A 57,671-nucleotide genomic window follows, 5' to 3' on the forward strand; every position below is an offset into this window, starting at 1 on the left:
ACAAGATATCCAAATAAACAGTGTAGAGAGTAAAGTGGACATTAGCGCAGCGCAAGAAATAACCTTTATTTGTGGAGGCTCGTACATCAAAATCAGCGAGGCGGGGATCGAGCTTGGCTCGCCAGAGAATGTTTATCTTAAATGTAATGCAATGCAAAAAATGTCGCCTGCGACCCTAAACAAAAAAATTCAACTAAAATCAAGCGAGTTAGATGTTAAACTCTGTACCGAAATGGATTAAATATGCTTAGAGAACTAAATAAAAGAGCCAGTTTCAACAAATATCGCTATCTTTTAGTTGATAATAAAATCGTACTTAATTCAGTCAGTCCATTATCACGTAGAGGATTACAGAGTTTATATGGTGAAGATAAATCATTTGGTGAAAAAAAACTTACAACGGTTTTACGCACTGATCTAGATTATGATCCAAGCGTATGCCCGACATTAGTTACGCTTGCTGAACCTTATCAATTTTTAGAGCAAGCAATCATTGATAAAATCACAATGCAAGCCTCGGTTGAATGTTTTTGGTCAACACGATATATCTGTGCATTTATTGTCACTGACCTTAAACCGTCAATATTGGCAAAACAGATTATTAATATTGGAAATCACATCGCTAAAACATTGCGACGACATTATTATCCCTTTTTTGAACCTTTCCGGATGCAATTTTTACAGGAACTTGGTTCAAACCAAGACAACGCATGGCTTAAAGCGCAATTTCCACAAATTGAAAACTATTATTATCCGTCAATACACAATGGCGAATTTATTCCTTATATAAGCGATCACGAATCAACAATAGAACAAGGTTGGAGTACGGAATACGGTGAACGTTTAAAAAAATTAAGGGTCATTCGCACGCTTGTTAATGCATGGGCAAATAACCGCACACAATTTGAAGAACAAAAAAATGTGCCACTTGAAAAGCAGGTAATTATACAGGCAACACAACTAATTGAACAAGCTGACAAATTAGGCTTAACCGATGCCGCCGATATCCTGTTTTGGGGATTAAATGGATTACGGTATCAACATCTATTTACTACACATCCACAAGTACTGAAACAAATACCTAAAGCCCAACTGGCGCCCGGTACATTTTCTAAACATGTCATTGACGCCAAGATTAACCTTGAAAGCCAAATCCATTTACTGACAGAATAAAGAAAAAATAAAGAATTAAAGAGTATAAGATGAATAAAACAGAAAACATCGCCATTGAAAATAAAAACGAGGCCAGTGGTAATTGCCTGGCGTGTGGTCGAACAGGAATACCGGTATTTTTATTGCGTCAGGCGGTGATAAAAATGAAAGGTCACAAAACGGTTGAGGCGAATCCCGATTATCAAGAATTGGCAAATTATCCAAAAAATTTAAATTTTAAATCACGAATGCCCGATGAAAAACTGATCGAATACGGTTATATTTTACGGACTTTGCGAAACGGTTACATCTATGTGATGCAACAACAAGGCGAAGATATAAATAGTCGAATGATGCAAACCTATGAATGTGTTGAAGGGGCGTTAAGATTAAGAAACCATCACCAACTTACTTATACCGAACCAAGACCGATATCAAAAGCCTGTAAAAACTACTGTCACACTATTCCGGCAGCATTTATTCATCTACAAGAGGACTATACTCAAGCGTGGGTGGCATACAGTTCGCAACCTTGGAGTACAACAGCCGTTGAAGATTATCTAAAAGAGCAAGACAATCAAGTTTTATCCCGTTTTACCAAAATAGATATTACTAATTTAGCTCAGTCACCGGCAGAAGCAACCGGTAACCGGGCTGTCCCGTTTACCGATATCTTTGGTCAGGTAAATAATACCGAAACCCCCAGCAAAGTATTAGAGTTTCGTTTTGATGATAATGAATTACCTTTCTTTGAATCGGCGCATCCCTTTAACAGTTTTAAACAGCAAAAACAACAATTTGCAACGCATGTGAGCAACTTATACTCAAAGGGAAAAGCAATATCGTGTGGGGTGGTATTAGAAGATACCTTTGGCATTGCCGAAGAACTTAACACACAGCGCGTTGTGCATCTGCATATATTTAATGAAACGCCCTTAACACAAAACGAAATATCGTTAGCAGAACAGCAAATTGATAGTTTTGAAAGCTTAGAACACGCAACCGAAATTTACGAGCAACGCGCAAAAAACATGTTCAAAACCATTAATCCTGATTTACAGCGACAATTTAACTATTATAAACCGGTTATGTTTAAAAAACGCACGATATTACAGTTGATTGAACTATATCGGTTTTCAATAGAATCACAGTTTGATCGTGAAATAGCAATTTTACAAGAGAAGGAAACATATCTAAGAAACAATAATCCAGAAGGACTTTCGATAACAGCACGATCATATGATATTACTAAAACAGGCTTAGAGCTTAGTAGGGTAAAATCAATGAAAGAAGAAAAACTGGATGAGTTTGATAGTTGTGTTGATAAAGGCAAAGTCTCGAATTTCAATCGAGAATTGGAATCTGCTTTAAAAGAAGTAATTGATTATCATAAAGAATGGTCGCTAGACTACTTTACATATGCACGTTGGTTATTTGGCAAAGACAGCTTTACCTCAACATTTACTGAAACAAAACCGCTTAGCGTCAATACCAACCATTTTTGGCAACGTGAATTTGATTTTAGCAGTCAAGAAACACAACTAGTCTATCAATCGCAAGTGACAAATATGTTACTCGATACCACCCATTCCGAAATAAAATTGAATGAAGATAGCGCATTATGGGACGAACTGCTTAGTAATTCTGAAAGCATTTACTATATCAGTGAATATAACAACGTTAAAGGTATCGATCGTGATGAGACTGTTTACGTCGATTTAGAAAACAACCAATTGTTAACACCTAAAGATGTGGTATCGAATGCAACCAACTTTTTGGGGACGGTTTATAATGCCTCGGTAAAACATAAAATTGAAACAGACACCAATCAAAAAATCAAAATATTACAAAAAAACAAAGCTGAGCTTGAAATTAGAATCGAACGAAACAAACAGAAAATAGACGAACTTGCTCAACAAAAAAAACAAATTCCAGTTAGTGATCCTGTAGCGCAAAATGAACTTAGGCGCCAAAAACAGGTTTATGAAAAAAAACTTATTGATTTAAAGAGGAATCTCGAAGCGATCAATAAAGAGTTAGCCAATATAGCCGATCCAAACTCATCGCCAACTTTCATGGCTGAGTCAGGCGAAAGTTTACTCAATCGTACCGCATTGAAAAAACAAGCAATACTAGCAAAAGATATCAAACGCAAACCGATCGAATCTCAGTGGATGCGATTAAACGCTTTTGACGAACTAGCTAAACTCGGAGCGCTACCGGTTGAGATTAACGTACAGATTAGACCTGAAAATATTGTTAAAATCCAAAATCTTTTTACGCAAATGCATCGTGGATTTTACAACAGGGGCATCTATCACCCGCATGAGTTGGAACTTTTACACAGTATTGAAATTGATGAACAGGTCACCAAAACAGGAACAACCAAAACTAAAAAAGTGAAGTTCACATTATGTTTTCCCGATCAAGCCAGTAAAACCGTGTTTGTGGACTTTATTAACAGCACTAATGGTACATTAAGTCCGCATAACTTAAAACAATTTATAGAACAGAACTACAAACAGTATTTCCAATTAATTTATAAACAAAAAAACCTGTTAGAAAATATAGACATTAATGAAAAAGGAAGAGCGACAACCGCTGATATATTAGAAAAAACCAGTGATGAAGCCATTGCCAAAGCTAAAGCGGATATTGAAAAACAAAGTTCAGCTGCAACAACAGCAATAAACCAAATGGAACAGAAACAAGACACAATTGACAGTAAAATTAGAGTAAAAACAGCGAGTAAAGACGTACGAATTGGTCAAAAAACGTTTAAAGTGAATTTGGCGGTAAGCGGTATATTAGGCACCATTACCCTAATGAATATGAGCGATATGCTTAAAGAGTGGGATGAGTTTAAAGAAGGTAATGGCGAACTTAATTTAAGAGCACAAATGGTTAATTCACTAATTTCTCTGATATTGACTGGCATAGATTTAACCAGTCAATATAAAAATATTCATCTCAATATGCAATTAATTCAAGGCATCAATGCAGGAAAAGATATAGCAAGCTTAGATGCTAAAATCAGATTGAATTCCATGATATCTAAAACGGTTGGTGTCGCTACAGCAGCGATTACCGTATTTGAAGCTTTTGGTGAGTTAAGAAGTGCATGGGATATGAGGAATATGGAGCATTCATCTTACTTTTATATGAGATCTATAGGTGCAGGTTTCATAATCTTTGGGGCCATAGTTGCATTAATTGGCTCACTGTTAAGTGCAATAGTGGGAATTATCCTTTTAGTTAGTGGTAGTTTGGCTGTTTTATTTAGTAAAAAATACGATAATTTTACAGCTATTCAACACTGGTTAAATCGCTGTTGCTTTGGTGTACATCAAGAATTCGACTATTTAGACTATCAAGCTTACCACGAAGACGAGTTATACACTCACAGTGGTTTTGGTTTGGCGCTCAATGACTATGCGGTTATGATCTATAATATCCAAACCTTTGTTCGTTTAAAACCGCTGTATCATCCACCAGGAACGTCATCCCAGCCTGGTGACCCCAATCTGTTTCAACGCCATATCTATTTTTATTTGGATATTCCTGACTTTGCGAAATACTATCAAAACGAAAGCGCCACTGCGCTAATTCGGATATTTATTAATGATTACCCAAATCTAAAAACCGAACCAGACCCAATACCAGAAAAATATATGGACTTTAAGTACCGTATCACGTCACATAAAATAGAATTAATAGCAATTAGCAAAAACTATGGGGATCTTAATCTTATCTGGACAGACAAAGCCGCCTATTTTGAAAGGTATGATCGTAATCGCGATATACTAGGGCGCCCGATGCCCGACTACTATAAACTTGACGAACCAGACGAATTTATATTAAACCAATCAACGCCTGGCTTAACAGCTGAAAAACACAATGATGACACGCCATTAGCCAATGAATTAATCATAAATAAATGGATGGCAGGAACAATAGGTGCAATTAATATTCCAAAATATCAGATAATTATTCAATATAATAACCGTGAAGATGTACCTTTAGTCATAACCAAAAAAAATAAGATAAAATAAGGAGTAAAACCATGCCATCAAAATATCAACCCCAAATCCTTGGCTGGATAGGTGATTTAGATAAAGGCGGTAATTATTTAACCGGAGCCGATCAACGTTTATTGTATGCTAATGATAATTATTGCGTTTTTATACGTAAAACTTTATTCGATCAACTTTTTTATCTTTCATTATGTTTCATATTGCTATGTATAAGTAGTCTAATTCTTTTTTTTGGCGCTAAATTATGTCATCTTCTATTAGGGTTCACAATGAAAGAAGATCTAACTGTATTCATTATTATAACAATCGGTTTAATCACTTGTATTTTTGCTTTATACGCAATAGTTATTCCTTGTTTATTCCAAAACCTTTTTACTCGTAAAGGATCCCCCATTATTTTTAATCGTAAAACACGTAAAGTGTACGTCAATGAAAGCTATTTTTTCAATTTTAAGGTATTACGTAACCCTTTAACTTTTTTGCATCCTAATAAAAAACGTATTAAAGAATACGATTGGGCGGATTTACACGGGGTGGTGGTGCATAACTATTCCCGATATTCCCTCAATTCCACCATTTTAATGGTGTGCAAACCCAATACCAATAAAACCATTGACCATATAATGTTAGATCCGCTACGCAATGGCATTGGTAGTTATCTGGTCTGGGGTTGGGTCAATAATTTTATGTGTGCGAATGATTTAATCAGCTTGAACGATGGCAAATACAAATGGGAACAAGAAACTCAATTCAAAAAAGAGATTATAAAAGGTCAAGGTTGGCCAGACTGGATGGTCGAAGCATTTAATGCCACCACGCATGACGAGCTGGCAGACATTAAACAAAAGTATAATGTTAAAGCGTCATAATAAACTTGAATATAACGCTATATAATAAGGAATCAGGAGTAAAACCATGCCATCAAAATATCAACCCCAAATCCTTGGATGGATAGGTGATTTAGAAAAAGGCGGTAACTATTTGACGGGTGCCGATCAGCGTTTACTGTATACAAATGATAATTATTGTGCTTTTATCCGTAAAACGAAATCAAATCAAATTTTTTATTCATTTATTTTATTTTTAGGTTTATTTTCTGGTGTTGCTGCGTTATTTTTTGGTATTAAGTTAACTGTACTACTTTTAAGTACAAAACATAAAGATGATTTACATATACTTGTTCTCTTGATAATTGGTTTGACCACATGTGGTTTTGCTATTTACATTCTTATTCCTGAATTATTTCAAAATATTTTTACTCGTCGAGGTAGTCCAATTATTTTCAATCGTAAGACCGGTAAAGTGTATGTTAATGAAAGCTATTTTTTCAATTTTAAGGTATTACGTAACCCTTTAACCTTTTTGCTTCCCAATAAAAAACGTATTAAAGAGTATGACTGGGCGTATTTACAAGGGGTGGTAGTGCATAACTTTTCCCGATATTCCCTCAATAGCACCATATTAATGGTATGCAAACCCAATACCAATAAAACCATCGACCATATTATGTTAGATCCGCTACGCAATGGCATTGGTAGTTATCAGGTCTGGGGTTGGGTTAATAACTTTATGTGTGCGAACGATTTAATCAGCTTGAACGATGGCAAATACAAATGGGAACAAGAAACCCAATTTAAAAAAGAGATTATAAAAGGTCAAGGTTGGCCCGACTGGATGGTTGAAGCATTTAATGCCACCACGCATGACGAACTAGCCGATATCAAACAGAAGTATAATGTTAAAACGTCATAATAAACTTGGATATAACGCTATACAATAAGGAATCAGGAGTAAAACCATGCCATCAAAATATCAACCCCAAATCCTTGGTTGGATCGGTGATTTAGATAAAGGCGGTAACTATTTGACGGGTGCCGACCAACGTTTATTATATGCCAACGATAATTATTGTGCATTTGTTCGTAAGACATTATCTAACCAGTTTTTATATTTATGTATTTTTTTAATGGTGTTTGTTTGTTTGATACCTGTTATTTATGTCTGTATTTTACTAATGATAGATTTCTATCCTAAAAAGGAGTATTCAATACTGGTTTTAATTATTTTTATACAAATTATTTCGTTATTTGCAATCTATGTATCTATTCCTGAAATTTATCAAAATTTATTTGTACGTCGGGGAAGCCCCATCATTTTCAATCGTAAAACCGGTAAAGTGTATGTCAATGAAAGTTATTTTTTCAATTTTAAGGTATTACGCAATCCATTAACTTTTTTACACCCAAGTAAAAAACGCATTAAAGAATACGATTGGGCGTATCTACAAGGGGTGGTGGTGCATAACTATTCCCGATATTCCCTCAATAGCACCATATTAATGGTGTGCAAACCCAATACCCATAAAACCATTGACCATATAATGTTAGATCCGCTACGCAATGGCATTGGTAGTTATCTGGTCTGGGGTTGGGTCAATAATTTTATGTGTGCGAATGATTTAATCAGCTTGAACGATGGCAAATACAAATGGGAACAAGAAACTCAATTCAAAAAAGAGATTATAGAAGGTCAAGGTTGGCAAGACTGGATGGTCGAAGCGTTTAATGCTACCACGCATGAGGAGCTAGCCAACATCAAACAAAAGTATAATGTTGAGTCATAATAAGCTTGGATATAACGCTATACAATAAGGAATCAGGAGTAAAAGCATGCCATCAAAATATCAACCCCAAATCCTTGGATGGATAGGTGATTTAGATAAAGGCGGTAACTATTTAACAGGTGCCGATCAACGTTTATTGTATGCTAATGATAATTATTGTGCTTTTATTCGTAAAAAATTATCAGATCAAATATTCTATACATCTATTTTCTTAGTTGTTTTTTTTCTTTCGTTAATTGTAATTTATATGTTTTTTTTGTTAATTTTCGGTTTGGATCCCAAAAAACAAAATTTGATTTTTATTATAGTTATTATTGGATTACTAACTTCTTTGTTTACATTGTATATTTCTATCCCCGAAATATATCAAAATTTATTTACACGTCGGGGAAGCCCCATCATTTTCAATCGCAAAACCGGTAAAGTGTATGTCAATGAAAGCTATTTTTTCAATTTTAAGGTATTACGTAATCCATTAACTTTTTTTCACCCAAGTAAAAAACGCATTAAAGAGTATGACTGGGCGTATCTACAAGGGGTGGTGGTGCATAATTATTCCCGATATTCCCTCAATAGCACCATATTAATGGTATGCAAACCCAATACCAATAAAACCATCGACCATATTATGTTAGATCCACTACGCAATGGCATTGGTAGTTATCAGGTTTGGGGTTGGGTTAACAATTTTATGTGTGCGAACGATTTAATCAGCTTGAACGACGGTAAATACAAATGGGAACAAGAAACCCAATTTAAAAAAGAGATTATAAAAGGTCAAGGTTGGCCAGACTGGATGGTCGAAGCATTTAATGCCACCACGCATGAGGAGCTGACAAACATTAAACAAAAGTATAATGTTAAAGCGTCATAATAAACTTGGATATAACGCTATACAATAAGGAATCAGGAGTAAAAGCATGCCATCAAAATATCAACCCCAAATACTTGGTTGGATCGGCGATTTAGATAAAGGTCCCACTTAGTTTTATCAAAACAGACAACTAGTCAATCAACATTGGATTGGTAGAGGAGACAATCTTCTGAGAAGAATAAACGCATATTGCTGAATTATTGTAATCAAATTTGGAAAAAGTCCTCAACTAACTGATTGATAAAACAAATTAATGTAAAAATAATGATAAGATTCCGTTTTATTCTCGATGTACCGACTTTGATCTTATAATTTTAAAAAAATGCATTTAATGAATACGGATTACAAATTGCTTAGAACTAGCAATACCATCCTTTCGGTTGGATTCAGGATAAAAGCACCCAGAATTGTGCATATTCAGGATCTAGCAAATTTGATGGCTAACAAAAAGAGTTTAAGCTAAAAAGGAGCATGATGACGTTAATGGACATTAACTAACACTTCTCAAAGATTTATTGTTAAGCCTTAGCTCTGTTTATATCTTCCCTTATTGCTAATGACTAAAAAGCAACGTTTAGAATAACATTGTCACCTCTTCTTCTTCACTGATTAATGAGTGCAAACAAGAAGCGAGTAAAAAATTATAGTTTTGTTGGAATATATGCGTTTCTATTAATATTAATCTGGCTCACAATAGGAACCCAAACATACTGAAATCTCTTTAAATAAAGGTTAGTTTGTCCTATCAGGTTACGGACGAGCTAAGATATTGGGGCTATTGCACATAAAAATATAATTTAATTTATGTCAATCCGCCATGGCAATAGTTGAATCAATCGATATAAGCCGCAGTAAAAAATCACTTCCCTACCCTCAACAATTAATCACTAAAAAACCTACCAATAAATAAAATAGCAGACAATAACTTAATAAAAGTCATAGTATTATTACTGAATTAATGATACCATCAAATTAATGAGAAAACTAAGATTTAGAAACAATTGTGAATACGTTTTTACTCACTCAACTTTACTCACTCAACTGATAGACGTGTTTACGATAGTGATCGGAGAGACTTTAAACAAGCATATGAGCCATCTTGAATTGATCATTTTCATTTCCATGACTTGCGTCATACTTGGGCAAGTTGGCATGTTCAAGCTGGAACACCGTTATTCACTTTAAAAGAAATGGGTGGATGGGAAACACTTGAGATGGTGAAAAAATATGCTCATTTAAATGCTGACCATTTAAGCAAATTTTCAAACATGGTCTCATTTTGGTCCCACTCTGAAAAAATTAATAATCAAGCACCAAGATTGCGAGTCGTAAATGATTGATTATAAATGCTTTAAATGGTGGCCCCTACTGGACTTGAACCAGTGACCAATCGATTATGAGTCGACTGCTCTGACCAACTGAGCTAAGGGGCCATTTAGATGTGCTACTGACTTAGTAGGGTTGCGATTATAATAGAGTTAAATGAAATTTGCTATAGTTAAATTAATAAAATAGGTTGATTCGCTTATTTATTAAGCTTTATTTTATTGAATTTTGTTCAGTTGTAAGATCTGATATTTTTTGTTTAATTATCCTGCTACAATAGTTGGGTCTATTTTTGTTGCTTTATTGGTTGAGGGAATATTATGTCATTAAAAAAATTATTACTTATTAGTACAACCATTTCAACAGCATTTTTTTTAAATGCTTGTAGTGGTTCTAACTATCAACCTACGGCTGGAGGTAGTCAAGTTCAGTTTATTGATACTAAACCTTCTGCAAACTGTCAATTTTTAGGTAAAGCAGAGGGGCATCGTAGTACTTTCTTTTCTGGTTTAAAAACCCACAGTGAGCTTATTCGTGATGCCGCATCTGAACTCAGAAATAATGCAGCGGCAATGGGCGGTAATATAATTTATAATGCGCAAGATGCCTCACAACAATATATTTCTGATATTGCGCCAATGGATGCTGTCATGGTCGGTGATGTTTATAGCTGCAAATAAGAGTCAGTTTAATAAAAAAGGGAGATCTTATTCTCCCTTTTTTTGATCAAATTCAAACTTTACTTAGCCATGTTGTTTTTCAAATTGCTTCATAAAATCAATTAAGTAATTGACACCCTCAATATCCATTGCATTATAGATCGATGCTCGCATCCCACCAGCAATTCGGTGTCCTTTAATGCCAATAATGTTCACCTGTGTTGCTTCGCTTACAAATTTTTTATCGAGTTCTTCATTTGGTGATAAGAAGGTGACATTCATTATTGATCGATTAGCTGGTGCAATTGTATTACGATAAAAATCAGATTGATCGATAAATTGATAAAGCAATTGCGCTTTAGCTTGATTGAGCTTTTGCATTGCGTTCAATCCACCAAGATTTTTAATCCATTTAAAGACTAATCCTGATATATACCAAGCAAACGTTGGAGGTGTATTAAACATCGAATCATGATCTTGCAAAATTTTGTAGTCTAACACCGATGGTAAGATTTTTTGCGCATAACCAATAAGATCCTCACGAACAATAACAATTGTAATACCTGATGGTCCAATATTTTTTTGCGCACCCGCGTAAATAATGCCATATTTACTGACATCAATTGGTTGCGATAATATGCAAGATGAAAAGTCAGCCACAACTGTTTTTTTGCTAAAATTTGGCTCTTCAAAAATTTCAATACCATCGATAGTTTCATTTGGACAGTAGTGTACATAAGCAGAATCATCGCTTAACTTCCATTCAGACATAGGTTTAACAGAGGTTATACCTTGTTCTTTTACAACCACATTTTGTTCTTTTATTCGACAATACTTACTGGCTTCTTTGGCGGCACATTGGCTCCAATATCCGCTATTTATATAATCAGCGATGGTTTTATCACCTAAAATATTTAATGGTACTGCCGCAAATTGTGCTCGAGCACCTCCTTGGCAAAACAAAATTTTGTAATTTTGGGGTACGTTTAATATTTCACGCAGATCTTCAGTCGCTTCAATAGCACACGCATCAAAATCTTTGCCTCTATGGCTTAATTCCATCACAGAAGCATCGGTATTATGCCAATTTAATAGTTCATTTTGTACTTGTTTTAATACATCAGCCGGTAATTTGGCTGGACCAGCACTAAAGTTATAACTTTTACTCATTACAATTCACTTCAATCCATTTAAAAAGGAATCCTATTTTTACATTCTCTTAAAATATATACAATCAGATTATTTGTAAAACTATTTGTTTAATAGTCAGATTTGTATAAAAATGCCGACTGGTTGTCGGCAAAGTATCAGATAATTAGGAAAATTAATTTAGGTATCAGGATAACTGCTCTTTAGCATTTTCGATAGCAGTTTGAATTTGTTTTGGTGATACACCGCCTTTAGCTGAGCGTTTTGCCAGACAAGATTCTAACGATAGTGCTTCATAAACATCTTTATCTATAACTGGGCTAAATAATTTTAATTCTTCTAATGAAAGTTCTTCCAAGGCTTTTTGTTTTGCGATAGCTGCAACAACAACTTCACCAACAATGTGGTGAGCTTCACGGAAAGGTATACCTTTAGCGACTAAATAATCAGCAAGTTCAGTTGCATTTGAATAACCTTGTTTTGCTGCTTCTTGGCAATTTTCATAATTAAGTTTAATGTCTTCTAATACTAAAGCTGACATATCTAAACATTCTTGCCATGTATCGAGAGCATCAAATAAATGTTCTTTATCTTCTTGGAGATCTTTATTGTAAGCCAAAGGCAGACCTTTAAACGTCATCATAGCGCCAGTCAATGCTCCAACCACTCGCCCTACTTTACCGCGAATAAGTTCTAATGCGTCAGGATTTTTCTTTTGTGGCATAAGTGAAGATCCAGAAGTTACCCGATCGGATAATTCAACAAAATTTGCTTCACCACTATTGAAAATAATAAGGTCTTCAGCAAAACGTGATAAATGCACCATACCAATTGAAGCATTGTTAAGTAATTCTAGTATATGATCACGATCAGATACCGAATCTAAACTATTATTGGTTGCACGAGCAAAACCAAGCCAATGTGCTAGCTCTTCGCGATCCATTGGATATGCCGTACCGGCTAATGCCCCAGATCCTAAAGGACTGACATCCAACCGTTTTAACGTATCTTGTAATCGACTTATATCTCGTGTCAACATTTCAAAATAAGCTAAGCACCAATGTGCAAAAGTAATCGGTTGGGCGCGTTGTAAATGAGTGTAACCAGGCATAACGGCATCTTGATATTGTTCTGCTGTTGTAACCAGTGCCTGACGTAGATGATTAATCGTATTAATTAATTGCGATATTTCAGCCTTGCACCATAACTTAAGATCGGTGGTGGATTGATCATTTCGGCTTCGACCGGTATGTAACTTTTTACCCAAATCACCAATTTTTTCTATTAAGTTTTGTTCTACCCAACTGTGAATATCTTCCGCATCACTATGTAAAATCTGCTGCGGATTTTGTTGGACTGAGTTAAGTAATTCATTTAACGCTTTTTCAAGTTTTTTTTGTTCATCATAAGACAAGACATTAACGGTAACCAATGCTTTTGACCAAGCAATTGATCCAATGATATCTTGCTCTGCAAGACGATAGTCAAAGCGCAATGAATCATTAAATTGCTTAAATCGCTGATCTGCTGCTTGGCTAAAACGCCCACCCCATAATGCCATATTTACCTCAATACTCTCTTTGATTATTTGTATTACGATTTTTAATTATCGTTGTGAATGCGTTATATTTTTATAATAAATCTAAATTTAATCAAGTATAAAAGCAATATATACAGGACATTGCCTGTATATATTCGTTACTTTATTCATTTTAACGACGATTCAGAAATTACTTTTTCTCTTTCGCTTTAGATTTTTTTGACTTTAGTTGTCGTTTTTTCCTTTATTATCGATTTTAGTTGCAGTTTTTTTGCTCTTTTTACTAGGCTGTTTTTGTTTTTCTCTATTTATAGCACGAATGCGTGATGATAATGAGAATAAACGAATAAATCCACCTGCATGGCTATGATCGTAAACTTCATCTTCACCAAATGTAGCAAATTCTTCACTGTACAAGCTATTAGGTGATTTCTTTTGTACAGCAGTTGCATTACCTTTATAAAGTTTAACCACAACTTCACCAGTCATATCTTCGGCTAAAACATCAGCAGCAGCTTGGATTGAACGACGATAAGGAGCAAACCAACGACCATCATAAACAACATATGCCATTTCTAAGCCCAATTGTTCACGCCATTTGAAGCTATCACGATCTAAAATTAATTGCTCTAAACCTCGTAAAGCGGTCATCATGATGGTTCCACCTGGAGTTTCATAACAACCTCGAGACTTAATGCCAACCAAACGATTTTCAATGATATCGACACGACCGACACCATGTTTGGCACCAATTTTATTTAATGTTGCTACGCAGTTATATGGAGATAATTGTTTTCCATTTACTGAAACGACTTCACCTTTTTCAATACCGATAGTAACCAATTCTGGTTTGTTTGGTGCATCTTCTGGTGATACAGTCCAAGCCCAGCAATCCGCATTAGATTGATTCCAAGTGCTTTCAAGAACACCGCCTTCTGTAGAGATATGCCATGCATTTTCATCACGACTGTAAATTTTTTCAACTGTTGCTGTAGTTGGAATTTTACGAACTTTTAAATAATCAATTAAAGCTTCACGCGAACGTAAATCCCATTCACGCCACGGGGCAATTACTTTAAGTTGTGGTGCAAGAGCTGTATAAGTTGTTTCAAAACGAACTTGGTCATTACCCTTACCCGTTGCTCCATGACAAAGTGTATCTGCACCAACTTCTAAAGCATATTCAACTTGAGCTTTAGCAATAATTGGTCGAGCCATTGAGGTACCTAGATAATAAGTACCTTCATATAAGGCACCCGTTTTTAATACCGGATAAACATAATTTTTGACAAATTCTTCTCGTAAATCGACAACTTTACAAGCTATCGCACCTGATGCCTTAGCCTTTTTTTCAACATCTTTTAATTCTTTTGGATCTTGACCAACATTAGCCACAAACGCATAAACTTCACATCCCCCATAGTTCTCTTTTAACCAAGGAATAATCGCTGATGTATCCAAACCACCTGAATAAGCCAATACCACTTTGTTTGTTTTACTCTTTTTCATGCTATACCCTTTTTATAATAACTAACAATAATTAAATGAGCTAAAGTTTATATACTTTCAATATGTTAAAAATTATTAACCAGTCTAATATGCTTTTTGTATTTTATTTAAGCAATAATTCTTGTGCCAGTTATACCTGAATTTCCATTAAATAATTCAATTAATTTATCGGATTGCATCCAACTTGCAATATCAATTGGTCGCCCTAATGCTTTTGCCGCCTCAAAAGCTGAATTGACTTTAACAATCATACCATCTGTAATTACGCCGTTTGCAATGAGTTGATCGGCTTGCGATTGGGTTAAAGATTCAATCAGCTGTTTGTTTTCATCAAAAACACCAACCACATCAGAAAGCAAAATTAAATCCGCATTCAAAGTTTTGGCTAAAGCTACCGCAGCATGATCAGCATTGACATTCATCATTTGTCCATTTTCAGTAATGCCAATTGAGCTAATAATAGGTAAGTAGCCTGCATTTACTAATAAATTGATCAAAGTCGGATCACCGGCTCTAGCTTCACCTACGTAACCTAAGTCTTCAGAGATTTGTTTAACTTCAACACTGTTACCATCAGCTAAGCACAGTCCAACAACTGCTATCTGTTGCTTTTTTGCTTCTGATAATAATCGGGTATTTGCACTACCAGCAAGACTACCAACAATTACATCAATTTGGTCAGCAGGTGTAACACGTAAACCATTACGGCGAACAACTGGCATGGATAAGCGGTCCATTAATGAATCAACAACGCTACCCCCACCATGAACAATGATTAATGATCGACGATAATTTTTTTTATAGTTAGAAATAATAACGAATAAATTATTTAAAGCATCTTTGTTATCAAGTATTACACCGCCAAGTTTTATAATTAATGGTTTCATTTCTATTTCCTATTAGTTTTAATTTTGGATGTTTATCCAAAATTTGATTTGCTTACCTAAACATCAAAATAACGATGTGGTTTGCTCATAATCAAAACGAATATTCATACATTGAACAGCTTGAGCTGCAGCACCTTTTAATAAATTATCTTCAACCGAAATTAGAATCAAATGACGATCGTTTAGAGCAAAACCAATATCACAATAAGGTAGGTCGATCACTGCTTTCAAAGCAGGCCAATCTTTTTCATAAACTCTAACTAATGGTTTATCTTTATAGTATTTATTTAATGCATTAAGGATATCTTGCGAGGTAACACCCTCGTTAACTCGACATGTAATAGTGGCATGAATGCCTTGTTTGAAACAACCTAAATGAGGTATAAAAATAACCTGTTGACCTAAATGGGTGGCAATTTCGGGTTGATGGCGATGAGTAAACAGTCCATAAGCATGTAGGCTTACCTCACAAAAACTGTTATTATTTGTCGATTTTCGACCAGCACCACTCACGCCACTAACCGCATTAATTACTGGCCATTGAGTATTATCTAATAAATTTTCTTCAATAAGAGGTTTAAGCGGTAATTGTGCGGCGGTAGGGTAACAACCAGGTACAGCTATTAATTGTGCGCGTTTTATCTTTTCATGATTCCATTCAGCCAAACCATAAACAGCTTTATTTAGCCATTTCTGATGTTGATGAGTGAAACCGTAATAATCAGTATAAAACTTAGGAGAATTAACGCGATAAGCACCAGATAAATCAAAAACAGTACAACCCTGTTCTAAAAAATAAGGAGCAATGGTATGACTAACAGAATGTTCTGTTGCTAAAAAGACGATATCAACATCATTGATATAGCTCGAATAATCAGATGTGGCTATAAGCGGTAGGTCTATTATCCCCTTTAATTGTGGATATAACTCATTATCAGAAATAAGTTTACCGCCGTCTTGACTGTTTTGCGATACTGTTAATGCGATTAACTCAATATGTGGATGCTTATTTAAATAATAAGCTAATTTTGCACCTGCATAACCACTCGCTCCAACAATAATTGACTTCAACATGTCTATCCTAATTTATTTCAATGCAACAATGTTATATATAGTAGGTTATTTATCAAAACTGCACAAGCAAAAAATGAATTTTTATTCACTTTTTATGAATTTATTTTCAACTGACGCTATTGATATTAAGGAAAATGAATAGTAAAAAAATTAGACAAAAAAACAAGTTAGCTATGCCTACCATTAACCATCAGCAGGCATAAAAATGAATAGGTTACTTCAATTGATTTGCTGATTTTAATATCGCTATAAGCAGTTCCCAATATCGAATAACACTCTGGATATTTACTTTTTCATCTGGAGAATGGGGTGAAACAATTGTTGGACCGATTGATATCATATCCATATTTGGATAAGTTTGTTTAAATAATCCACATTCTAGTCCAGCATGTATCACCATAATTTTCGCTTTTTGTGAGAATATCTCGTAATATTTATCTTTAGCCAATTGTAAAAGACTCGAATTCAAGTTCGGCTCCCAACCCGAATATCCTCCACTGATTTCATAATTGGCATTGGTTAATTGACTGAGCGATATTAACGTTGAGACTACTGCATCTTTTGCGCTATCAATTTGTGAACGAATTAAATAATGCGTATTGAATTGGTTTTCAACAATATTGACAATACCTAAGTTCAGTGAAGTTTCGACAATACCATGTAACTGATCGCTCATACGTACCACCCCATTAGGTGCAGTATGCAAAAAATGAATAATTTTATTTTGATGTTCTAGGGTTAAAACACGTTTAACTTCATCGGAAGTTACTTCTGAAAAATTTATCTGTATCGAAGGTTCTACGTGCCCTAATTCATTATTTAAGGTTGTTTGATATTGTTTTACAATAGATTCAAGTTGAGGTAAATCTTGTTTACTCAAAGTGATTTGAGCAAAAGCTTCTCTAGGGATGGCATTACGCAACGAACCGCCCTTTATATCCGCTAATCTAAATGAAATATCTTGCGCATATTCAGCTAAAAAACGAGCCATTAATTTAATTGCATTACCACGCCCTAAATGAATATCGCAACCGGAATGCCCACCTTTTAAACCTTTAAGCGAGATATTTACATAACAATCATGTTTTTCTGGAATAACTGCGTAAGCAACGGCAAAAGTTGAAGTAAAGTCAACACCACCTGCACATCCTGTAAATATCTCTCCTTCATCTTCTGAATCGGTATTAATTAGATAATGACTTTTTAACCAATTAGATTGCAGACCAAATGCTCCATGCATACCCGTCTCTTCCGACGTTGTGACTAAAACTTCAATAGGACCATGTTCAATAGTGGGATCGATTAACACAGCTAAAGCAGAAGCTAATCCTACACCATTGTCTGCACCTAAAGTTGTACCTTTCGCTTTCACCCATTCACCATCAACATAAGGTTGAATTGGATCAGTAGTAAAATCATGAACGGTTCCTTCATTTTTTTGCGGTACCATATCCATATGAGCTTGTAGTGCAATAGATGGACAGTTTTCCATGCCTTTAGTTGCCGGTTTAGTTAATAAAATATTACCAACTTTATCAAGTTCACAGTGAATGTGATGAGTATTTGCAAAATCGACAATATATTTAGTGATCATTTGTTCATGATGAGATGGATGTGGAATTTTACAAATATCATTAAAAATCTGCCAAATAGAATTTGGCTTTAAAGTAGAAAGCATAATTTAACCTCAATATTGTCTCAGTAATAAATTAATAAGTAGTTTTTTTTGTGTAATCACATTATAATAAGGTGCAATTTTACATCTATTTTTAGTCCATTAATATTAATTTATTAAATTCGTATATTCGATTAAAATTGCAGGTTACTCATGTCAATAGAACAAACTTTAACAGAAGAAGAAATCAAAGCTCAAAAACAGCATAAAGCCGAACTTATCGCTGAAAAAGAAAAATTTAATGTCACTTGGGAAATGTTACAATCTTACGGGCGCCAACTATCCAAACGATTGTTACCTGCAAACCAATGGAAAGGTATCATTGCTGTCAGCCGCGGAGGATTAGTACCTGCTGCTATCTTGGCTCGTGAATTGAGTATTCGTTACGTTGATACGGTGTGCATTTCAAGTTATGATCATGATCATCAACGTGAAAAACTAATTTTAAAACAAGCAAATGGCGATGGTGAAGGCTTCATTGTTGTTGATGATTTAGTCGACACTGGCAACACCGCACATACTATCCGTGAAATGTATCCCAAAGCTCGTTTTGTTACCATTTTTGCTAAACCCGCTGGTAAACCGCTTGTTGATGATTATATTGTTGACATTGAGCAAGATACTTGGATTGAGCAACCTTGGGATACAGGTGTAATGTTTGTTAAACCGATTAGCGATCATCAATAAGGATATTTAAAACGATCATGACTACTACCGAAAATTTATCTGCTCAGATATTTAAACCACAGTTTGATTATCCTGAGACATCAACGCTGATTAAACGTATAGATAGTAGTGACGGTAGTAGTATTAGTCCTTTAGATGGTGAAATTGATTCAAGATGGTATCGGATCATTAATCCTTTTTTATGGTTTTGGCGAGGATTACCCAAATTAGAAGTTGAAGCGCTTTTGTCCAAAATTGCCGCTTCAACAAAACGTCACACCAATGAAAAGTGGTTAGATACAGTTATCGGTTATCAATCGGGAAATTGGGTTTATGAATTTTTAAATCAAGCTGCATTGTGGCAGTCTAAAGCTGATTTAATAGATAAAGAAAACTTTAGGGACGAAGATAGAGTTAATTTACATAATTATTTTCTTATCGCTAGTGAATATTCCAGCATTGCCAGTTACCCACATTTTAAAAATGATGAACTAGCTATGTATGCACAAACTTGTGCTTATCAAGCTTATTTAAAAGCGCTTACCTATTCTCCTTTTACAGTCAAAGAGCTGGAATTTAAAATTGAGAATCGTCGTGTTAAAACATTGTTGCACTTACCAAAAACAGACAGCACTTGTCCTGTTGTATTCATATGTAATGCTTTGGGCAGTTTACAAATTGATTATTATCGTTATTTTAGAGAATATTTAGCTCCTCGTGGATTTGCTATGTTAACGGTTGATCTACCGTCTGTCGGACATAGTCGTCATTTTGCTTTAAATCAAAATAGCAGTAAAATTCATCAAGCAATATTAGAACAACTTTCATCGGTTCCATGGGTTGACAATAGTCGCGTTATTTTAGCCGGATTTCGATTTGGATCCCATCTTGCAACACGGTTAGCTTATGTGATGCCAAATAAGATTAAAGGGTTATTTAACTTTACACCTTTTGTTCATCAAATTTTTGTAGATAAAGATTTGCAAAAGAATCTACCAGTTATTTACAAAGATATGTTGGCCAGTCGCCTTGGTTTACCTTCCATATCTAATGCACAATTAGCGGCCGAATTAAATTACTTTTCACTCAAAAATCAAGGATTATTAACTCATGCTTGTCCTGTTCCTGTCATGAATATTATTGTTGAAGATGATTTTTTAAGTAATGTGAATGAAGCAAAATTGATTCGTTCAGTTAAACAAAATAAATTAGTAACCATACATAAAACACCATTACAAAAGAGCTTGCATGATGGGTTGACTCAGTCTGTAAAATGGATGGAGTCAATTGTGTAAGACCTGATTTAAAATAAGAGTATGTTATGACCATTAAAAAACAACAAACTGTCGTTGTTAAATTAGGTACCAGTGTTTTGACGGGTGGTACCAAACAGTTGGATCGTGCACAAATTGTTGAACTCATCAGGCAATGTGCTATTTTACATCAAGATGGACATAAAATTATTATTGTTACATCAGGGGCTATTGCCGCAGGTCGTGAATATCTTAATTATCCTACTCTTCCTAATACCGTTGCCTCAAAACAGCTACTTGCATCAGTTGGTCAAAGTAAATTAATACAACTTTGGGAACAACTCTTTTCCATCTATAAAATTTATATTGGTCAAATGTTATTAACACGTGCCGATCTTGAGGATCGTGAAAGATTTTTAAATGCACAAGATGTTTTAAAAGCCATGTTGGACAATCACATTATACCCATTATCAACGAAAATGATGCAGTGGCAACGGCTGAAATTAAAGTGGGTGATAATGATAATTTATCTGCTTTAGCAGCTATTTTAGCGGAAGCCGACAAATTGATCTTATTAACGGATATTGCAGGTTTATTTACCGCAGATCCAAGATCAGATAAAAATGCTAAATTAATTCATGAAATCAATCATATTGATGATAAGTTACGTAGTATAGCTGGAGATAGTGTTTCTGGGCTTGGTACTGGTGGAATGGGCACCAAAGTACAAGCTGCCGAAGTAGCAGGAAGTGCTGGGATTGAGGTTATTATTGCAGCAGGTAATAAACCTAATGTCATTATTGATACGGTAAACAACCAATCGGTTGGTACACGTTTTATCCCGCCAAAAACCCCTTTAGAGCATCGTAAACATTGGTTATTTGGTGCACCAAAAGCTGGTAAAGTTTTGTTAGATGATGGTGCAGTAAATGCTATTTTAAATAATGGCAGTTCACTTTTGCCCAAAGGAATTTTACAAGTTGAACAAAATTTTTCTCGTGGTGAGGTTATTGATATTTGTGATAAATCAGGCAAAAGCATAGCTCGTGGAGTAAGTCGTTATAATAGCGATGCATTAAAACAGATTGCCGGACATCATTCACAAGAAATCAGCCAAATTATCGGTTATGAATATGGTTCTGTCGCCGTACATCGTAATGATATGATTATAAAATAATAAATTATTAATATAAAAATAAAGAATGGAATCACAACAGCAAATAATAAAAAAACATTATGCGCTGAGTTTTTGATAACCATCAACAGTGATAGAGTCATTTAAATCATTATCATATTAACATGACCAGAAATAAAATAGTCATGAATCACAATGATTACAACCCCTTTATTAGATCTTATTTTTAGTATAGGATGGTTTATATGGTCATTGGTTAAGATTTTATATTCTCCATAATCAGCTCTTCTAAAAGATGATAAAACATGATTTTTGAAGATATAAAATCCAATCGAAATAACAAATATGTGTATATAAATTTATTACATTGCAATAAATAAGACAGAAAACAGATTGAAAATCTACAGATTTTGTTTCAATAATATTATTAAATTTAAACTGTTAGATACTTTACATGCTTCTCTGAAAGAGAATGAAACATTGACCAATGAGTGGCTGAAAGAAAAAATACAAATTCAAATACATATCTTGTATTTTTTCACCTGATAATGAATAGGTATTTGGGTTTATATCATTTATTTTTTATGTAAAGTTAATCTCTTTAACTAAAAAAAACAACTATCCGTTGTATTTGAGTAACCGGTTTTTTCTATTATACATAATACCGTATTCAATGAAGGAATTTTTTAGGTAACTTCAATTTATTTAAAGAAATTTGTGAATCAAATTAATAAAGGTTAAAAATGATAGTTCAAATAGGAAAAGAGGCGAAACTTGCTTCTTATCAATTAGCACAATGCTCTACTACGATTAAAAATAAAGTGTTAGCTGTTATCGCCGATTTATTAGAAAAACACAGTACAACAATTCTTGCCGCTAATGAAAAAGATATCCTAATAGCTAAAGAACAAGGATTAAATGAAGCGATCTTAGATCGATTATTGTTAACATCACAACGATTATCCTCAATTGCCAATGATGTGCGAAAAGTCATTTCATTAACCGATCCTGTTGGTCAAATTATTGATGGAGCCACTTTAGAAAATGATTTAAAGTTACAACGTTATAGAGTCCCATTAGGTGTTATAGGGGTAATATATGAAGCTCGTCCTAATGTGACTATTGATATTGCCACACTCTGTCTTAAAACGGGTAATGCAGCTATTTTAAGAGGGGGTAAGGAAACCATTCATACCAATCGTGCAACCGTAGCAATTATCCAACAAGCATTAGAGCATGTAGGTTTGCCTAAAACAGCAATACAATTCATTGATAATCCCGATCGCAAATACATCAATGAACTTCTTAAACTTGATAAATATGTTGATATGATTATTCCTCGTGGAGGCGCAGCTTTACACAAACTGTGTCGTGAACATTCAACCATACCTGTTATCACCGGCGGAATTGGCGTTTGTCATATTTTTGTCGATGAAAGTGCTGATTTTGATAAAGTATATCCAATCATTTTAAATGCTAAAACGCAACGCCCTAGTACTTGTAATACCTTGGAAACATTGTTAGTACATACCAAAATTGCCAATACATTTTTACCAAAACTTAGTCAAATTATGGCTGACAACCATGTTATATTACATGCCGATACTGATGCATTCAAAATTTTAGAAACGGGCGTCGCAAATGTGTTCCCTGTTGAAGAGGAAGAATTACGTCAAGAATGGCTATCAAAAGATTTGAATATAGTCATTGTCGATTCACTTGAATTTGCGGTTGGGCACATTCGTGAATATGGCAGTGGTCATTCAGAAGCCATCTTAACACGTGATTTAGCGAACGCTGAAAAGTTTGTCCATTTAGTCGATGCTGCGGCTGTTTATGTCAATGCATCTACTCGTTTTACCGATGGTGGACAATTTGGTTTAGGTGCTGAAGTTGCGGTTAGTACACAAAAATTACATGCTCGTGGACCTATGGGGCTTGAAGCATTAACTACGTATAAATGGATTGGTTATGGTGATGATTTGATTCGTCAATAACGACAATCAAGGTAACTGTTCGGCATATCCGAACAGTTTTACTTAGTTTAGGTTAATCAAAATTCCGCATCAATAATGCATAATTTAAATCAATATCTTCAGCAATAGGAATATAAACAATATGTCCATCCCCTAATCCAGCAGGTACAGGTTGCCCTTTCTTATTTTCCATACGTTCAATAATAAAAGTCTTATTACCTTTCGGTGTCATCATTTCCACACTGTCACCCACTGAAAATTTATTTTTAACAATGATTTCAGCCAAACCATTTAAACGCTCTCCACTAAACTCACCAACAAACTGTTGTCTGTCTGATACTGAATGGCTATGCACATAATTTTGCATGTCTTCATGTTTGTGACGACGTAAAAATCCTTCCGTATAACCACGGTGAGCTAAAGACTCAAGCTCGGTTAATAGGCGTGGATCAAAAGGTTTTCCTTCACTTGCTGCATCGATTGCTTGACGATACACTTGAGCGGTCCTAGCACAGTAATAAAAAGATTTAGTACGACCTTCTATTTTTAATGAATGTACTCCAATTTTAGTTAAATCACCAACTAATTCAACTGCTCTTAAATCTTTGGAGTTCATGATATAAGTGCCATGCTCATCTTCATAAGCCTGCATATATTCGCCAGGACGTCCAGATTCTTCCAGCATAAACACTTTATTCGTAGTGGAACCTATACCTAAAGTTGGTTCTCTTTGTTGAACTGGGATCGGTTCACATTTATGCACGATTTGCCCTACTTCATCTTCTTTGCCTTCCGCAATTTTATATTCCCAGCGGCAAGCATTAGTACAAGTACCTTGGTTTGAATCACGTTTATTGATATAACCAGAAAGCAAACAACGTCCAGAATATGCCATACAAAGCGCACCGTGAATAAATACTTCCAGTTCCATTTCCGGTACTTTTTCGCGAATTTCAGCAATTTCATCCAGTGACAATTCACGTGATAACACCACTCGTGTTAATCCAATTTTGTGCCAAAATTTTACAGTAGCCCAGTTTACCGCATTCGATTGTACGGATAAATGAATTTCCATTTCAGGGAAATGTTCACGAACCAACATAATTAAACCCGGATCGGACATGATAAATGCGTCTGGCTTCATGTTGACAATGGGTTCTAAATCGCGAATAAAGGTTTTTAATTTAGAATTATGTGGGGCGATATTAACAACAACATAAAACTTTTTACCTTGCGCATGTGCTTCGTTAATGCCTATGGCTAAATTTTCATGATTAAATTCGTTATTTCGAACACGTAAGCTATATCGAGGTTGTCCGGCATAAACCGCATCTGCGCCATAAGCAAACGCATAACGCATATTTTTAAGGGAACCAGCAGGAGAAAGTAACTCTGGTTTTGCATATAAAAGTGTCATTCAAAAATGCCTCTGATTTCAAGTCAGTATTACTGTATGTAATAGGTTAAGCAAAAATAGGTTGGCATTTTACGCTTAAGCCTTGCGATTGGCAAATTTATTGTATCAACAATGTAAGCCACACAAAGCTTATTTGCATCAATTGGATGTTAAGGTTGCTTAATATGATCAAATTGTTAATAGTTTAATGTAACAGATACGTATTAAATTTTTTAATTTTTTATTTATATAAAAATTCTTCTGATTTTATTCTTCAATAAAAATCTTATAGAAATGAATTTAGTTATAATCAAATAAGTGATAAAAGCAATGCTATTAGCTGTATTAGTTTTAACTAACATTGCATGATTTCAAACTTACCACTTTTCTTCATCACTATTGAGTAATGGTAAATATTCTTGCCAGCGATATTCTCGAATCGGCATTGGATTTGCCTCATCAAAATAGAGTACTAATGCTGGCTTTATGCCATTCCAATTTTCAACAAACTCATACCCAACTAAATGGCCATCCTTAATTAACTTTTTTGCTTTCGCATGATAATTAAAATAACTCATAATAGACCTTAATAAAAAATCTAAGAATTAAATGAAATCTGCATATAATTTGCTTAATAGTTATTCTTTTTCACTTTCATTGGTAAAAAATCACGCAATTGTTATCCCCAAAAAAACTGAATAAATTTGTGGATAAAGAAGGTAAATCATTTAAAAAAATGATTTTATTATGCAGATCAATCTTTAGCCAGAATTCACTCATCGTGAAGTTTCCATCATTGCTTTTTTGTTTGAAGAATTTGCTGATAATTTGACCATATTTACCACATTTGTCATTGAATAAAACTACAATTTTAACTATTCTTTGTAAAAAATATTCAGGAGTCTATACCGTTTCATTTTCTTTTTTCACTTTCATTGAATTTATAACTATAAATCATATTAATAAACGGCTACTGAGTTTAAATGCATTCTGTTAGTAGATCTCCTTTTACATCATGCAAATACATTTCCATTCATTTTTATTGTCTTGGGTTTTATGGATGCTTTTGCTTGTTCTTTGTTATTTCGACAACCTAAAAAACAGTTTTATAAAAATAACCGATAATTAAATGAATTGTATTGATACAATTTTCCATTATTTTGTTCTCTTGCCAAAGAGGTTTGGCATATTAGACTTTAAAAGTTTTCAATAGCAATACCTTTGTTTTAGTAAAACTGACGTTTTTTACTCATTTCAAAAGAGTTAACGCATCTAAATCATTTGTTGTTGAACGTTATTATTACGAGTAAAGGTAACAGTCATAACTTTTGGGGTAAAATAATATAAGATGCCGGTCTCTGTTGTTCAGACTTTTTATGGTTAGGCAATTATTTTGCAACTTTGATTACTAAAATGATTATTTTTCATGTTTTGTTATTTGTATTGTTCTTTTAATACTCAGTTACACACATGATAAAAAATTCTGACGACTTGTAAATGATTTTATTTACAATAAAAAATTTAAGAAAACGAATAAAAAGGTAAAGACAATTAAGAAATGACGTTTTTCGAGTGATAATAAAACCAATAAAAAGCCTCATTTAGACAGGCTAAATGAGGCTTTTTGAATCCATTGAAAGACTTACTGCACACCTGGAATGGTATATTCCATAATGAGTAGTAAAGTAGGTAAAATAAAGATTGATAAAACTGTTGAAGCAAAGAAAATGCTTGATGCATGTTCTTGTTCAACATTCCAGTTATAAGCCAAAATAACCGCTGTTGATGCCGTTGGCATTGCAAGTAAGAAGACTAACTCTTCTGCTTCCATTCCTGTAATACCAAATAAATGTACAGCAATTAAAGCAACAATTGGTGTAAAGAAGCTTTTTAAAACCACATTGATCATAAGTGGTTTTGTCATTTTTAATTTCACACCATAAATACCTACACCCACCGCAATTAACGAGATAAAGTTACAAGCATTAGACATGATATCAAAGGTATTAAATATAAAGTGTGGCATCCAAGTGGTACCATCTGTTACACTCACAATTAAACCAAGGATAACGCCTAAGAACATTGGTTTCATAAGTGAACTTTTTACTGCACTAAAAACCATTCCACCCGTTACTTTACCACCTGATATTTTGGTGTCACATAATTCTAATAGAAAAATAGTCATAGGAATTAATGACAATGCCACAACAAAGTTAGCAACTGCAACAGAAATTGTGGATGAGGCACCTAACATTAAAGTTAAGAATGGAACACCCATTCCCCCCATATTTGGGAAACAGCATAACATTGAACTCATGGCAGTTGATTTTAGATCTTTATGTAAAATGTATTTATTAACTAAAAAACAAACAATCCATAAAAATGACATTGTGCAGAAAAAAGCAATCATCCAAATACCATTGAATATTTGCGATGGTTTAGCATGCGATGTATGCACAAATAGTAATGCTGGGAATACAAAGTTAGATACAAGTCCTGATAACAACTTTTTAGAATCTTTTGTAAATATTCCTTGCTGTACACACAACCAACCAAGAAAAATAAGTAAAAACACCGGAAGACAAGAACTTACTACTTGCCCAACTGCAGACCAGATCAGATTCATTTTTTTAAAACTCCTAAAATAATATTACTTGAAATACAAAATCGGTAATTGTTCGGTAACTTTTGATTAGATATTATTTTTTAGACCGAGCTAAAGCGGATAACAAAGCTGAATATATTTATTACATGTAAAAGTGCATGTTTGTTTTTTGAAATTTTATATTGCTAAATGCTGTTTTACATGATGTAAGCTTAACTGAATACATTGTTAATATGTCAACCTTTGTTATTTCAAATGGAAAATACTGTAAATTGCGCGGTATTATACTTATTCTTTTTTAACTTGTGTGAAGCAAGATCCACTAGCTCTCTTAAAAAGATCAAAAAACCATTCAATTTTGATTGAATGCCCCTAAATAACAAAGTTTTATTTGATAAAAATCAATGAATAAGATCATTCAGAAAACGTGTGTTAAATTATGGTAAAAGTTAATTTAGCCATTAAACCTTTTATTTTAATATTTTTTAATGCGATTTGTAAACAACTAAACACTGCTAATTTTATAGTTAACAATATGATTTAAATCGTTTATATAAAGGTATAACAATGTCACTTGACTGCTGCTCTTTATATTATTCAAATAAATAATTAACATAATAGATAGTGAATTATGTTTTCAAAATATCAATGAATGATTAATTCAATGTAAGTAATTTATGTAACCTGACAAAATCGATACGATTATTTGGACTATTTTTAAGTTAAACCCTATTTATATTTGCCCTGCTATTTTTAATCCTATAAAAATCGAAAAGACCGATAATTTTTGTTGAGACTTAACAATTATTGCTTTTTTGTTCAATTTCAATTTTTTTACAGTCGAAATTTTTTGAATCAATCACTTTATACTGTATATTTATACATGTATTCGTTTTTTACTATCTCTATAACACACAAAATAGATTTATAGGATAATTTTAAGGAGAACATACTTGCGTAATAATTGTATTGTACTTGGCATGGTTAATGCTGCCGATAAAAATTACTTAACTTTAATTGATACACCAGTAAGAGCTGGATTTCCTTCCCCTGCTGATGATTATTTGGAAACTAAACTTGATTTGACTGAACATTTAGTAAAGCATCCTAGCGCAACATATTATATTAAAGCCGTAGGCGATTCTATGATCGATTATGGTATTTTTAGTGGTGATTTATTAGTTGTTGATCGTTCCTTAGAGCCTAAGATGGGTGACATTGTAATTGCTGCAGTTGATGGTGAATTAACATGCAAATGTCTCGGAATATTTGACGATCAACATCATTTATTATCAGGTAATTCTCTTTATCCACCCATTCCCTTAATAGGCAAAGATGTGCATATTTGGGGCATTGTTATACATACTATTCACTCATTACGAAAAAGAGCGCATGTATGATAGGTTTAATTGATTGTAATAACTTTTATGCCTCATGTGAGCGCGTTTTTAATCCTAAATTAGAAGGAAAACCCATTGGGATTTTGTCCAATAATGATGGCTGTGTCATTGCTCGTTCAAATGAATTAAAACCATTAGTACCTATGGGGATGCCGGCTTATCAGATCCCATCTAAAATTCGTAAACAAATAATTTTGCTCAGTTCAAACTATGAACTCTATGGTGATATGAGTCAGCGAGTCTTTGATACTGTACAAAATCATACTCCTAGTATTGAGCTCTATTCTATTGATGAAGCCTTTATTCAATTAGATGGATTTGCGGATATGACAGCACATTGTTTAAACATAAAAAATATTGTAAAACGAGATACAGGCATTCCTGTTAGTATTGGTATTGCGCCCACTCGAACATTAGCAAAGTTAGCTAATCATATAGCAAAAAAACACGCTATTTATCAAAATGTTTATTGTTTACCTACAGATGAAAAATTACAAAAAAATTTATTAAAAACCTTTCCCGTTAATAACATTTGGGGTGTTGGTCGACATATTGCAAACAAATTAAACAGAATCAATATTGATACTGCATGGGACCTGCGCCAAGCCAATATAAAATATATTAGAAATAACTTTTCAGTAACGCTAGAACGAACAGTATTAGAATTACAAGGAATTAACTGCATTGAGTTAGATGACCTAGCCGCTCCGAAGAAAAACATCATGATATCACGCAGTTTTGGTCGTTTAACAAGCGCACTATTTGATTTACAAGAAGCGATTCGTCTGCATGCAAGCCGTGCAACTGAAAAACTTAGACAACAACAATCTGTCGCTAGTGCTATTCTTGTCTTTTTAAAAACTGATCGCTTTTGTGTCAATTCAAATCAATATCATCCATCAATTGTTGTACCACTTTCTTTTCCAACGGATGACTCACGATTAATTATTCACGCAGCACAAAAAGGGTTGCTGGCAATATATAAACAAGATCTTTTATTTATGAAATCAGGGGTAATGTTGCTGGATCTGAAAAATAAAAACGGGCATTTCCAACCAGATTTTTTTACTACATCGTTGACAAATCCATCACTGCATAAAAATGATAAACTTATGAAGACAATTGATATAATCAATCAAAAAATGGGGAAAAATACGATCCAATTAGGAGGAATACAAAAATCTGCTCCTTGGCAGATAAAACGTGAATTATTAAGCAAACGTTATACTACTCATTGGAATGAATTGCCATTGGTGAAATAAATAACTAAAAATAATAACCGTTATTATATATAATAAGTAAAAGAGTAACATATATTCTAGCGATGGATATTGTATATCCTTAATGAGTGACCACAACATAAGAACGGATTGATTAGGATGAAAAATACAGAATTAGAAATAGAAAGACTCAAAACTTTAAGTACTACATTGAATCATAAAAAATGTGTTTCCACTTATAAATCAATAAAACAACAGGATCTCTCTAATATACCTATATTAAAACCCCTGCTTGTTGTTGTATTAAATGGTTGTAAAATCGTTGGTAATGAAACTAAAATCGCGTGCAATGTAGGTAATTTTGTTTTTTTTACCGATGTACAAACAATGAGTATGCGAAATATCCCTGCCAATACCAATTATCTTGCGGTACTCGTTGAATTTGAATTTTCTGATTTTGATAATAACTTAATCAATAATAACACGAATAAATCTGAAATATACACATTTGGTAAAGCTAATAGCGCTTTATACAAATGCATATCTCAACTGGTTGAATGTTTAGATTGGGCAACAGAAGATATATTAGAAAACCGAAGAAAAGAGATCATCAACTTATTGATTAGTTCAGGATATCAAAATTTAGCTTACCTCCCCAGTCAAAAAGAAACAACCCAAAAAGTTATCGAAATATTTAAAAGAAACGACAATAAAAAAATAACTATAGATGACGTGAGCAAAGAAATCTGTATGAGTAAAGCGACACTATATCGCAAATTAAAGTTTGAAGGGGAAAATATCCAAAAAATAAAAGAAAAAGTGTTAATGGGACGAGCGCTTCACTTATTACAAACATCGAGCCTTTCAACAGAACATATTGCCACAATGGTTGGGTATTCATCCACAGCTCGATTTTCTCAACGATTTAGAGCCTATTTTGGATTATCACCAAAAGAATTAAAAAATACCAAACGAAATTAATCGTTTTTTTATATAAAAATTCCCATTAAATTGGGAATTATTTTAGAAAAATATACGATTTTTCGTATGAAGCCACTTCAAGTAGCAATTTTTATCACTTTAATATATCGGTATTTTTAAGATGAATTATCAAGTACAAATTGATAACTGGAACTCAGTTATCTATAAGTTACTTTATTTTTATGTTGGACTAAGACGATTTATTTTAAAAACAGTTAATATCGATGCTTTATAGAAATAGTACCTGAGAGTTTTGGATTTGTGTAAAAGCGTTAATGGACATTAAAACAACAAAATTGGAGTTTGCAATAATGCCCTCCTTGGCAAAATTGCAAAAATTTTTAGTGATGCCAAATCTTCCATGAGCAATAAGTCAAAAATAACCTTTACTTTTGGTACCACTTAAATCAGATATTTTTATTTAGGACCATTTCTTTTTAGCACTAAAAGTATAAATACTGATTTTTACACTATCAAAATATCCATAAAATGATAGTATAATTGTAAACACTCCATCCCAAACTACGATGATGATATAATTGAATACTCAACCTCATCTGTAATATATGGCTAAATTATAACAAGTAATTATGTAAAAAAAATGACAATTAAATTCATTTTATTAACAAAATATTTCAAATTACTTACACAATATTAAGAATTAAGTTTACTAAGCCGGCATTAGTGGCATGATATAATGAAAAGCTATGATATAGCTTTTCAACATTACTTATTGATAACGATTAAAAACATTCACTTATCTATGTAGTTAGAGGACATAATGGATTGGTTTTATTATTACTAATTTGCACAAATTAATAACATTTCCATTCAAACCATGATCCATTATTTTTTTCATAATAGATACAAATAAGGTCTTCATATTGGATATTATTACTTATCCCCAAAATTACATTTACATTTGTGAATCAAGATAGTGTCCGCTTTGTGGCACAAAACTTTTAAGTTACCTTAATTGTAAAAACTAAGTTGCAAAGACTAAATTTATTGTGGAATTTTAATTGTACTGTCATTAATGGCTGACTCAATTCTTCTTATAAATCAATTGTACTACTTTATGAGTATCTAAAGTTTTATTCAGTATAAAGACCTTTAGCTTGTATAAAAGATGTGTCTATTGCATCAATGAAGATAATAACCAGTCAAAAATAGACAAAATGATGCTCCATGTTATAGCAGATATGGGATCTTATGATCCCATATTAACAATTGAATTACGAAAACGCTTAAGCGCAATAAGAAAGAACACACTACCAATAGCTAATAACCAAGCATAAGATGTCCAAACAACACTTAAACCCGCTCCACGATATAAAATTGCCTGCCCTAATTCAACAAAATGCGTTGTTGGTGCAAACAACATGATATTTTGGACTACTTCAGGCATACTTTCACGTGGTGTACTACCACCAGAAAGCATCTGTAAAGGTAGAAGAATCAAAATAAATAACATGGCAAATTGTGCTGTTGATTTGGCAACAGTCGCCATAAAGATTCCAAGTGACGTTGTCACGAATAAATGTAGAGCTGCCCCAATTAAAAACAAGGTAATCGAGCCTTCAATTGGAACATTTAGCCAACCATGAACAACAACTAAGAGTGCCCCCCATGTTGAAACAAGCACGACAAGCCCCATCGACCAAACTTTTGATATCATGATTTGAAGTGGTGTAACTGGCATTGAAAGCAAGTGATCGATAGTACCATGTTCACGTTCCTTCATTAAAGCTGCGCCAGTTAAAATAATCGACAACGTGGTCACAATATTGATGATTTCCATAACGGAACCAAACCAAGAACGGGTCAAGTTGGGATTAAATGCAGCATGAACTTCGATATTCACCGGCAGACTGGTGGGTTTATCGATTTGATTGAAATATTTTGTTATTTCGTTGGTCACAATTTGGGTAATATAACCATTCCCAACAAAAGCCTGCCCCATTCGTGTTGCATCAATATTAAGTTGAATTTCTGGACTTTGATTATTTAACACATCGCGTTGAAAGTTAGGTGGAATATTCAATGCAAAAGTATAACTATCGGTATCCATACCTCGATCAACTTCATCCATAGAGTTTAGTTTTACCGGTTGGTTAAACATGGGTGGATAAAACGCCGCAATAATTTGTCTGGATAATGGCGAATCATCTTCATCAACTACCGCAATCGACGCATGATGAAGCGAGTCTGAAGTTGCTGTTGCTGCAGTATAGATATCAAGCGTAAAACAGTAGGCAATTAACAGCAACATAATTGGATCACGAATCAATCCCCATAACTCTTTAATACCTAAGCGATAAATATTAATAAAACTTTGCATAATATCTATCCTTCTTGTTTCTTGAGTAGGAATATACTTGCGCACAGTATAATCGGAATGGTGATAAACAAGGCAAATATAGAGTTATGTAAATCAAAAAGTCCTAATGCTTTATTAAAAACCCCTCGAGCAATAATAAGCATATGGGTGGTTGGATAAACTTCACCAATATATCGTCCACTACCTTCTAAAGATGCAACCGGATTAAGTAAACCAGAAAATTGTATCGCAGGTAACATCGTACCAACACAGGTTAAAAAGATAACCGCAATTTGACTGCGTGTTACTGTCGAAGCAAGTAATCCAAAGCCTGTTGCAATAATACAATAAGCTAATCCAGCCAAACACAAAGTCAACAAGCTGCCTTTAATTGGTACGTCAAATATTGTCACCGCCATAAGCAGCAATAATAAAAAGCTAAGCATCGAAATCACAATATATGGAACTTGCTTACCTAATAAAAATTCAGTTTTGGTGACAGGCGTAACATATAAGTTAATTATCGACCCCATCTCTTTTTCACGTACTACGGATAGTGCCGCTAACATCGATGGAATCATTAATAATAAAATAGGAATAACCGCCGGTACCATAGCTTGTAAACTTTTAATATCGGGATTATAACGATATCGAGTTTCAATATTTGCTAATGAACTCGATGCCGTTCCGGTGGTTGTTTTTATTTTGTCACTTAACCAAGCAAGATGCATTCCTTGTACATATCCTTTAATCGTATCGGCACGCAAAGGCATTGCACCATCAATCCATATTCCAATACTAACCGGATCACCACGTTGAATATCTCGACCAAAATTTGGTGGAATCTCAATAGCTAATGCTATCTCATTACTTCTCATCCTATGATCCATATCATCATAATCAAGGATTGGCGGTTTCTCGATAAAATAGCGCTTAGATCCAGAAAGATTGGTAATATAATTTTGACTGGTAATAGTTTGATCACGATCTAACACCGCAAAATTTAAATCTTCTACATCCATGGTGATACCATAGCCCATAACCAACATTAAGATAGCTGAACCTAAAAGTGCTAACAAAGCTCGCAATGGATCGCGCGATAGCTCTAAAGTTTCACGCCACATACACCCAATCATCCGAGTTAGGCTAAATCCCTGTAGGTGAGCATCTTGCGTTGTATTAGCTTGTTTATTGGTTAAAGTTTTAGGCTCTTCACTTGCTTTTTCATCACTATGGGTATCATCTGCACCAGCATCAACTAAATAACGAATAAAAGCTTCTTCCAGCGTTTTAGCATTTTTGGAATGGATGATATTATCAGGAGTATCACTGGCTAATACTTTACCAGCATGCATGAGTGAAATCCTATCACAGCGTGCCGCCTCATTCATAAAATGGGTAGTAATAAATACCGTAACTTTATCTTTTCGGGAAAGTTCGATAATTAAACGCCAAAAGTCATCCCGAGCAATGGGATCAACCCCGGAAGTCGGTTCATCTAGGATAAGAATTTCAGGATTATGAACCACCGCAACAGATAAAGAAAGCCTTTGCTTAACCCCTAACGGTAGACTATCTGGTAAACTTTTTAATTCATTTTCCAAGCCAAAACGCTTAACTAACTCCTCAACTCTTGCTGGAATTTTGCTTTCTTCAATACCAAATAGACGGGCATGTAAAACTAAGTTTTGTTCAACCGTTAATTCACTGTAAAGCGAAAAAGCCTGAGACATATAACCTAAATGACGTCTAACATTAATATCACTTGCATCAACCAGTTTACCAAATAACCAAGCTTCACCTGATGATATTGGTAATAACCCTGTTAACATCTTCATCGTTGTGGATTTACCGCAACCATTAGATCCTAAAAAACCAAATATTTCGCCTTGTTTGATTGAAAAATTAACATGGTCAACTGCAACAAAATCACCAAATTGCTTGGTTAAACCTTTTGCCTCAATCGCCACTTGTAAATCTTTATTTAAATCTAATGGGGGAATTTCAACCGATTCATAACCTTCTCTAGCATCTTCTGGCATCAATTGAATAAAGGCATCATCTAAATTATCTTTACCTGTTTTGGCTAATAATGCTTGAGGCGTGCCTGTTTCAAGAATCTTACCGCCATACATTGCAACCAGCCAATCAAAGTTTTGCGCTTCATCCATATAAGCGGTTGCAACAATCACGCTCATTTGTGGTCGTTGTTCACGAATTTTATTGATTAATTGCCAGAATTGCGCGCGAGAAAGAGGATCGACCCCTGTTGTTGGTTCATCAAGAATAAGTAAATCAGGATCATGAATCAAGGCAGAACATAAGCTGACTTTTTGTTTCATCCCTCCAGAAAGGCGACCTGCGGGTCTAGATAAAAAAGGATACAACCCAGTGCTTTTAGTTAACTCATCGATACGACGTCGCCTTTCAGCAGCATCGTTACCAAATAAACGAGCAAAAAATTGCAAATTTTCTTCGACTGAAAGTGTAGGATAAAGGTTTTTCCCTAATCCTTGTGGCATATAAGCAATACGGGTACAGACGTTTTTACGATGGGATTTATCTTTCATGTCACCATCTAAAACGTAAACTAATCCCTCTTGAATGACATGTGCGCCCGCTATTAATGATAATAAGCTAGATTTACCAACACCATCAGGACCAATCAGTCCCACCATACATCTAGGCGGGATGGCAATACTAACATCATTAAGCGCACACGTTTTTTTATAATGTAAGGTGACATGACTTACATTTACAACCGCATCATCAATGGCCTTACCTTCAGCAAGTAACGTCAAATCCTTTTTATTTGACTCTGACATATGCTATCTCCAATTATTTAGTTTGGCATTTTGCAACATCAGATAAACCTGAAGGCCACTCCGTATTAGGATCTAGTCTTACCCAAGCCACACCTGGAAGGCCGGTTTTAACATGAGTTATATAACATTTTAACAATTCTGGGCTTAATTGTGCTTTCACTCTGAACATGAGTTTTTGACGTTCATCTTTAGTTTCAACGGTTTTAGGCGTAAATTGCGCAACGCTTGAGACAAATGAAATTTTGGCTGAAATTGCTTTATTGGGTAAAGCATCAAGAACCAATCTTACTTCGTCACCAATACCCACTTTACCAGCAATCATTTCCGGTAAAAAGAAAGTTAAATACACATCTGACAGATTAACCAGATTTAACACCTTACCACCTGAAGGTAGAACTTCACCTGGTTGGGCAATACGATATTGAATACGTCCATCAACGGGTGCAGTTAATGTACTGTCATCAATATCCGCTTGAATTTGATTGATATTGGCTAGCGCTACATTTATAGCAGATTTAGCACTTTCCACACCAGCTTGCGCAGCTTCAATGGCCGCATCAGCAGCGGTAACTTGTGATTTAGCAGAGTCTAATGCTGCTTTTGCACTATTTACTTTAGCGGTGTCATCATCAAATTGTTGAACTGAAATAGCCCCTTTTTTATAAAGTGCTGCGGTGCGTTCTAAATGTTTATTGGCAATGTCTAAATCACTTTCTCTTTGAGTAACACCGGCTAAAGCCGCCACTTTGTCACTCATTTTTAAGGCAACTTGAGCTCTAGAAGTCGCTTCATTACTCATTGCTTGTCGATGTTGAGCTTGGGCTTCATTTAACTGAGCTTGTAACGTATCCGTTTGCATAATTACTAAAGGTTGACCCGCTGTAACAAAATCACCTTCATCAACATTGATTTTTTCAATTCTACCCGCTAACTTAGCAGAGATATTAATTTCAGTTGCTTCAATACGCCCATTACCACTCGTAAAATCTGACCCATAACCATCGCTTGCGAACTGTTGATACAAAATAAAACCAAATGCGACAAGGATAAGTATGATAATAATCCATTTCTTGCTAATTTTTTTCATGAATAATGCCTTATTTGTATATAATTAATTTTTTTATTAAGACTAAATGAATAATAAATTTTATAACCTCTATCCATATTGTTTAAATAATAACAAAAGTTTTTTATAAATAAAATAAACACAACAATTAACAGCAAAAAATGTTAAAAATTTGAATTTAAAATAGTATTTTAAATACCTTGATAGTCAAAGAATCATCTAAATGCTATTCTTATAATAATGTAAAAGGACATATTGACTATTTTTTAAAGGTGATTTTTATGACTCTTCCATCTTTTTTAACGATATATAATGAACTTATATCTACCCCAACAATTAGCAATGTTACTAATGAAAAATTAGATTATTCTAATAAGCTGCTCATCGACAAATTAGCGTCGTGGTTTTCAGATTTAGGCTTTAGTATCGATATACAACCCGTTCCAAATACTCGCAATAAATACAATTTGTTAGCAACATATTCCAATGATGAAAATAGGACTCAAGGTGGATTATTGCTCAGTGGGCATAGTGACACAGTCCCTTTCGATGAGGGTCAATGGACAAAAGATCCTTTCAAATTAACTGAAGAAAATAATAAGTTATATGGACTGGGTACCGCCGATATGAAAGGATTTTTTGCTTTTATTCTTGATGCTCTGCGAGATATTGATCTAAAAAAACTCACCAAACCAATTTATGTACTAGCCACCGCAGATGAAGAAACCTCAATGGCTGGCGCCTCATTTTTTGCCAGACAAACGCAATTACAACCCGATTGCACAATCATTGGAGAACCTACATCGTTAATTCCCATTCGAGCACACAAAGGTTTTTTATCCAATTCAATCAAAGTGATTGGTAAGTCTGGACACTCAAGTGATCCAGACAAAGGCATTAACGCTATCGAAATTATGCATTTGGTCATTGAACGTTTATTAATCCTTAAACAAAAATTTAAAGAACAATACCATAATGAAGGTTTTAGTGTACCCTATCCCACCCTTAACTTAGGTGTAATTCATGGCGGTGATGCAGCAAACCGTATATGTGGTTGTTGTGAATTAATTATTGATATAAGAGTATTACCGGATAATGATGTTGATTCACTTTATAATGCACTATGCCAAGCTTTAAAACCTGTTATGGATAAATACCCTAATCGTATTTCAGTACAATACGAAGTATCCCCCATTCCGGGATACGAATGTAAAAAAGACCATCCCGCATTGCAACACATTGAAAATTTAGTGGGTCATCAAGCACAAACTGTCAATTACAGTACTGAAGCGCCTTATTTAAATCAAATTGCGCCAACCATAGTTTTAGGACCTGGCTCTATTGAACAAGCTCATCAACCAGACGAGTTTATTTCAATGGACTTTATAAAACCAACAAAATTAACGATAGAAAATTTGATCAAAGATTTTTGTCTTTAATCATATAAAAACGCCGACATCGTCGGCGAATGAAGTTACTTTAAATTAGGATAATTTGTCATCTTTATGGTTATTTCCCCATTGGCAAAGCCTATCTAAAATCGGTACCAAAGACTTATCTCGGTCTAATAACCCATATTCCACTTTAGGGGGAATTTGTGGATATTATTTCATGCCCCTTATATACCACTTCATCCAAAACCTCCCAATAAGATTTATTCATTTTATTCTTTAAAGAAAAATAAGACGGTATAGACTCCTCAATATTTTTTACAAAAATCGAGGATTTTTAAGATTAATGATTTTTACGAAGGAAGCTAACTCCTACAAAATAAGATCGGTTCACTTTACTATACTTGAAAAGTAGCAAAGTCAGTTGCGATTTCAGTAGGTGCAAAAATATTCCTAGCCTCATTGACTAATTTTGTTTTGTCATTCAAGGTATAGCGAGGACTAATATGCGTAATAATAAGACGCCTAACATGAGCTTGTTTGGCAATAGTTGCGGCGTGTACAGTTGTGGAATGTCCTCGCTCAAGCGCCTTTTCTTCAAGGGCTTGTTCTTGGGTTGCTTCATGAACTAATAAATCCACATCTTTGGCTAAGTCAATTGAGGCCTGACAAGGAATGGTATCGCCTAAAATGGCTAATTTTTTACCTTTTTTAATACGACCTTGATAGTCCTTACCATGAATGATCCTACCATCTTCTAACGTAACGGTTCGACCTTCTTTTAAATCGCCATAAAAAGAACCGATGTGAATGTTATCCTTTTTTAACTTATCAATGTCCAATGACGCTGGCAAATCTTTTTCAATAATTCGATACCCAAAACACGGGACACGATGCGCCAATAATTTGGCTTCAACGCGAAACTTATTATCCTCAAAAACCAAACCATCTTGCTCAAGTTCAATAATATTTAAAGGATAGGTCAGCCAAGAGTAACTAATATCAATAACAGTTTGAATAAATTGTTGAATGCCTTTTGGACCAACTAAGGTCAATGGCGATTGGTTTTGCATCAAAGAACGCGTTGTTAACACGCCAGGTAAACCAAAGAGATGATCACCATGTAAATGTGTTAAAAAGATCATCTCTAATTTAGCCAGACTAAATTTAGTCTTTTGCATTTGCATTTGAGTTGCTTCGCCGCAATCAAAAAGCCATAAACGCCCTCTTTCCTGCCGGAGATCGAGCATAATACTGCTAACATTGCGTTCAGCTGTTGGCACCCCAGCACTCGTTCCTAAAAAAGTTAATTTCATAAAAGATTAAACGTTTTTGCGCTCAATGGTTTGTTCACCCCAAAAGAGTTTGTCTGCTTTAGTTTTGGAAAAAGCGAGTTTTAAGACTTCATCGCTACCTTCTTCCCAAATTTGCTCAGCAAGTGTTTCATCATTTTTAGCTAATTCAAAAATAGCTTCAGCTATCTCAATGGAAGTTTCACGAATATTTGCCCAAGATCGAATGTCATGTATTTCTTTTTTGGTTGAATTCATTTTATTACTCCTCTTTTGGTTGATTAGGTGTAAAATAACCCCAAATTATGCAAATTACAATAGGTCCATCGTTTATGCTGACAATTATTTCTCCTTCCAAAACGCTTGATTATCAAAGCCCATTAATGACGCAAAAACATACTTTGCCACAATTCATTTCGAAATCGAAGGAACTTATTACAGACTGTAAAAAATTAACGATTGATGATTTAGCTAAATTGATGTCTATTAGTCCTAAATTAGCTGAGATCAACCATGAACGTTTTCAAAATTGGCAGATTGATTTTAATTTAAATAATGCTAGACAAGCTATATTAGCTTTTAAAGGCGATGTATATGAAGGGCTTAATGTAGAAGATTTTAATGATGACGATCTACAATTTGCTCAATCACATTTACGGATACTGTCTGGACTTTATGGTGTATTAAGACCTCTTGACCTAATACAACCTTATCGTTTAGAAATGGGCATTGGTTTGAAAAATGGCAATAACCGTAACCTTTATCAATTCTGGGGTGATCAACTAACCGATTATCTAAATAAGGAACTCAGTACATCCACTAATCCCACCTTAATTAATTTAGCGTCGAATGAATATTTTAAAGCAATCAAATCTAAACAGTTGAAAGCAACAATTATACAACCAATTTTTTTAGATCAAAGCAAAGGCGAATACAAAGTAATTAGTTTTTATGCCAAAAAAGCTCGAGGGCTTATGAGCCGTTATATTATTAAAAATGGCATAGATAACAGTGATGATATTAAAGATTTTAATCTTTCGGGTTATCAATTTGACTCGAAACGGTCAACTGAATTAAATTGGAACTTTATTCGTAATCATCAATAAACTAATCTTTATGAATTTTTTGATAACGTTGTGGGCACAATTTTTATCTACTCTGCCCTTATTTATTTTAATATTGCTCGGATTTTTAGCTGTAAAATTAGGTCGATGGCAAAAAACTGTAACTGACAGTTTAACTAAATTTACTTTTTATATTGCATTTCCAATAATGTTATTTCAGATTATGAGTCACTTTTCTGAACAGTCGGAAATTGATATCAAACTGTTACTGGTATTTTTTGGTGGATCGTTTATTGTATTTGCTATTGGTTGCCTTATAGCATCGAACGTGTTCCAATTAAATGGTTCTCAGAGCACGTTATTTGCAATGGGAGGCATTTATACCAATACAGTATTTGTTGGTATTCCGATTATAAAAATGTTGCTCGGCGATCACGCAATTCCCATTGTCGCCATGATTGTTATATTTAATGCCTTAATTTTGTGGACATTGGCTACGGTATCAATTGAATTTGTACAAATGGGTAAACTTTCGGGCCGCAGTTTTATCAAAGCACTAAAAAATGTATCAAGAAATCCGATTATTATTGGAATTTTTACGGGAATTATCGTCAATTACCTGCGTTTACCAATTCCAAATTTTATCAATCAATCGACAAAAATGGTCAGTGATATGACTGCGCCACTATCACTTATTGTATTAGGAATGGGACTTGCGGAATATAAAATTCGAGATCAACTATTGATAACCGGTTCAATCTGTATATTAAAATTAGTCATTCTACCGATTGTGACCTATATTGTTGGCAAACTTTTAGGATTACCAACGTTAGAATTGCAAGTTGTAGTTCTATTAAGTTCAGTATCCATTGCCATCAATTGTTACATGATGGCCAGACAATTTGAGGTATTACAGGGTCCTATTGCTTCAAGTTTGCTTATATCAACGGCATTATCATCTGTGACAACACCATTGATATTATCAATTATGACCCATTTACCTTAGTGATGAGAGCGAGTTTTAATTTGGTAGTGTAGTATTAATGCTAAAATAATCACTACACTACCGAATATAAAGCGCCCCCAATCGAGTGACTGATGCCAAATCACTACATTAACTAAAATGCCAGTTGGAATAATGACATTATTCATAATGGCTAATGTTCCAGAATCGACTTGGGTTGCACCGTAATTCCATAAAAAATAACACAATCCTGAAGCAATCACCCCAAGCCAAATAATAATTCCCCATTGTACATTAGTCGTGGGTAATTTCGATGCATCACCAAATAATAACCAACCTATTGTGGCAACAATGACTGCACCTAAATAGACCCATGCAAAAGCTTGATGTTGTGGTAATGGGTAAACTTCCATAATTCTTTTATAACCAACCTGCCCTAAAGCAAAAACAATATTAGCACCCTGAATCAATAAAAATCCAATGATGAAGTTTGTGCTGATATGGTCATAACGAATTATAGCCGCGCCAATTACGGCAAGCATAGCGGTAAAAAGATAACTGATCCTTAACGGATGGTGTTGCAATAAATCATAAATAACCGTGACATAAATTGGCGTGAAAATAGTAAAGAGTAACACTTCCGGGACTGAAATATATTGAAAGGAATTATAATAAAAAAAATACATGATACCTAATTGACAAGCACCAACGCCCATCAAAAGTAACATCGCTGGTAATTTAATGTTTTTGAAGCGTAAAAAAGGCACAAAAGTAACGAACGCAAGTAAAACACGCATCACTACTGCAAACCAAGTATCAACCTGACCACTTAAATACACAGCAATGAAACTAAACGAGAATGACCAAACTAAGGTCACAAAGATAAGATAAAACATAATTTAATGAGTTAAGTAGTAATAAATAGGCACGCATCGTAACAATTCAATTATCAGTTGTAAACCTTTTGCAATCTGAATTGATTACAATTGCATAAATTAAGTCATTACTCTATCCATGGATTAAATGTTTTTTCAATATAAAAGTCTTTATCGTCTCCATGATTAAAGTTACCCTTCGGATCACCCAAATAATCTCAACCCAATTTAAGCAAACATGTATTATTTTTTTCTATTAATTAAAATGTAATACACTGAATTGATCGAGAGCACATCAATCAATTGGTGTTTCAGCTTTAAAAATGATTCATTGCTCATTACCTTTGTCTCTTATATTCAATATCTATTTTTGACCTTCATCAAACAAAAAAATGCCGGTTCTTTCATGGTCAATGAGAATTGGTTCCCTGTTTTTTGTCATCTAAGATCAAAGAAAGTAATTCATCGCTCCGTGCTTGGACTTATTTTCAAAAAACTTCATACCTGCTACTGGCTTAATTTTGAATAAAAATACCTGAGCTCAAGTGTTATCAAAATAAGACATATAAAAACACTTAATTTTCATTCTATCCTTGTTCCAATCACATTCAATTGGATTGCCACTACATACTCAATAATCAACATCGAATCCGCTTATTCGGAATTTGATCGCAGTGCGACTCATTAAACGGTTAAATCTTTAAAATGTGTTACTCCATTAAACTTAATGTTGCTAATAGTAAAAAACACTGTAAAGACTGAAAAAGATTTCAGATATTGTGACTAACTGTGTGATATTGAAACAGAACGTTAAAAAAGTGATCATTTCACATAAATAAATACTTTGTACTCTATATATATGCAATCTTCAGACATCATAGCACCACAAATAACCCGTACTGATTAATAAATCAAAGATCCTAAAGAAAGCCATTTTATGGCATAATATGCGCCAAATCACATTTCAACGGTTTTGCTTAGATTGATAGTTATCTTTCGAGCAAAATGTATTTAAAGCGAGAGAAAATTTTAGTGTTAAGTACAAATAACATCACAATGCAATTTGGCAGTAAGCCTTTATTTGAAAACATTTCTGTTAAATTTGGTAATGGCAATCGTTATGGACTCATTGGCGCCAATGGTAGTGGTAAATCAACTTTTATGAAAATTCTCGGAGGCGACTTAGTGCCTTCATCGGGAAATATTGCATTAGATCCACATGAAAGATTAGGTAAATTACGCCAAGACCAATTTGCTTTTGAAGAATATACTGTTCTTGATACTGTGATTATGGGACACACAGAATTATGGCAAATCAAACAAGAACGAGATCGGATTTATGCGCTTTCGGAAATGAGCGAGGAGGATGGTTTTAAAGTTGCCGATCTAGAAACCCAATACGCCGAAATGGATGGTTACAGTGCCGAAGCTCGTGCGGGTGAATTATTGCTTGGTGTTGGTATTCCAATAGAACAACATTATGGATTAATGAGCGAAATCGCTCCCGGTTGGAAATTACGGGTACTTTTAGCCCAAGCGCTATTTTCTAATCCCGATATTTTATTATTAGATGAACCAACCAATAATTTAGATATTGATACCATACGTTGGTTAGAAGATACTTTAAATGAACGTGAAAGCACCATGATCATCATTTCGCATGACAGGCACTTTTTGAATATGGTTTGTACTCATATGGCGGATCTGGATTACGGAGAGTTGCGTATCTATCCGGGTAATTATGATGACTATATGACCGCGTCAACACAAGCCAGAGAGCGTTTATTAGCTGATAATGCGAAGAAAAAGGCCCAAATTAGTGAACTTCAATCATTTGTTAGCCGTTTCAGTGCAAATGCATCCAAATCAAAACAAGCGACTTCCCGGGCAAGACAGATTGAGAAAATCAAATTAGAAGAAGTGAAAGCATCGAGCCGACAAAATCCGTTTATTCGTTTTGAACAGGATAAAAAACTGTTTCGTAATGCTCTGGTCGTTGAAAATCTCACCAAAGGATTTGATAACGGACCTCTATTTAAAAACCTCAATTTAATGGTCGAAGTTGGTGAAAAAGTGGCTATTTTAGGTACCAATGGTATTGGTAAAACGACATTATTGAAAACCTTAATGGGCGAATTAGTCCAAGAACAAGGGGATATCAAATGGTCAGAAAATGCCAATATCGGGTATTATGCACAAGATCATGAGTATGAATTTGAAGAAGATCTAACTGTATTTGATTGGATGAGTCAATGGAAACAACCAAACGATGATGAACAAGCAGTGCGCAGCATTTTAGGTCGTTTATTATTTTCACAAGATGACATTAAAAAACAAGTTAAAGTCCTATCTGGTGGTGAAAAAGGACGTATGCTATTTGGTAAATTAATGATGCAACGTCCAAACATTATCGTGATGGATGAACCAACCAACCATTTGGATATGGAGTCCATAGAATCGTTAAATATGGCATTAGAGCTTTATCAAGGAACGCTATTTTTTGTGTCGCACGATCGTGAATTTGTTAGCTCACTTGCGACACGAATTATCGAAATTACCCCTGAAAAAGTAAATGATTATACCGGTAATTATGAAGATTACTTGCGAAGTCAAGGGATTAATTAAACTCAGGTTTCGCCCCATAAAAATAGCCACTGATGTGGCTATTTTCTTAACAACCGTTTAGAGGTTAGAAATCTAATTCATCCCACCAAATATCAATTAATTCGCTGGTTTTAACGTTTTTTAGACCATGACCTTCAAGCCATTTAGTGACAACATCACGATTCTCTTCGGTACAATTACCCAATTTTTGCGTACAAATGATACCTTTCCAACTTAAATACCCACTTCCTTCATAAGCCAAACCATTTGCTTGTATTGCTTCAACGATAAATTGATCAACAACATTATCGATGGTTTCTTCACTGGTACCTTCGTCAAAAGACCAACTTACGGTAAAACCTAATTCTTTAAACTCTTCAATATGTAATTTTTTTCTTAAACGACGACTGCGATTAACCTTAGCCATAATAATATCCTTCTACTTTGAATAATTTAGTGAGTTTTAGAATATGTATGATGGTTAGATTGCTTCATACTATTCTGGTTATTTTTAGAAGTTCGAGTCTTATCAACACGTCTTCTTTTTTTTGGAGCACGCTTGGCTGTCGCTTTATTTACTGGCTCCGCTTTAATTCGAGGATCGACTTCAAATCCTTGAGTAAAAATTTCTGGAATCGTTTTTTTTATCAATTTTTCAATTGATTTTAATTGAGCAAGCTCATCAACACAAACGAATGATATCGCCTGTCCCTGATTTTGGGCTCGTCCGGTTCTACCAATACGATGCACATAATCTTCTGCCACTTGCGGTAGTTCATAATTGACAACGTAAGGTAATAGCTCAATATCTAAACCTCTGGCCGCAATATCGGTTGCCACCAAAGCTCTAATTTGACCATTTTTAAAATCCGCTAAGGCTTTAGTTCGAGCTCCTTGGCTTTTGTTACCATGAATCGCAGCTGCTTTAATGCCATCTTTGGTTAATTGATCGGCCAAATGATTGGCACCGTATTTGGTCCGAGTAAAAATAAGAACTTGTTGCCATTGATCTCGACCAATTATATAAGATAGCAATTCACGTTTACGACGCTTATCAACCCGATGCACATATTGAGTAATTTGCTCTGACGCACTATTGGTTTTCGCAACAGCAACAGATTCAGGTGCATTTAAAATGGTTTGCGCTAACGCTTTTATTTCATCGGAAAAAGTCGCCGAAAACATTAAATTTTGACGTTTCTTAGGCAATTTAGCAATCACGCGGCGAATATCATGAATAAAGCCCATGTCTAACATGCGATCCGCTTCGTCTAATACTAACATTTTAACCGATGATAGATCCACTGCGTTTTGATGAACCAAATCGAGTAAACGACCAGGAGTAGCAATTAAAATGTCCACGCCACCGCGCAATTTCATCATTTGAGGATTAATGCTTACCCCACCAAATACCACTAAAGAACGTATTGGTAAATATCGGCTATAATCACGAATATTTTCTCCTATTTGAGCTGCTAATTCGCGGGTTGGCGCTAAGATCAATGCATATAATGGACGTTTTCCTTTTTTAGGTTCAGATCTATTGCTTGTCTTCGCTTGTTGTTCAACTAATTTCTGCAAAATTGGTAAGCCAAAGCCAGCTGTCTTACCTGTCCCTGTTTGGGCACTGGCCATTAAATCTTTGCCTGATAAAATAATTGGGATGGCTTGTTGTTGAATGGGTGTCGGTTTGGTGTAGTTTTGCTCATGAATTGCTTCTAAAATCTTGGCATCTAAACCAAGAGAGTCAAATGACATGTATTGATTCCTAAAATAAACAAAAGATAAAATAAACATCCCTATTATAGAGCAATTTAATAATAATTGTCTGATTATTTAATGATGAGTATAAGTTTGAAAATAATGAGATACAGTAATCCTTTTTATCTACATTGATTTACCACATTTTTTGAACGTAACCAAGTTAATTCTTTTATTTAGGACAAATATTTGAACAAATTGATACAATACCAAATCTGAATTGCGTTAATAGTATTTCTTAAACATCTTTTAGAATCCATCTCAGGTTTTTAATAATGAAAACTCAAAACCATATAAATAAACCGTACCGTTTTAAAGACTACTTAGCTTTAGTTATACCATTTATCATTTCAACCATCACTACCCCTTTACTAGGGGTGGTTGATACTGCGTTGGTCGGTCATCTACCCAATCCTGCTTTTATTGCAGGCATTGCCGTTGGCGCGGTGATCTTTAATACCATTTATTGGTTATTTGGTTTTTTACGTGTGAGTACCACCGGATTTGCGGCACAAGCATTAGATGATCCTCTATTACTGCGTTCTTCGTTAATTCGCCCCCTGTTTATTGCGATTGTGTTAGGCATGTTATTTATTGTTTTTCGGCAATTTATTTTTGGTGCTTCAATGCAAATCATCAAGCCGAATGAAGAAGTTAGGCATTATGCAGATATCTATTTTTCGATATTAATTTGGGGCGCCCCGTTTGTACTGATTAACTATGTGCTGATTGGTTGGTTAATGGGGATGTCAAAAATAAAAGCCGTACTGTTTTTGCAAGTATTGATTAATTTACTCAATATTATTATGGCGGTAATTTTTGTTTGGGGCTTTCATTGGAATATTCAAGGCGTGGCATTTGCAACACTCAGTGCGCAAGTGATTTGTACGTTGTTAGGGATCGGGTTTATTGGTCGCTATTTACCCCAATCACAACAAAAAACGGATTTGAAATCGATCCTTTCTTGGCAGTCAATAAAAGGGGTGATATTCGTTAATACCAATTTAATGATTCGAACCATTTGCCTGCTAGTTGTGACCAATCATTTTATTTCGATTGGTTCAAGTTTTAGTACTGAAGTATTGGCGGCTAATGCGGTACTGTTTCAAATCCATTACTTAATGGCGTATTTATTTGATGGCTTTGCTAATGCGTCAAGTGTCTTTAGTGGTAAAGCTAAAGGCACGCAAAATAGGGCGTTATACCAACAAACCTTGCGTTGGTCACTGCAAGCGTGTGTGATTTGTCCGGTGATATTAATTGCCATCTGGTTTGCTTTTGATACCGCGATAATCCGATTATTAACCAATCAAAATGACATCATTAATCTTTGTCTACAATACCATTATTGGTTAGTTATTTTTCCGGTTGTGGTTGCTGGTGGATTGATCTATTACGGGGTGTTTTCAGGCATCAGTTATACATCTTCTATTCGTGATTCTATGATCCTTGCCCTTTTACTTTGGTTAATCGCTCAATCTATTTTTGTACCAATATGGGGCAATAACGGTTTGTGGTTTTCCTATATTTTATTTAGTTTAGGACGCACACTCTTTTTAGTGATTTGGATTAATCGATCGAAACAATATTTTATGCGTTGATTTAACTAAACCAGCAGTAAATGGATTTCATTCTATTTACTGTTTTTCAATATTGATTAACACATCTTATTCAATAATTCTTTTAGATATCACATTATAATTTAGGTCGTAATAAATATTCATCTCCTACAATATATCGGTCAGTAATTCGCCTGACGGATTCTGCTGCTACAAATATTGATCTCATTGCTAAATTCATTAATTCAATACAGCTCAAATCATTTGAAGAATAACGACTTTGAACATAATTTGGAAATTTTTCACAAGTTTCAATTAAGAGTTCATCATACTTGGTAGGTTTTATACTTATTAAATAATTTGCAGCATCAACTAAATTGTGACCACTATTTCTTATCTTTTTTTTAAAATCTTCTTTTTTCTGATTAAAATAGAAAAGTGCGCCTTTAAGGCTAAGTTCTGCAGCGAGATAAGCACTTTGAATAGAAGATGTATTATTAGGATTATGAATCAAAATACGACTTGTTGCAGAAAGTTGTTCGTGAGCATTTTGAAAACATGCTTCTGCTTCTTTATTAGTTCCTATCGTAAGAATTTCTTGAATACTATAAGCAAAATCCCAAAGATCACATGCACCAAAAAATGCTTTGTTAAATTGTTTTAGATGATGATGATACACATAGTTAAGTTCTTTTTCGGATATATCGATTGATTTTAAAGGGTCAATTGCATAGATGCCATAAACTAAGTTTATATTGACAAGATACATTCTATCTCTAACCGCAACGCCTGCTGAGATTAAAGGAGGGAATGAAAAGTTACCTGAAGGATATAACGATTTATAGATCAATTCAATTGAGGTAATTATATTATCATCTAAAGGGCTAGCTTTTATTTTATTTTATTTTATTTTCCTTCATCCATTCTACTGCTACACGCAAAATTCTTGCATGCAAAATCACACCATCGCCGATCAATTTATCATCTATTTTTCTTACAAATTCTTCATCAATCATTTTCATATAGAAACACCATTTATTACTAAAACTAATTTTCATTTTAGAGCATTAAATTACCTAAAAAAAATAATAACATATTAATTTATAAACACATATGGTAACCAATAAAAATTGATCAATATTTGAGAAAAGAAATATTCAATTTTTTATTCTCTAAACACTGCCAGTAAACTGGCAGTATCCAAATTGAAATAAAGTTTAGAACCGGTATGAAACACTTGCTTTAAAATTTCGGGCGAGTCCATAGGTGTTTTCGCCTAAATAAAGTCGATAATCTTTATTAAATAGATTATCAACGGTTAACTTAATTTCGGCTTTAGGCAGAAAAGTCGGTTGCCAACTCGCAAAAAGATTGTGTATTGAATACCCCGACGATCGCCCTAATCCATAAGCGCCCAGATCATTTAATCCGTCATGATTTCTATCTTCTAATCCTGTGCGATCTTGTTTGCGTACAAATTGGGCATTCCACCCGGCTCTGACATTCCATTTTGGAATTTTAATACCGGTTGTTAGTGTAGCGGTGCGTGGGGCAATTGTTGCCACATAAGTTTTGTTATGCATCCATGGTGCCTGTGGAGTTGAATCGCGTTCCCCTTTTTGAATAGAGTATGTGGCACTAGCAAACCAATATTTACTATCATAAAAAGCTTCTAATTCAAAACCTTGTATCACTAATTTCCCCGGCACATTGTGATAATTGGATTGACCAAGTGGACATAATTTATGAGGACCACAAATTGAACCATTAAAGCCACGGGTAACAAAAATTTCGTTTTTAACTTGCTGTCTAAATAAAGTATTCCTAATTTGTAGTTTATCGTTTTCTGAAAACAGACTACTGAAATCGAGTATATTACCCACTCGGATTGACAAGTTACGCTCTTTTTCTAAATTACGACTCGTTGCACTAATTTTACCCGAACCGCCATTTTTAGGTGTAAATTGTACCTCATAAGTCTCATCTATTGTCGGCGCTTGCCAAGCGTAACTCATATCACTAAAAAAACCGACATTTTGTGTTGTTTGCCAATAGGCTCCAAATCTTGGGGTCCAACCTGAATAATTTACAGGTGAATAGTCATGACCAAAACGCGGTTCTGGATCATTGTAAGCTGAGGCATAATTTTGCTTACCGTGATTACGAACATAATCATAACGAAGCGATGGTGTGAGAACAAAAGTATCAATTGAAAGCTCATCTTGTATATAAAAACCATAGTTTTGTTGTTTACCTGATGGCATATAAGCGGGTTGAAAATATCCATAGTTATAATTTGGTTTTTTAGCATAATTTTTGTAATACATTAACGTATCACGATCATGTAAATGTGCTTGCAATCCAATTTTTAATGCATTATCGATAGCACCGGTATTAAATAGATTCACATTTTCAAGATCGATAGTTTTGTCGGTATAACTCACCCAACTTTCATTACCCATTGTCCCTAACGAAGCCACCGGATTATATTTTTTAGGGCGGGTATCATGTTGTTTTGTTTTTGAATACGTGGCGTGTAACGTCAAATTGATTAGCGGATTATAAGTTGGCTGATAATTCCACTTAAATTGTGCAGATTCGTCTTGTTGATCACGTTTCACCAACTTTCGTAACCATGCAGCTTTATAACCATATTTTTTAATTTGATCGGATGTGGGTGGCGTCATTTTTTCGACATATTTTGCAGCCCATGGTTGCCATGAATCACGTTGAGATCGAATACCGGAAACTGTAAACGTGTGTTCTTCATTGGGTCTAAAATTTAACTTTCCCATATACGTATCCATATCGTCCTGAGAAAAAACAAATCTGGAGCCATCAGGTCGTTTGAAATTACCGCTATTTCGATTGGTATAATAAACCAGACCATCAAACCTATCATCTTGCGTTCGCCCATAAACGGCACTTGTCACCATATTTTGATGATTATTAGAATGAAAACTGTATTTTACCAAGGTACCTACATATTGGTCAGGATCAAGCAAATCTATTGCATCTTTAGTTTCCATTGTAACCACACCACCAAAACCGCCATTACCAAACTTTACATCATGCGGACCTTTATTCACTTCAACTTGTTTCAGCAATTCCGGCTCAACAAACACCGAACCTTGTTGATATTTTTGAAAGCCTTTTTGGGCACCATCGACAATAATTTTGACATCTTCAACCTTGCCAAATCCCCAAATATTCAAAGTTTGTCCACCTGGTCTTACCGAACCAGCAGAACTAACACCAGGTAATGTATTAAGTAATTCCGCTACATTATCGGCCTGTTTTTGTTCAATTAACCCTGAGGAGAGTGTAGAACGCCCAGCAATAACACTGTTCATCTTTTTCCGTTCATCTTGAGTAGTCGATCGAGCAAAAACGGTTATAACATCGTCAATATCATCATTCGAAGAGTCCGTTTTATTTAACTTAGATGAACGAGATTTATTGGTTACTTTTGATTGCTTTTCATCATTATCTGGCGTGAGATTCTCACCTATTAATGGTTCGGCGTGGAGGGAACAGCTCACAAAGAGTACGATTATACCTGCCTTTTTACATTTCATATTTAATTCCTTCCATAAAATTAATCAATATTTAGATGATAAATAATTATTAACTATTAACCACGCAATTAATAATGATAATTATTATCATTCAATAAGTTGGAAAGTATATTCGGTTTAGTGACAAATGAAAAGAAAAATATCGCTGTTTGAGCTTGTTAAATAAGTTATGATGGAGTTTTTGAATCCAGCGAAAAATGAATATTTTTATATCATTTCGACATATTAAGTAGTGAAGAATTCATTTAGTGCAAAAATAGAATCTGGCAAAGAAAATGAATAAAAGCACCCATTAAGTGCTTTTATTAAATTTAAATATTGCTACCACATGGTATTAATTAAAACATGGTATTAGAATTTGCAGCAGTTGAAGGAATATTTTGAATTACATCCCAATGTTCAACAATTTTACCGTCTTTGACGCGAAATATATCAAGTTCAGCTTTGCCAGGATCTTTTTCATCTTCTTTGATATGAACATGAAGCCAAACAAGATCTCCATCAACAGCTGTACGAATAATGCGTGCACTCGATTGCGGATGTTCGTTAAAAAATGAGGAAAAGTAAGCAATAAATGGGGCTCGACCATCTGGAACATAAGGATTGTGCTGTTTATAATCTTCAGGAAGAAGATTCATCGCTCCGTTAGTTTGATGTTTATTAAAAAAATCATTATAAAAATTAATGACCAATGTTCTGTTTTTTTCTTCTTGGACAATATCACGACTTGGTTTGTCAATGGCTATTGTAGTGCTTGATATAAATAATAATGATAATGCGATAATACCGTTTTTTACTATACTCATATCGACTCCTAAATAATTATTTAAACCAAAGAATTCGTGTGATTAATTGCTATTAGTCTATGATGTAGACTCATTAAATGGTAACAGTAAAATTGGACGAAAACAATAAATAACCATAGTGCAGCTATGGTCGATTTAATGTGACGCTTTAAATTATTAGGAGAAAATAGAGTTAAATAACCTAATGATTTAATCACATTCCAGTCCAATTTGATCATCCTTATCTGATTCGTAATGCGATCCTGAGAAGGTGGACCAATCAAGTTAAATAATCTAAAAAACATTTGATAACGAAACTATACGTTTTAATGTGTTACAGTGAAATTTGGTGGTATTTCTCAACAAATCTGCTTTCCTATATAAGACCTCCGGAAAAAATGGTTAGATTGTAAAAAGAGGGATGCCAAAGTTTCATCCGGTGTTGTGTATGCTTAATCAAATTTAGGACGATCCTGTTCAATACCAACCAATACGCTTATCCATAGAACTCATTATAAAGTTTTACCTTGTTAGAACAAAAGTAGATAAAAAGCTGTTTTTAAAAAATCATTTGGATAATCGGACAACCAAGCGGGCAAATTTTAACTTATTTACCTTACTTTCTCGCTAAAACTTTTTCCCTAATATGATAAAGCATTGTTTTCCCTCTCAGCAGGGCGTAATGAAACTATTAGAAGGGATATTTCTTTATTCTGATGTTGATAAACTACCTATTAACCATTGTTAATAATTCAACGAAGTTATATAGATTAGCGAATATTTCAAACTCGATAAATACGTGGTTTAATAGCCTAAAAAATAACATCTTACCTTAACAAAAATAAGGTAAGATATTTTATTCTCACTGAGGTGTTAAAGACATAATAACGGTTTCAAATGGTGCTAAAGTGATCATTGCGGTTTTTTCAATTGTGGCAGGTTTATCTGCATGAAATTGGCTTGCATAATCAATCGTGATTTGAAAATCTTGAACGGCATTGGCAGGCAGTTCTAAATCATTTCGTAAATCAAGGTAGTAAACTTGCGGTTTATCAGAGGGATTGCGTAAGGTAACAATTGATTTATCCTTAGTCCAGCTAGCCCAGCCATAAACAGCCAGTTTAGTAGGATCTTGTCCTATCCAATGCGTATCAAATAATATATGTTGATGATTCCTCGCCCAATTTGCCGCTTGAGCCAAAGTATCCCAATTTGTGGTAGAAAGTAATTCAGGAGTAATATACATTTCTTGCAATTGGGTACCGGTTGCGAAATAACTCCATACTTGATCAGCAAAATCCGTATCGCTTTCGTGTTGTAGATGTTTAGCCTGTTTTGCATAGACAATGCCATGTAACATTAATGAATTTAATGGAAATAAAGGACCCTTCATAATAATTGAACGATAAGTTTCTGCATCACGATACGTCAACCATTGTTGAACTTTTGTACCTGGACCATAATAGTTCACATCATCGCCTCCTCGCCATATTGAATCAGCATAAAACAGCCAAGATGGTGTGGCTTGTGTACCGGTTGTTAAATTGACATATAAATTATGATTAGCTCGACGCATATCTTGAATTAGATCAATCGCAGCATCGAAATCGCTGGTAAATTGACTTCCTGCAATAACTTTATCAGCATTACCGGTGCCATCAAGTTTGAACATGTTGATATTTTGTTGATTAATTAAGTCAAGAATGCGTTTATGAAAATTAGCATAATAGTTAGGACCGGATAGTGCCAATTTTCCATCCATGGTTTCATAACCAAACTCAGATGCATTTTTAACACGAGTATCTCTAGGTTTGTTATACCCTCCCCAGGGTGATAACCAAATACCAAGTGCAGCATGATATTTTTCAGAAGCACTTTTTAGTTTTTTAAACTCGTTAGGAAAATTGATACTAAACCCCCAATTACCTTTTAAGTTATCCCATCCATCATCAAATAAATAACCATCAAGTTTGACATGTCGTTTTTCTACCAATTCTTGTCCATACTGATTGATACGTAATAATGCTTCTTTTTCGGTATAAGGATTAAAAAAACCAATATCAAGCCAAGAATTATAGTGCAAATAAGGTGCATAAGGCCGCTGGCGTACAGCATTAATAAATTGGTTAACATGACGTCTTAGCTGACCCATTTCAAAAGTACCAATATACGTTTTGTAACTTAAAGTATGATTTATTTGTAAAGGAATTGCCTGAGGAATTTTTTGCAATACACCTCCCTCGTAAGCAATGGTATGGGTAAGCGGATTTTCAGGAATAATAAAAAAAGTGTCACTTATTATTGGTGAACTCACTACAGAACCATAAACAAAAGGCGACTGTGAATGGAACGGCATTAATGAAACAGCCGTCATTGAAAGCGGTTTGCTTTTAGGGGTGATTTGCAGTTCAAAACTCGCAAAATGATGCTTATCATTTAAAGATAATATTGTTTGAACATCAATATCATGACCAGTGTACATTAATGTCATGTTATTATCTTTCTGATAAAATTGTTCTAATTGAAAATCTTTATCAGTCAGTTTTTCACCCGAACTTAATGTAATTTCAAATAAAGTATCAACTTTGATTTGATGACTATTTTTAACATTAATAAAATCTAAAGAAGTAATACTTTTTTTAACGTCACTCTCCGAAATCTTGATGATAGTATTTTCTCCGGATAATTGATAGTCCTTAGCCCAAGCACAATAGACAGGCAAACACAGAGCCGATAATACCCCGACTGTTATCCAATTTTTCATATATTTTTTCATTACTCCCTCACGTTTGACAATAAAACTTAAAGAAAAATTTAACAAATTCAATAATCAGTATAATTCGGTTAGAACACTTAAATTGTGATCGTGATAGCAGTTTGTAATTTGTTAACATTTCTCAGAAAGACTTTTGTGTATATCAAAAGGAAAGAGTGAACCTAACCTAATAAATAGTGGATAGAAGAAATTTAATTAATTTACCGTGAGTTAAAAAAGTAACAAAACGCAAGCCTTTTAAATTTTCAAAGACACCGTTACTTTTATCATGCAATGTGATGAACCTCACAATATAAAAATTTTAGAATCAGTCAGCATACTCATTTTAAAAAATTACATTGATCCAATTGGTTTAAAATACGCTCAATATTCTGATCATCATTTTCAAGCTGAAGATAATTTTTGCTAATAAAAAGTATCTGTCATTTTAGCCTGTAACCCCTAATACTAGGATTTACCGATGAGTAAAAATAAACGGCTCTCTTTTTGATGAGCGATAAATTACTCTTCTTTTAAAAAAAACACAGTTGTTACGTAAACTCCCAAAAAAATTTTCTGGAAAACATCAAATTGCCATCATTTAATTGTTAAATGATGGCGAATAATCGATACTTTAAAAAAATAAAAATGGGCACATAACCCATTTATCATTGTTCTAATAATTTTAACTTAGCTATCACGGGGATATGGTCACTGACTAATGGCCATTTGATGCCCTTCCACTCATTACCATCATTAGGGATGATCAATTGATCTACATGCCATATTTGATTACGACTGGTAAAGATGTGATCCAGATCTAATCCAGGATTACCCGCTGGCCAAGTGCGAGTATCAACACCCTCTTTTTTAACTCGATTCCAATATTTACCCAATTCTTTAATAACCTTGTCACTTTCAACAGAATTAAAATCTCCTAGCAAGATCATAATGCCACTAGCTAGATTAGGGAATTCATTGTCTAAATCAAGATCATCAAAAACGATACTATTAATAAATCGAGCTTGTGACATTCTCACTTCTTCTTCTTCATGCCAATCAAAATGGCTATTGAAGATATAAACAGGTGAATCAAAGCCCGGTACATTAATTTTGCTAAGCATAAGAGACCTTTGCTCATAAGAACCGGATGGCAACAAAAAAACTTTATTTTTTTCGATAGGATATTTTGACAAAATCGCATTACCGTAATTTCCTCCTTTCATTTCCGTTGCTTTTCCATAAACATAATGCATTCCGGTTTTTTCAGCTAAAACTTTTGCCTGATCTACTCCATTACTACGAGAGGTTTTTTGATCAACTTCTTCAAGTGTGACAATATCAGCATTCATGGCTTTAATGGCATTAGCGACTAAATCCAGATCAACTTTGTGCTTTCTTAGTCCACCTGCAATATTGTAATTGGCAACGGTTATTTGAGGTTGTTCACCTTCTGCATAAATTTTATTAGGCGAACTTTGAAATTGTGTTTTCACCAGATCTTCATCGGCATAAACATTAAAACAGAATGAAAACAACCCCATAAAAGTAACTATCAAAAAATTTTTTTTCACGTTAACTATCCTTATAAAAGATTCAGCGAGTTAAAATTACTCAATAGTTATATTACGTTAAATGATAGTTTGTTTTTGAGATTTTTATCACAACCCAACGTTTTTAGTGTTAAAATTAACGTA

43 protein-coding genes, 1 tRNA gene and 2 pseudogenes are annotated in these 57,671 nt (G+C 34.3%); 21 read left to right on the forward strand and 25 right to left on the reverse strand.

Annotated elements, in window-relative coordinates:
• The 8 genes and pseudogenes from J3U13_RS06180 to J3U13_RS11490 all read left to right on the forward strand — a co-directional run.
• A partial coding sequence (locus J3U13_RS06180; protein ID WP_267340856.1) for a DUF2345 domain-containing protein occupies positions 1-241 on the forward strand: 241 nt, incomplete at its 5' end.
• Between the two features lie 2 nt (positions 242-243).
• The gene (locus tag J3U13_RS06185) at positions 244-1,173 is read left to right on the forward strand and encodes a hypothetical protein (protein WP_267340858.1); all 930 of its coding nucleotides are present in this window, start codon (positions 244-246) and stop codon (positions 1,171-1,173) included.
• Between the two features lie 29 nt (positions 1,174-1,202).
• Positions 1,203-5,204 carry a toxin VasX gene (locus tag J3U13_RS06190; RefSeq protein WP_267340859.1) on the forward strand — a complete coding sequence of 1,334 codons (4,002 nt, stop codon included), beginning with the start codon at positions 1,203-1,205 and terminating at the stop codon, positions 5,202-5,204.
• Between the two features lie 11 nt (positions 5,205-5,215).
• The gene (locus J3U13_RS06195; RefSeq protein WP_267340860.1) at positions 5,216-6,055 is read left to right on the forward strand and encodes a DUF6708 domain-containing protein; all 840 of its coding nucleotides are present in this window, start codon (positions 5,216-5,218) and stop codon (positions 6,053-6,055) included.
• Between the two features lie 46 nt (positions 6,056-6,101).
• Positions 6,102-6,938: a DUF6708 domain-containing protein gene (locus tag J3U13_RS06200; RefSeq protein ID WP_267340862.1), complete on the forward strand. Its 837-nt coding sequence runs from the start codon at positions 6,102-6,104 to the stop codon at positions 6,936-6,938.
• 46 nt (positions 6,939-6,984) lie between these two features.
• On the forward strand, positions 6,985-7,809 hold the full coding sequence (locus tag J3U13_RS06205; RefSeq protein ID WP_267340863.1) for a DUF6708 domain-containing protein: 825 nt from the start codon (positions 6,985-6,987) through the stop codon (positions 7,807-7,809).
• Positions 7,810-7,855: 46 nt separating this feature from the next.
• The gene (locus J3U13_RS06210) at positions 7,856-8,683 is read left to right on the forward strand and encodes a DUF6708 domain-containing protein (RefSeq protein WP_267340864.1); all 828 of its coding nucleotides are present in this window, start codon (positions 7,856-7,858) and stop codon (positions 8,681-8,683) included.
• Positions 8,684-9,792: 1,109 nt separating this feature from the next.
• Positions 9,793-10,023 (forward strand): annotated as a pseudogene (locus J3U13_RS11490) (tyrosine-type recombinase/integrase); the annotation flags it as partial.
• A gap of 16 nt (positions 10,024-10,039) precedes the next feature.
• Here J3U13_RS11490 and J3U13_RS06220 read toward each other — a convergent pair.
• A tRNA-Ile gene (locus J3U13_RS06220) sits at positions 10,040-10,116 on the reverse strand.
• 213 nt (positions 10,117-10,329) lie between these two features.
• Between J3U13_RS06220 and J3U13_RS06225 the strand changes: the two genes are divergently transcribed.
• On the forward strand, positions 10,330-10,689 hold the full coding sequence (locus J3U13_RS06225) for a DUF4156 domain-containing protein (protein ID WP_267340866.1): 360 nt from the start codon (positions 10,330-10,332) through the stop codon (positions 10,687-10,689).
• A 63-nt stretch (positions 10,690-10,752) separates the two neighbouring features.
• Here the strand turns inward: J3U13_RS06225 and serC are convergent, their stop codons facing one another.
• From serC to J3U13_RS06255, 6 genes and pseudogenes are all read right to left on the reverse strand, one after another.
• Complete coding sequence (gene serC / locus J3U13_RS06230) at positions 10,753-11,838, reverse strand: 3-phosphoserine/phosphohydroxythreonine transaminase (protein ID WP_267340867.1); 1,086 nt, start codon at positions 11,836-11,838, stop codon at positions 10,753-10,755.
• A 166-nt stretch (positions 11,839-12,004) separates the two neighbouring features.
• A complete protein-coding gene (gene argH, locus J3U13_RS06235; protein ID WP_267340868.1) occupies positions 12,005-13,378 on the reverse strand; it encodes an argininosuccinate lyase in 1,374 nt (457 codons plus the stop codon).
• A gap of 270 nt (positions 13,379-13,648) precedes the next feature.
• Positions 13,649-14,866: pseudogene (locus J3U13_RS06240) on the reverse strand (argininosuccinate synthase); the annotation flags it as partial.
• 107 nt (positions 14,867-14,973) lie between these two features.
• Positions 14,974-15,753, reverse strand: coding sequence for an acetylglutamate kinase (gene argB / locus J3U13_RS06245; protein WP_267340870.1), 780 nt, complete (start codon positions 15,751-15,753; stop codon positions 14,974-14,976).
• Positions 15,754-15,816: 63 nt separating this feature from the next.
• Positions 15,817-16,827 (reverse strand): N-acetyl-gamma-glutamyl-phosphate reductase, encoded by a 1,011-nt coding sequence (gene argC / locus J3U13_RS06250; protein ID WP_267340871.1) that lies wholly within the window; start codon positions 16,825-16,827, stop codon positions 15,817-15,819.
• A gap of 214 nt (positions 16,828-17,041) precedes the next feature.
• On the reverse strand, positions 17,042-18,505 hold the full coding sequence (locus J3U13_RS06255) for an aminoacyl-histidine dipeptidase (protein WP_267340872.1): 1,464 nt from the start codon (positions 18,503-18,505) through the stop codon (positions 17,042-17,044).
• Positions 18,506-18,655: 150 nt separating this feature from the next.
• On the opposite strand from J3U13_RS06255, the gene gpt reads away from it, so the two are divergent.
• From gpt to proA, 4 genes are all read left to right on the forward strand, one after another.
• Complete coding sequence (gene gpt / locus J3U13_RS06260; protein WP_025315517.1) at positions 18,656-19,189, forward strand: xanthine phosphoribosyltransferase; 534 nt, start codon at positions 18,656-18,658, stop codon at positions 19,187-19,189.
• Between the two features lie 17 nt (positions 19,190-19,206).
• On the forward strand, positions 19,207-20,463 hold the full coding sequence (frsA, locus tag J3U13_RS06265; protein ID WP_267340873.1) for an esterase FrsA: 1,257 nt from the start codon (positions 19,207-19,209) through the stop codon (positions 20,461-20,463).
• A 26-nt stretch (positions 20,464-20,489) separates the two neighbouring features.
• Entirely contained in the window at positions 20,490-21,599 is a 1,110-nt protein-coding gene (gene proB, locus J3U13_RS06270) for a glutamate 5-kinase (RefSeq protein ID WP_267340875.1), read from the forward strand.
• 701 nt (positions 21,600-22,300) lie between these two features.
• On the forward strand, positions 22,301-23,554 hold the full coding sequence (gene proA, locus J3U13_RS06275) for a glutamate-5-semialdehyde dehydrogenase (RefSeq protein WP_267340877.1): 1,254 nt from the start codon (positions 22,301-22,303) through the stop codon (positions 23,552-23,554).
• Positions 23,555-23,606: 52 nt separating this feature from the next.
• Here the strand turns inward: proA and yegQ are convergent, their stop codons facing one another.
• From yegQ to J3U13_RS06290, 3 genes are all read right to left on the reverse strand, one after another.
• Complete coding sequence (gene yegQ, locus J3U13_RS06280) at positions 23,607-24,950, reverse strand: tRNA 5-hydroxyuridine modification protein YegQ (RefSeq protein ID WP_267340878.1); 1,344 nt, start codon at positions 24,948-24,950, stop codon at positions 23,607-23,609.
• 356 nt (positions 24,951-25,306) lie between these two features.
• The gene (locus tag J3U13_RS06285) at positions 25,307-25,507 is read right to left on the reverse strand and encodes a hypothetical protein (RefSeq protein ID WP_267340879.1); all 201 of its coding nucleotides are present in this window, start codon (positions 25,505-25,507) and stop codon (positions 25,307-25,309) included.
• Positions 25,508-26,571: 1,064 nt separating this feature from the next.
• A complete protein-coding gene (locus J3U13_RS06290) occupies positions 26,572-27,555 on the reverse strand; it encodes an AEC family transporter (protein ID WP_267340880.1) in 984 nt (327 codons plus the stop codon).
• Positions 27,556-28,487: 932 nt separating this feature from the next.
• Here J3U13_RS06290 and J3U13_RS06295 point away from each other — a divergent pair.
• From J3U13_RS06295 to J3U13_RS06305, 3 genes are all read left to right on the forward strand, one after another.
• Positions 28,488-28,934: a LexA family protein gene (locus tag J3U13_RS06295; RefSeq protein ID WP_267340881.1), complete on the forward strand. Its 447-nt coding sequence runs from the start codon at positions 28,488-28,490 to the stop codon at positions 28,932-28,934.
• The gene (locus J3U13_RS06300; protein WP_267340882.1) at positions 28,931-30,196 is read left to right on the forward strand and encodes a Y-family DNA polymerase; all 1,266 of its coding nucleotides are present in this window, start codon (positions 28,931-28,933) and stop codon (positions 30,194-30,196) included. The genes J3U13_RS06295 and J3U13_RS06300 overlap by 4 nt, the downstream gene beginning before the upstream one ends.
• A 117-nt stretch (positions 30,197-30,313) precedes the next feature.
• Entirely contained in the window at positions 30,314-31,135 is an 822-nt protein-coding gene (locus J3U13_RS06305) for a helix-turn-helix transcriptional regulator (RefSeq protein WP_267340883.1), read from the forward strand.
• Between the two features lie 1,210 nt (positions 31,136-32,345).
• Here J3U13_RS06305 and J3U13_RS06310 read toward each other — a convergent pair.
• Genes J3U13_RS06310 through J3U13_RS06320 form a run of 3 tightly spaced genes read right to left on the reverse strand, consistent with a single transcriptional unit; the run spans position 32,346 to position 37,367 of the window.
• Entirely contained in the window at positions 32,346-33,476 is a 1,131-nt protein-coding gene (locus tag J3U13_RS06310) for an ABC transporter permease (RefSeq protein WP_267340884.1), read from the reverse strand.
• A gap of 5 nt (positions 33,477-33,481) precedes the next feature.
• The gene (gene rbbA / locus J3U13_RS06315; RefSeq protein WP_267340885.1) at positions 33,482-36,280 is read right to left on the reverse strand and encodes a ribosome-associated ATPase/putative transporter RbbA; all 2,799 of its coding nucleotides are present in this window, start codon (positions 36,278-36,280) and stop codon (positions 33,482-33,484) included.
• Positions 36,281-36,293: 13 nt separating this feature from the next.
• Positions 36,294-37,367 carry an HlyD family secretion protein gene (locus tag J3U13_RS06320; RefSeq protein ID WP_267340886.1) on the reverse strand — a complete coding sequence of 358 codons (1,074 nt, stop codon included), beginning with the start codon at positions 37,365-37,367 and terminating at the stop codon, positions 36,294-36,296.
• A gap of 254 nt (positions 37,368-37,621) precedes the next feature.
• Between J3U13_RS06320 and argE the strand changes: the two genes are divergently transcribed.
• A complete protein-coding gene (argE, locus tag J3U13_RS06325) occupies positions 37,622-38,785 on the forward strand; it encodes an acetylornithine deacetylase (RefSeq protein WP_267341012.1) in 1,164 nt (387 codons plus the stop codon).
• A 45-nt stretch (positions 38,786-38,830) separates the two neighbouring features.
• Here the strand turns inward: argE and J3U13_RS11495 are convergent, their stop codons facing one another.
• From J3U13_RS11495 to J3U13_RS06335, 3 genes are all read right to left on the reverse strand, one after another.
• Complete coding sequence (locus tag J3U13_RS11495; protein WP_416380294.1) at positions 38,831-38,941, reverse strand: winged helix-turn-helix transcriptional regulator; 111 nt, start codon at positions 38,939-38,941, stop codon at positions 38,831-38,833.
• 194 nt (positions 38,942-39,135) lie between these two features.
• Positions 39,136-40,053, reverse strand: coding sequence for a ribonuclease Z (rnz, locus tag J3U13_RS06330; RefSeq protein ID WP_267340888.1), 918 nt, complete (start codon positions 40,051-40,053; stop codon positions 39,136-39,138).
• A gap of 6 nt (positions 40,054-40,059) precedes the next feature.
• Positions 40,060-40,287 carry a YccJ family protein gene (locus J3U13_RS06335; RefSeq protein WP_267340890.1) on the reverse strand — a complete coding sequence of 76 codons (228 nt, stop codon included), beginning with the start codon at positions 40,285-40,287 and terminating at the stop codon, positions 40,060-40,062.
• Positions 40,288-40,361: 74 nt separating this feature from the next.
• Between J3U13_RS06335 and yaaA the strand changes: the two genes are divergently transcribed.
• Complete coding sequence (gene yaaA, locus J3U13_RS06340; protein WP_267340892.1) at positions 40,362-41,135, forward strand: peroxide stress protein YaaA; 774 nt, start codon at positions 40,362-40,364, stop codon at positions 41,133-41,135.
• Positions 41,136-41,154: 19 nt separating this feature from the next.
• Positions 41,155-42,099: an AEC family transporter gene (locus J3U13_RS06345; protein ID WP_267340893.1), complete on the forward strand. Its 945-nt coding sequence runs from the start codon at positions 41,155-41,157 to the stop codon at positions 42,097-42,099.
• On the opposite strand, the gene J3U13_RS06350 is transcribed toward J3U13_RS06345, so the two are convergent.
• A complete protein-coding gene (locus J3U13_RS06350; RefSeq protein WP_267340895.1) occupies positions 42,096-42,953 on the reverse strand; it encodes a carboxylate/amino acid/amine transporter in 858 nt (285 codons plus the stop codon). The two genes, J3U13_RS06345 and J3U13_RS06350, sit on opposite strands and share 4 nt — an antisense overlap.
• 1,011 nt (positions 42,954-43,964) lie before the next feature.
• Between J3U13_RS06350 and J3U13_RS06355 the strand changes: the two genes are divergently transcribed.
• Positions 43,965-45,557, forward strand: a complete 1,593-nt coding sequence (locus J3U13_RS06355) for an ABC-F family ATPase (RefSeq protein ID WP_267340897.1) — start codon at positions 43,965-43,967, stop codon at positions 45,555-45,557.
• Positions 45,558-45,621: 64 nt separating this feature from the next.
• Here J3U13_RS06355 and J3U13_RS06360 read toward each other — a convergent pair whose 3' ends face one another.
• Positions 45,622-45,963: a YggL family protein gene (locus tag J3U13_RS06360; protein WP_267340899.1), complete on the reverse strand. Its 342-nt coding sequence runs from the start codon at positions 45,961-45,963 to the stop codon at positions 45,622-45,624.
• Between the two features lie 26 nt (positions 45,964-45,989).
• Complete coding sequence (rhlE, locus tag J3U13_RS06365) at positions 45,990-47,294, reverse strand: ATP-dependent RNA helicase RhlE (protein ID WP_267340900.1); 1,305 nt, start codon at positions 47,292-47,294, stop codon at positions 45,990-45,992.
• A gap of 278 nt (positions 47,295-47,572) precedes the next feature.
• Here rhlE and J3U13_RS06370 point away from each other — a divergent pair, with 278 nt between their 5' ends.
• Positions 47,573-48,898, forward strand: coding sequence for an MATE family efflux transporter (locus J3U13_RS06370; protein WP_267340901.1), 1,326 nt, complete (start codon positions 47,573-47,575; stop codon positions 48,896-48,898).
• Positions 48,899-48,992: 94 nt separating this feature from the next.
• On the opposite strand, the gene J3U13_RS06375 is transcribed toward J3U13_RS06370, so the two are convergent.
• The 6 genes from J3U13_RS06375 to J3U13_RS06400 form a co-directional block, all read right to left on the reverse strand.
• The gene (locus J3U13_RS06375; RefSeq protein WP_267340902.1) at positions 48,993-49,625 is read right to left on the reverse strand and encodes a hypothetical protein; all 633 of its coding nucleotides are present in this window, start codon (positions 49,623-49,625) and stop codon (positions 48,993-48,995) included.
• A 127-nt stretch (positions 49,626-49,752) separates the two neighbouring features.
• Complete coding sequence (locus J3U13_RS06380; protein ID WP_267340903.1) at positions 49,753-49,878, reverse strand: hypothetical protein; 126 nt, start codon at positions 49,876-49,878, stop codon at positions 49,753-49,755.
• Between the two features lie 195 nt (positions 49,879-50,073).
• A complete protein-coding gene (locus tag J3U13_RS06385) occupies positions 50,074-52,434 on the reverse strand; it encodes a TonB-dependent hemoglobin/transferrin/lactoferrin family receptor (protein ID WP_267340905.1) in 2,361 nt (786 codons plus the stop codon).
• 338 nt (positions 52,435-52,772) lie between these two features.
• The gene (locus J3U13_RS06390; RefSeq protein ID WP_267340907.1) at positions 52,773-53,240 is read right to left on the reverse strand and encodes an ester cyclase; all 468 of its coding nucleotides are present in this window, start codon (positions 53,238-53,240) and stop codon (positions 52,773-52,775) included.
• Positions 53,241-54,081: 841 nt separating this feature from the next.
• A complete protein-coding gene (locus tag J3U13_RS06395; protein ID WP_324123821.1) occupies positions 54,082-55,983 on the reverse strand; it encodes an enterotoxin in 1,902 nt (633 codons plus the stop codon).
• Positions 55,984-56,642: 659 nt separating this feature from the next.
• The gene (locus tag J3U13_RS06400) at positions 56,643-57,548 is read right to left on the reverse strand and encodes an endonuclease/exonuclease/phosphatase family protein (RefSeq protein WP_267340909.1); all 906 of its coding nucleotides are present in this window, start codon (positions 57,546-57,548) and stop codon (positions 56,643-56,645) included.
• Between the last annotated feature and the right edge of the window lie 123 nt (positions 57,549-57,671).

Origin of the sequence: Gilliamella sp. B2887, assembly GCF_026537015.1 — a bacterium.
In the GTDB taxonomy this organism is placed as follows: domain Bacteria; phylum Pseudomonadota; class Gammaproteobacteria; order Enterobacterales; family Orbaceae; genus Gilliamella.

Bases quoted from the DNA above. Each gene is read 5' to 3' on its own strand.
- J3U13_RS06370 (WP_267340901.1), top strand. From the start codon at position 47,573: ATGAAAACTCAAAACCATATAAATAAACCGTACCGTTTTAAAGACTAC.
- J3U13_RS06350 (WP_267340895.1), bottom strand. From the start codon at position 42,953: ATGTTTTATCTTATCTTTGTGACCTTAGTTTGGTCATTCTCGTTTAGT.
- argB (WP_267340870.1), bottom strand. From the start codon at position 15,753: ATGAAACCATTAATTATAAAACTTGGCGGTGTAATACTTGATAACAAA.
- J3U13_RS06390 (WP_267340907.1), bottom strand. From the start codon at position 53,240: ATGAGTATAGTAAAAAACGGTATTATCGCATTATCATTATTATTTATA.
- rnz (WP_267340888.1), bottom strand. From the start codon at position 40,053: ATGAAATTAACTTTTTTAGGAACGAGTGCTGGGGTGCCAACAGCTGAA.
- J3U13_RS06395 (WP_324123821.1), bottom strand. From the start codon at position 55,983: ATGAAAAATTGGATAACAGTCGGGGTATTATCGGCTCTGTGTTTGCCT.
- J3U13_RS06185 (WP_267340858.1), top strand. From the start codon at position 244: ATGCTTAGAGAACTAAATAAAAGAGCCAGTTTCAACAAATATCGCTAT.
- serC (WP_267340867.1), bottom strand. From the start codon at position 11,838: ATGAGTAAAAGTTATAACTTTAGTGCTGGTCCAGCCAAATTACCGGCT.
- gpt (WP_025315517.1), top strand. From the start codon at position 18,656: ATGTCAATAGAACAAACTTTAACAGAAGAAGAAATCAAAGCTCAAAAA.
- yegQ (WP_267340878.1), bottom strand. From the start codon at position 24,950: ATGACACTTTTATATGCAAAACCAGAGTTACTTTCTCCTGCTGGTTCC.
- J3U13_RS06210 (WP_267340864.1), top strand. From the start codon at position 7,856: ATGCCATCAAAATATCAACCCCAAATCCTTGGATGGATAGGTGATTTA.
- J3U13_RS06310 (WP_267340884.1), bottom strand. From the start codon at position 33,476: ATGCAAAGTTTTATTAATATTTATCGCTTAGGTATTAAAGAGTTATGG.
- J3U13_RS06205 (WP_267340863.1), top strand. From the start codon at position 6,985: ATGCCATCAAAATATCAACCCCAAATCCTTGGTTGGATCGGTGATTTA.
- J3U13_RS06335 (WP_267340890.1), bottom strand. From the start codon at position 40,287: ATGAATTCAACCAAAAAAGAAATACATGACATTCGATCTTGGGCAAAT.
- J3U13_RS06290 (WP_267340880.1), bottom strand. From the start codon at position 27,555: ATGAATCTGATCTGGTCTGCAGTTGGGCAAGTAGTAAGTTCTTGTCTT.
- J3U13_RS06300 (WP_267340882.1), top strand. From the start codon at position 28,931: ATGATAGGTTTAATTGATTGTAATAACTTTTATGCCTCATGTGAGCGC.
- rhlE (WP_267340900.1), bottom strand. From the start codon at position 47,294: ATGTCATTTGACTCTCTTGGTTTAGATGCCAAGATTTTAGAAGCAATT.
- argC (WP_267340871.1), bottom strand. From the start codon at position 16,827: ATGTTGAAGTCAATTATTGTTGGAGCGAGTGGTTATGCAGGTGCAAAA.
- J3U13_RS06380 (WP_267340903.1), bottom strand. From the start codon at position 49,878: ATGAAAATGATTGATGAAGAATTTGTAAGAAAAATAGATGATAAATTG.
- J3U13_RS06200 (WP_267340862.1), top strand. From the start codon at position 6,102: ATGCCATCAAAATATCAACCCCAAATCCTTGGATGGATAGGTGATTTA.
- J3U13_RS06320 (WP_267340886.1), bottom strand. From the start codon at position 37,367: ATGAAAAAAATTAGCAAGAAATGGATTATTATCATACTTATCCTTGTC.
- J3U13_RS06360 (WP_267340899.1), bottom strand. From the start codon at position 45,963: ATGGCTAAGGTTAATCGCAGTCGTCGTTTAAGAAAAAAATTACATATT.
- J3U13_RS06385 (WP_267340905.1), bottom strand. From the start codon at position 52,434: ATGAAATGTAAAAAGGCAGGTATAATCGTACTCTTTGTGAGCTGTTCC.
- rbbA (WP_267340885.1), bottom strand. From the start codon at position 36,280: ATGTCAGAGTCAAATAAAAAGGATTTGACGTTACTTGCTGAAGGTAAG.
- J3U13_RS06375 (WP_267340902.1), bottom strand. From the start codon at position 49,625: ATGTATCTTGTCAATATAAACTTAGTTTATGGCATCTATGCAATTGAC.
- proB (WP_267340875.1), top strand. From the start codon at position 20,490: ATGACCATTAAAAAACAACAAACTGTCGTTGTTAAATTAGGTACCAGT.
- proA (WP_267340877.1), top strand. From the start codon at position 22,301: ATGATAGTTCAAATAGGAAAAGAGGCGAAACTTGCTTCTTATCAATTA.
- J3U13_RS06190 (WP_267340859.1), top strand. From the start codon at position 1,203: ATGAATAAAACAGAAAACATCGCCATTGAAAATAAAAACGAGGCCAGT.
- yaaA (WP_267340892.1), top strand. From the start codon at position 40,362: ATGCTGACAATTATTTCTCCTTCCAAAACGCTTGATTATCAAAGCCCA.
- J3U13_RS06225 (WP_267340866.1), top strand. From the start codon at position 10,330: ATGTCATTAAAAAAATTATTACTTATTAGTACAACCATTTCAACAGCA.
- frsA (WP_267340873.1), top strand. From the start codon at position 19,207: ATGACTACTACCGAAAATTTATCTGCTCAGATATTTAAACCACAGTTT.
- J3U13_RS06195 (WP_267340860.1), top strand. From the start codon at position 5,216: ATGCCATCAAAATATCAACCCCAAATCCTTGGCTGGATAGGTGATTTA.
- J3U13_RS06285 (WP_267340879.1), bottom strand. From the start codon at position 25,507: ATGAGTTATTTTAATTATCATGCGAAAGCAAAAAAGTTAATTAAGGAT.
- J3U13_RS06255 (WP_267340872.1), bottom strand. From the start codon at position 18,505: ATGCTTTCTACTTTAAAGCCAAATTCTATTTGGCAGATTTTTAATGAT.
- J3U13_RS06305 (WP_267340883.1), top strand. From the start codon at position 30,314: ATGAAAAATACAGAATTAGAAATAGAAAGACTCAAAACTTTAAGTACT.
- argH (WP_267340868.1), bottom strand. From the start codon at position 13,378: ATGGCATTATGGGGTGGGCGTTTTAGCCAAGCAGCAGATCAGCGATTT.